Raw genomic sequence first — 56,762 nt, 5'->3', positions numbered from 1 at the left:
CGGAAACAATCATCCTACGTCCGGAAGTGCCGCTTTTAGAACGTTTATCCACCTATGCGGCGTCGGATGCCTACCCGTTCCACATGCCGGGCCACAAACGCCAGGTGAAAATGGGGATAACTTCCGTCCCGAATCCATTTTCGGTGGATATCACGGAGATTGATGGATTTGACAACCTGCATCATGCGGAAGATATTTTGAAAGAGTCGATGAATTCGGCGGCTGCGGTGTACGGAGCAGACCGGAGCTGGTATCTGGTGAATGGCAGTACGTGCGGGATTCTGGCGGCGATCGCGGCGGCGGTGAAGCCGGGGGAAAAAATCCTCATGGCTCGAAATTCCCACAAATCAGCGTATCACGCGGTGGTTTTAAACCAGCTGGAACCGGTATATTTATATCCGGAGGAGGTGCCGGAGTTTCAGATTCCGGGAGAGATCGAGCCAGAGCAGGTGGAACGAGCACTTTTGGAGCATCCGGAGATCCGGGCGGTGTTTGTGACTTCCCCGACCTATGAGGGGATCGTGTCGGATATCCAGGGGATTGCAGCGACGGCGCACCGGCATGGAGCGGCGCTGATTGTGGATGAGGCGCACGGCGCGCATCTGCCGTTTGGGGATGGGAACTATTTCCCGGATGGGGCGTTACAGGAGGGGGCGGACCTGGTGATCCAGAGTCTTCACAAGACGCTTCCATCTCTGACACAGACGGCGATTCTGCATCTGAAAAGCCAGATTCTGGATGCGAAGAAGGTGGAACAGTATTTATCGGTTTACCAGAGTTCCAGCCCGTCGTATATTCTGATTGCGTCGATGGAGAACTGCGTCCGGTATATGGCAGAAAAAGGAGCCGGGGAGATGGCGCGGTATGGCGCGCGATTGCGGGAACTCCGGGAAAAATTGGCGAAGCTAAAACATTTCCGGCTTCTGAAAGAGGAAATCTGTGGTGCGGCAGGTGTATATGGATATGATCCGTCAAAACTGGTGCTATTTCCAGATTTTATGACGGGAACCAGACTGGCAGAGGTTTTGCGGACAGAGTACCATCTGGAGGCGGAGATGTCGAGCGGGCGGTATGTGCTTCTGATGACTTCGTTTATGGATACGGAGGAAGGATTTTCGCGTCTGGAGCGGGCACTTTTGGAGCTGGATGCGCGGGTGGAAAAGCTGGAGGCGGAAAGTGTTGGGCTGAAAGATGCAAAACAAGGCAGGCAGGAACCGTTTTCGGGAGCACAATTGAATCAGAAACCGAACCAAGAAAATGATTCAGAAAACTATCCGCAGCAGATGTGTCTCCCCTGGCAGGCATGGCATGGGGATGGCATGCTGGTGCCGCTTGAGGAGGCGGAAGGAAGGGCGGCGCGGACATGCGTTACCATTTATCCGCCGGGGGTGCCGATGCTGATGCCGGGAGAGCGGATTGGAACAAGGGAGATCGCGCGGATCCGTGAGGATTGGAAGCTGGGACTTACGGTGGAAGGAATTTGTGAAAAATCAGACAAATTGGATTTGTGGATAGAGGTTGTTATTTAGGAAATATCAGGTATTGATTCACCAGGTTCGCACATTTACTGTGCGAACCGTACGAAAACCTTGGCTTACAAGGCAAAAATCCTTTGTTGAAGACAAATTCGCACATTTGACATAAGAAACAGAGAAAAATCGGATTTATATATACGATGGAATGCGTGTGAAAATACTGGCTGGAAAGGCATAATAGGAAGATGGGACATATATTTTACGTGATGGGAAAGAGCGCGTCCGGGAAGGACACGATCTATAAGATATTGAGAGAGCGGCTGCCGCAGATCCGGACGGTGGTGCCGTATACGACCAGACCGATCCGGGCAGGCGAGCGGGACGGTGTGGAGTATTATTTTGTGACCGGAAAAAGGCTTGCGGATTTGGAGAAACAGGGAAAGATCATTGAAAAGAGAACCTACCAGACTGTTTATGGACCGTGGAGTTATGCAACGGTGGACGATGGGCAGATCGATCTGGGATCGCATGATTATTTCATGATCGGGACGCTGGAATCGTATGAGGGAACGCGGAATTATTTCGGTGCGGATGTGCTGGTGCCGCTTTACATTGAGGTGGAGGACGGTGAACGCCTTCAGCGTGCGCTTGACCGGGAACGGCAGCAGACAGAGCCAAAGTATGCGGAGCTGTGCCGCCGTTTCCTGGCGGATGAGGCAGATTTCAGTGCCGAAAATATGGAAAAATGTGGGATCCGGGCGGAAAACCGGTTTGAAAACCGCGAGCTGGAAGCGTGTGTGGATACGTTGGTAAGGGAAATTCGGGCTCAGGGATTGGCACTTTTGGAACCGAAAGTGCCGTAAGAAAACGTGGTGGCAGCAGGAATTTGCCGTATTTAAATGCGAAGCCACGGCAAATTCCGTTACTGGGCACGTATGCGTGAACAGTAACAAATTCGGAATTTCATCGTACTAGGCAGAGGTTAAATCTTGTGTTATACTAAGATGATAGAGATTTACAAATAATAAAAGAAGGGCATGATAGAAGGGATCCCAACCGATCCATACGATTGAAACGATTTTAGAATTAAAATCCAGAGTCCAGCCCTGAAAGGAGCATCAAGATGGCAGGTTTTCACGATATTATTGGACATGAGAAGATAAAAGAGCACCTTCAGAAGGCGATCGGGTATCAGAGAGTTTCACATGCCTACATATTGTCGGGCGAGGAAGGAATGGGACGCAAGACGATCGCGAAGGCATTTGCCATGACGCTTTTGTGCGAGAAACATGGGACGGAGCCGTGCATGGAATGCCATTCCTGTAAGCAGTTTTTGTCGGGCAACCATCCGGATGTGATCTGGGTGACACATGAGAAACCGGCGAGCATTGGTGTCGATGATGTCCGGATTCAGATCAATGATACGGTTTCGATCCGCCCGTACAGCAGTCCATATAAGATATATCTGGTCGATGAGGCGGAGAAAATGACGGTGCAGGCGCAGAACGCTCTTTTAAAGACGATTGAGGAGCCGCCGGCCTATGCGGTGCTGGTGCTTATCACGACGAACCCGGAGGTATTTCTGCCGACGATCCTGTCCCGCTGTATCCAGTTGAAACTTCGTCCGCTCAAGGATTCGGTGGTAAGCGATTACCTGACGGAGAAAATGGGCGTTTCGGATGGTCAGGCAGATATTTATGCGGCGTTTGCGAGAGGAAATTTAGGAAAAGCGATTCATCTCGCCTCTTCGGAGGAGTTTGCACTTTTGTACCGAGAGGTGCTGACGCTGCTTAAAAATATCAAGGACATGGATATTCCGATGCTTCTGGATTATATCCGCAAGCTGCAGGAGGACAATCTGGATCTGTATGAGTGCCTGGATTTCATGCAGCTCTGGTACAGGGATATTCTGATGTTTAAGGTCACAAAGGACATGAATTCGCTGATCTTTAAGGAGGAGTATTCAGCGGTCAGCAGTTGCTGCCAGAAGAGTTCCTATGAGGGGCTGGAAGAGATATTGAGTGCGATTGAAAAGGCAAAAGTCCGGCTGAATGCTAACGTCAACACCGATTTGGCGCTGGAGCTGATGCTTTTGACGATGAAGGAGAATTAAATTTATGATAAAGGTAATCGGAGTCCGGTTCCGCAAGGCCGGAAAGGTATATTACTTCGATCCGGCGCAGATGGAAATCAAGATGGGCGACCATGTGATCGTGGAGACCGCCCGCGGAATCGAGTTCGGAGAGGTGGTTCTTGGCGTCCGCGAGGTGGATGAGAAGAAGGTGATCCAGCCGCTGAAATCGGTCATTCGTATGGCGACGAAGAATGACGAGGAGCTGGAACGGAAGAATAAAGAAAAAGAGCATGAGGCATTCCAGATCTGTCAGGAAAAGATCCGCAAGCATGAATTGCAGATGAAGCTGATCGATGCAGAATACACCTTTGATAACAATAAGCTGCTGTTTTATTTTACGGCGGATGGAAGAATCGATTTCCGTGAGCTTGTCAAGGATCTGGCGGCGGTCTTTAAGACGCGGATCGAGCTGCGCCAGATTGGCGTCCGGGATGAGACGAAGATTTTGGGTGGCGTCGGTATCTGTGGTCGTCCGCTCTGTTGTCATTCATATTTATCGGAGTTTATTCCGGTTTCAATTAAGATGGCAAAAGAGCAGAACCTGTCCTTAAATCCGACGAAGATTTCGGGTGTGTGCGGTCGTCTGATGTGCTGCCTGAAATACGAGGAAGAGACGTATGAGGATCTGAACAGCCATCTGCCGAGTGTCGGCGATTACGTCACAACGGATGACGGGCTGAAAGGCGAGGTTCACAGCGTCAGCGTCCTGCGCCAGCAGGTAAAGGTGGTTGTGACGGTAGGACGGGATGAGAAGGAGATCCGTGATTACCGTGTGGATCAGCTCAAGTTTAAGCCGAAGCGCCGCCGTGACAGGGGAAATGTCAACGATGCGGAGCTGAAAGCGCTGGAGGCACTGGAGAAAAAGGAAGGAAAGTCGAAGCTGGATGATAATTAAAGAGGGCGAGCGGATCGATGAACTGCAGCGGAACGGATACCGGATCATCCAGAAGACGAACGGGTTCTGTTTTGGCATGGACGCGGTGCTTTTGTCCGGGTTTGCATCGGTGAAGCCGGGCGAGAAAGCGCTTGATCTGGGAACGGGAACTGGTATTATCCCGATTCTTCTGGAGGCAAAGACGGAAGGAAGCCATTTTACAGGTCTGGAGATCCAGGCGGAGATGGCGGAGATGGCATCCCGGAGTGTGGCGCTCAACAGGCTGGAAGAGAAGGTTTCGATCGTGCAGGGTGATATCAAGGAGGTTCCGACGCTGTTTGAGAAGGCATCCTTTGATGTGGTAACGACGAACCCGCCGTACATGAACGACAGCCACGGGCTGAAAAATCCCGATCTTCCCAAGGCGATTGCCCGCCATGAGGTTCTCTGCAATCTGGAGGATGTCGTGCGCGCGGCGGCTTCGGCACTTCGTCCCGGCGGACGACTCTATATGGTGCACCGTCCGAGACGGCTCATTGAGATTCTGATGGCGATGAAAAGTCAGAAATTGGAGCCGAAGCGGATGAAATTTGTCCATCCGTTTGCAGATAAAGAGGCAAATATGGTTCTCATCGAGGCGGTGCGCGGCGGCGGCGCGCTGATGACAGTGGAAAAGCCGATCATTGTGTACAAAGAGCCGGGCGTGTATACGGATGAGATTTATGATATTTACGGGTATTAATGGAATAGGAGAACGATGGAAGGAACATTATATTTGTGTGCCACGCCGATCGGCAACCTGGATGACATTACATTCCGGGTGCTGGAGACGTTAAAGCAGGTGGATCTGATTGCGGCGGAGGACACGCGGCACAGTATTAAGCTTCTGAATCATTTTGATATTCATACACCGATGACGAGCTACCATGAGTACAATAAGGTCGAGAAGGCGCGTGTGCTGGTGGAGAAGCTGAAATCGGGCATGAATATTGCCTGCATCACGGACGCCGGGACGCCGGGTATTTCGGATCCGGGCGAGGAGCTGGTGCGCCAGTGCTGCGAGGCGGGAATTAAAGTAACCGCGCTTCCAGGAGCGGTGGCGTGTGTTACGGCGCTGATTATTTCGGGACTTCCGACGAGACGGTTCTGTTTTGAGGCATTTCTTCCGACGGACAAGAAGGAGCACCAGCGGGTGCTTGCAGAGCTTCAGAATGAGACGCGCACGATTGTGCTTTACGAGGCGCCGCACCACCTTCTGCGGACGCTCACGGAGCTTTACGAGGCGCTGGGGGATAGAAAGGCGTCTATCTGCCGGGAGCTGACGAAGAAATACGAGACGGCGTTTCGGACGACGCTTTCGCAGGCGGTGGCGTATTATACGGAAAATGAGCCGAAGGGCGAGTGCGTGATCGTCATCGAGGGCAAATCCGTCCAGGAGATCGAGGCGGAGGATCAGGCGCGCTGGCAGCAGATGTCCCTGGAAGAGCATATGGAACATTATGAATCACAGGGAAACAGCCGCAAGGAAGCGATGAAGCTGGTGGCGAAGGACCGCGGGGTTTCGAAGCGGGATGTGTACCAGGCGCTGCTGGAGGCGGAAGAGGCGTAGACACAAACGGAAAGCTGAAAAATGGGTAAGTGGAGTGGCGTTGGTGGAATGCCGGGGCGCTCCGGTTTGTGCAGATAAAAGAAAAATAGAATAAGATTTGAGAAAAGAACAAACTGTACTGGTTAAAATATTTAAAAGTGTATATTTTAATCAGTACAGTTTTTGCTATAATTCCTACTAAGTTGATGCGGAAATGAATGTAAAAATACAGAATGTCAGTGAATTGTTTTTCGCAAGGCAGAATAGAAAGGCAGAAGAGGCGCTTGCCTGTGAATGATTCAGTGGATTCGGGTATTGATTGCAAGGATCGTAAGGACGCTTGGCTTACAAAGAAAAATCATATTCAACCACGGGAGGAATAAAAATGGCAGAGAATCGTTATGAACTGAATAAACAGCTGGCACAGATGTTAAAGGGCGGCGTTATCATGGATGTCACAACCCCGGAGCAGGCGAAGATCGCGGAGGCGGCAGGCGCGTGTGCGGTTATGGCGCTGGAGCGGATTCCGGCGGATATCCGGGCAGCGGGCGGTGTGTCCCGTATGAGTGACCCGAAGATGATTCGCGGCATTCAGGAGGCAGTTTCGATTCCGGTTATGGCGAAGTGCCGGATCGGTCATTTTGTGGAGGCGCAGATTCTGGAAGCGATCGAGATTGATTATATCGATGAGAGCGAGGTATTATCTCCGGCGGATGATGTGTACCATATTGACAAGACACAGTTCAAGGTTCCGTTTGTCTGCGGTGCGAGAGACCTGGGAGAGGCGCTGCGCCGGATCGAGGAAGGTGCTTCGATGATCCGTACCAAGGGCGAGCCGGGAACGGGCGATGTCGTACAGGCAGTCCGCCATATGCGTGCGATGAATTCGGAGATCCGCCGGGTTCAGAACCTGCGTGAGGATGAGCTTTACGAGGCAGCAAAACAGTTAAAAGTTCCGGTTCATCTGCTCCGCTATGTACATGACAATGGACGTCTCCCGGTTGTCAATTTCGCGGCAGGCGGCGTGGCCACCCCGGCGGATGCGGCTCTGATGATGCAGCTGGGCGCAGAGGGAGTCTTTGTTGGATCTGGTATCTTCAAGTCAGGCAATCCGGAGAAACGTGCGTCGGCGATCGTGCAGGCAGTAACGAATTACAAGGATGCAAAATTACTTGCTGCGATTTCTGAGGATCTGGGCGAGGCGATGGTTGGTATCAATGAGAATGAGATTGCGATTTTGATGGCAGAGCGGGGACAGTAAGATGGAGAAAAAACAGATAGGCGTGCTGGCGGTGCAGGGCGCGTTTGCCGAACACATTGCCATGGTACGGAGACTGGGCGCAGAGGCGTTTGAGATCCGGCAGCTTCCGGATCTGGAGCGGCCGATGGACGGACTGATTCTGCCGGGCGGCGAGAGTACCGCGATGCGTAAGCTCCTGGATGAGCTGGGGCTTTATGAGCCGCTTCGGGCAAAGATTGCGGCAGGGCTTCCGGTGTATGGAACGTGCGCGGGGCTTCTGCTTCTGGCCAAGGAGATCGAGGGCGGAACGCCGTGCTTTGCGACGATGGATGTGTCGGCGGTGCGGAATGCCTACGGGCGTCAGCTCGGAAGTTTTTACACGGAGGCTGAATTTGCCGGTCTGGGGACGATTCCGATGACTTTTATCCGCGCGCCGTACATCGCTTCGGTTCAGAAAAATGTTAAGGTGCTGGCGACAGTGGACGAAAAGATAGTCGCAGCCAGACAGGGAAACCAGTTTGCGACGGCATTTCATCCGGAATTGAATGAGGATGTGACAGTGCACCGGTATTTTCTAGAAGAAGTCTGCAAAGGAAATTAAGAGTGTAATTTGGTAGAAATTAGCGTGTGGTTGATGAAAAGTGAAACCTACTGGTAAGGGGAGCGAGAACTGCAGCCATTTAAAGCGGTCAGAATGGATGATATATTTCTGAAATGTGGGAAGATGTCATTGATTCTGACCGTTTTTTTATTTGTTTGGAAGGTGCGTTCTGTGAAAAAACAAAAAATGTACCTTGATAGGTTTCTGCGCTGAGGAAGGAAAACGCCCGGGAAAATGGCGGACTGCATGGAATTCCTATTGACAAAGTAGGAATTCCGCATTACAATCACTGATAAACCAATTAAAACAATATGAAATAAGAAAATTATATAAAAAACAAATTTGCTGATATAGCAAATAGACACAGGAGGATGACATCGTGGCTTATCAGATAGAGACAACTTGTATTTGCGGAGATCCGGAAACTTCTAAAAACCATTCTTTTGGCGCTGTTTCAGTACCGATTTACCAGACGGCGACTTTTGCTCACCCGGGTATTGGGGAATCGACCGGTCATAATTATACGCGTGAGAGCAACCCGACCAGAGACGAGCTGGAAAAGACTGTTTTGGCGCTGGAAGGAGCGGTTGATACCGTTGCCTGCACATCCGGTATGGCGGCGATCTCGCTGATGATGGAGCTGTTTGACAGTGGCAGCCATTTTGTATGTACCGAGGATCTGTATGGCGGTTCCGTCCGTATTTTTGAGGCACTGGAAAAGAAGCGCGGTTTTTCATTTTCCTATATAAATACAGCCGATGTGGAGGCGGTTGAGAAGGCGATCACGGATCAGACGAAGGCACTCTACATTGAGACACCGAGCAACCCGACGATGCAGGTGACCGATCTGGCGGAAATGAGCCGTCTGGCAACGGAGCACGGACTGCTTCTGATCGTGGACAATACCTTCCTGTCCCCGTATCTGCAGAATCCGATCGCGCAGGGCGCGGATCTGGTTGTCCACAGCGGCACGAAGTTTTTAGGCGGTCACAATGATACGCTGGCTGGATTTTTATGTACGCCGATCAAGGCGCTGGCAGAGCAGATCCGGTATCTGTTCAAGACGATCGGAAGCGGACTTTCTCCGTTTGATTCTTTCTTAGTCCTGCGCGGCATCAAGACTCTGTCAGTGCGTGTGGAACGGCAGCAGGAGAATGCGATGAAGATCGCGAGCTGGCTGAAAGAGCAGAAAAAAGTAACGGATGTCTACTATGTAGGACTTCCGGAACATCCAGGTTATGAGATCAACAAAAAACAGAGCCGTGGCGCTGGCAGCATGATTTCGTTCCGTACAGATACGGAGGAGACGGCGAGAAAGGTATTAGAGCGTGTGAAGCTCATCTCTTATGCGGAGAGTCTGGGCGGCGTGGAGTCTCTGATTACCTATCCGATGCTGCAGACACACGGCGATGTGCCGGTTGAGATCCGGGAGCGCCTTGGAATTACGGAGACATTTTTACGTCTGTCTGTCGGTATTGAAAATGTGGATGATCTGATTGCGGATCTGGAGCAGGCGTTAGCGTAAAAAGAGGGTAACTGTTCAGTAGGTCTGCGCATTTACTGCGCTGACCGTACGAAAACATGGGCCAGCAGGCAAAAATCCCATTGCCGTAGGCAATTTTTAATGGATTTTTGCGCGTGACTGTGAAGGTACTGAACAGTTACAAAAGAGGATAGATATGTCTGGTATCGGTTTTGCATGGGCAGTGGGATATGGGCATGGATGACAGGATGCCAGAGTGAAAACCGTTCATTGACAGGAACGATGGATTGGGAGGAAAATGCATGAAATACGATTTTGACAAAGTGGTGGACCGGCATGGTACCAACTGTTTAAAATATGATTTTGTCATCGAGCGAGGAAAACCAGCGGATATTTTACCGCTTTGGGTGGCTGATATGGATTTTCAGACGGCTCCGGCGATTTTAGAGCGGCTGGAAGAGACAGTAAAACATGGTATTTTCGGCTACAGTGATGGAAAAGAGGGCTATTTTGCGGCAGTCCAGAACTGGTACCGGGAGCGCTTTGGCTGGGAGACGAAACCGGAGTGGCTGGTGAAGACACCGGGCGTTGTATTCGCGCTGGCGGCGGCTGTCCGGGCGTATACAAAGGAAGGTGACGGCGTACTGCTTCAGCAGCCGGTGTACTATCCGTTTTCGGAAGTAATTACGGACAATGGGCGTAAGATTGTCAACAGCCCGCTGAAAATCACGGATGGCTATTACACGATGGATTTTGACGACCTGGAAACGAAGATCGTCGAAAATAAGGTCAAATTGTTCCTGCTTTGCAGTCCGCACAACCCGGTCGGACGTGTCTGGAGCGAGGAAGAACTGCGCCGGGGTGGCGAGATTTGCCTGCGTCACGGTGTGCTCGTGGTCAGCGATGAGATCCACAGTGATTTTACCCGCGAGGGACATCCGCACACAGTATTTGCGAAGCTGGGTGCAGAGTTTGAGCAGAACTGCCTGATCTGCACGGCACCATCTAAGACGTTCAATCTGGCGGGACTGCAGATTTCCAATATCTTTGTGCCGAACCCAGAGCTTCGGAAGAAACTCTTAAAGGAGATCGCGGCGGCAGGCTACAGCCAGGTCGGTCTGATGGGACTGGTAGCATGCCAGGCGGCGTATGAAGAGGGAGCGGAGTGGCTTGCACAGCTAAAAGCGTATCTGGAGGAGAACCGGAAGTTTGTGAAGGCGTATCTGGAAGAGCATCTGCCGGAAATCCGTCTGATCGAGCCAGAGGGAACCTACCTTCTGTGGCTGGATTTTAAAGCGCTTCATTTGAATGAAAAAGAGCTGGAACATCTGATCGTGGGCAAGGCACATCTGTGGCTGGACAGCGGCGCGATGTTCGGACCTGACGGCGAGGGCTTCGAGCGGATCAATATCGCATGCCCGCGGGCGACGGTGGAGAAAGCGCTGAAGCAGCTGGAAGCGGCGATCCGCGGATAAAATTGATTGGGTCACGAATCAGAACTCGTATAAATAAAACATGCCGCAGGCAGACTGTATCCCCCCATATAAACAGTCTGTCTGCGGCAGTTTTTTTGACTTCATAGGAATATTATTTTATGAGAACCGGAACACCGCAGTTCCATACGCCGGAAGCGGGTACGCGAAGGAGTATGGCTGTCCGTCACATTCGCTCTTGATGGAGCGGTAATGGCTGATCTTATCGCCGCGCTTGTAGTAGCCGTGTTCCTGGTCAAGCAGCAGCGTGTAGGTGCCGCGTTTCGGAACACCGACGCGGTAATCGTCGCGGTCTACCGGGGTGAAGTTGCAGATGAAGAGAAGATTCTTTTTCTGTGTTTCATCGCGGCGGATAAAGCTGAAAATACTGCGGTCTCCGTCGTTGGCGTTGATCCACTGGAAGCCGTCATACTCCTCGTCCAGGCGGTAGAGCGCCGGATATTTGTGGTAGAGCGTCAAAAGTCCTTTCACATAATTCTGGAGGTCGGCATGGAACGGCTCTTTCGTAAGGTACCAGTCGAGGGAGACTTTTTCATCCCATTCATGGAACTGACCGAAATCCTGTCCCATGAAGAGAAGTTTCTTGCCCGGATGTCCGAGCATGAAAGTGTAGCCGACTTTCAGGTTGGCAAATTTATCCTCGTATTCGCCCGGCATTTTGTTGATCATCGAGCATTTGAGGTGGACGACCTCGTCGTGCGAGAGCACCAGAATGAAGTTTTCGCTGGTGCAGTAGGTGATGCCGAAGGTCATTTTGTTGTGGTTAAATTTGCGGAAATACGGGTCGAGCTTCATGTATTCGAGGAAGTCATGCATCCAGCCCATATTCCATTTGAAGGTAAATCCAAGACCGTCCTCCTCCGGGCTCTTGGTAACGTTCGGCCAGGCGGTGGATTCCTCGGCAATGATGATGGCGCCGTCCTTCCGGCCACGGATCACGCTGTTTAAATGTTTGAAAAACTCGATGGCTTCGAGGTTTTTGTTGTCGCCATATTTATTTGGTACCCACTGTCCGTCCTGGCGTCCATAGTCTAAATAAAGCATGGAAGCGACGGCGTCCACGCGCAGACCGTCGATGTGGTATTCATCGAGCCAGTAGAGCGCGTTGGCGATCAGAAAATTGGATACCTCGTTTTTGGCATAATCAAAGACCTTGGTACCCCAGTCCGGGTGCTCGCCTTTGCGCGGGTCGGCGTACTCATAGAGCGCCTGTCCGTCGAAATCGGCAAGTCCATGTGCATCCTTCGGAAAATGCGCCGGAACCCAGTCTAGGATGACACCGATGCCTTTTTTATGTAAGTAATTGACGAAATACATAAATTCCGTCGGGGTTCCGTAGCGGGAGGTCGGGGCAAAATAGCCGGTTACCTGATAGCCCCAGGAGCCGTCATACGGATGTTCGGCGATTCCCATGAGCTCTACATGGGTGTAGCCCATTTCCAGAACATAGTCAGCCAGCTCATGCGCGGCTTCCATGTAAGTGTAATAACCGTCCTTTTCCGGGCGGTTTTTCTTTTTCCAGGATCCTAAGTGAACCTCGTAGATAGAGATGGGCGCCTTGACCGGATCGGTGCCCGCGCGCGATTCCATCCATTTGGAATCGTTCCATTTGAAGCCGCGGATATCGGCGGTCACGGAAGCGGTTCCCGGACGGTATTCTGCCGAAAATGCATATGGATCTGCCTTAAATAAAATCGTTCCCGTGTGCGTGGTGATGGCGAATTTGTAGAGCTGTCCCACGCCAAGTCCCGGTACGAAGAGCTCGTAAATGTCGCTGTCTGCGACCGGCTTCATCGGGGTTGCATCCGGATTCCAGGCGTTGAAGTCGCCGACCAGGCTGACGGCGGCTGCGTGCGGCGCCCAGACCGCGAAATAGTAGCCGTCCTGTCCGCGATATGTATAAGGGTGTGCGCCCAGCTTGTGGTAGAGCTGGTAGTGGCGGCCTTCTCCGAAGAGATACCGGTCAAGCTCGCCGATCACGCCAAGTCCCTCTGTCTTTGGTTTTTTCGATGTGGTTCGTTTAGTAGTGGAAGCTGCTTTTTTCATAAGGTTACCCCTCCGTGATTCCGAGAATAACAGCGCTGTTACCCTCTAATTCTATCTGAATTTTGTTTGTATTCTTATCGATCAAAAACGATTTTCCGGTAATCAGATCCGTAGCTTGTTCCGTTGTCGTGTGGAATGGAAGCGGAACTTGTAAATAAGCGGCGTTGTCATCGTTGTTGGCAGCGGTAAGGATCGCCTGGTGGTCACCGTGTCTGGCAAATGCGTACTGCCGGTTTGTCAGCAGAAGTTCCTGATAACGCCCACCGTGAAGCGCCGGTTCGGCGGCGTGGATGGCGGCGAGTTTCTGGATCAGAAGTGTAAGCGGTGTCACGGTGCCTGCGCTGGTATCTGTGTTTGAGTCTGTGGTGCTTGAAGTGGTCTGGCAGCAGGTGTTTGCGCCTGCGTGTATGTTTGTGCCTGTGGCGCTCGAAAAGCTCTGGCAGTTGTCATCTGTGCGGATGTCTGTGTTTTGTCCGTCGATGGTCTGCATTTCTTCTGCAAGTGGTCTCGGCGGCAGGATTTTCGGACGGAGTTCCGTATCGGAGTTGTGTCCGCGGCGTCCCTGAATGCCCCATTCACTTCCATAATAGATGGATGGAATGCCCGGAAGAGTGAACAGCAGCGTGTAAAGCGGCGCAAGATGTGCCGGATTTAACAGTTTGCTTGCGATCCGGTCTTCGTCGTGGTTGTCCACAAAGGTGTAGAGATCCCGCCCCACTGCTTCGAGGCGGCGGACATTGTGTGCCAGTTCGAAATAATTGTGGTCGTTGTGCGCGGAATAGATGCTTTTGTGCATCTCGTAGTTGGTGACGGAATGAAGCATCTGCGGATTGACCCAGCGGGCGTATTCGCCGTGGATGACTTCGCCCATCAGCCAGAATTCCGGCTTGATTTCATTTGCCAGCCGGCGCAGTTCCTGCATAAATTCAAAGGAAAGATCGCCCGCGCAGTCGAGGCGGATACCGTCGATGTCAAATTCCTGCACCCAGAAACGGACAGTGTCAAGCAGATAGTTCCGCACTTCCGGATTTCCGTGGTTTAAGCAGGGAAGCTCCCAGATGCCGTGCCAGGATTCGTAGCCGAAGGAATCGCCGAGCGGGCTGCCCCAGCCGAAATTGACGTTCCTGTACCATCCGGCGTAAGGGGACTGGTCACGGTGCGCCTGCAGGTCGCGGAAGGCGAAAAATTCGCGACCGGTGTGGTTGAATACACCGTCCACGACGACGCGGATGCCATGCTCATGGCAGCAGTCCACGAAAGATCGGAACGAGACGTTGGTCCCCAGCCGCCGGTCGATGAGCCGGAAATCGCGGGTATCATAGCCGTGCGTGGATGATTCAAACAGCGGTCCGATGTAAAGCGCGGAAATATGCAGGCTCTCTAAATAGGGAATCCACTGCATCAGTTCGTCCATGCGGGAATCGGCGGAAACGTCCCAGGTGCCATCCGCTGTCTCATCGGAGACGGGATAGGGATTGGCAAACGGTGCTCCGGTCATTCCCAGAGGATACATATGGTAAAAGATAGCTTTGTCGTACCAGGCTGTCATGAGAAAGGTCCTCCTTGTGTCGGTTAAATGGTATTTTCCTGTTGTTTAATATGTCGTAAAAGGAACTGATACCGGAGGTGTGCGGCTTTCAGTTCGTAGATATAGCAGTCAATCAGAGTCGGATCGACGACCTCTTCAAAATGGTTGAAAACGGTGTTGATCGTGCTCATGGTCTGTCGCAGTTCTGTCAGCAGCTCCGGGTCAGGGTGGGCGGAAAAAATGTCCGTGCTGGTGCTCCCGGAGCAGTGGGTGCGGTTGTGCTTCATGGTTTGATGCTCTCTTTCTGAATCCTATAAATTGGTACAACGATCAGTATATTCAGAAAATGGAAAGATATGCATCCTGGTTCAGGCGTTCATGGAAAGCACGGATTCCAGCAGATGTCCGAGCTGCATCAATTTCCGGGTGCTGTCTTCGATTGAGAGATAATAATAATTGCAGGTTCCCTCCCGGTGGACATCGATCAGCCCGGCTGTCTTTAAGATCTTCAAATGGTGGGAAACTGCCGGGCGCGACAGGCTGGTCCGTTCGGTGATCTCCCGGACGTTTAAGCCATGCGGACGGGACTGGGCGGGCAGGCTGATTTGACGGTCATTGTTCTTATCAGGCTGATTTTTGTTCACATCGTTGTTTTTTGTGCGCCCCGTGAGGGCTTCGTCCGTCAGCGCTTCGATGATCGTCAGCCGTATTTCATCGCCCAGCGCGATAAAAAGAGGCATACAGGTATGAAAATGCTGTTTGAGTTCTATTCCTTTTTTCATCGCGGCCCCTCCTTTTATAATGGTTTAAAAATTTAAACTAATAGTATTTTACCATTTTTTGTTTCGTCAGTCAATGGAAAGGAAAATGCTGGAATGGGTATTTATAGATAAAAAATAAAGAGATATTTTGGCAATTATTTTCAAATAACGAAATTGTCTAGCTAAAATAATGGGTTCAGATGCACAAAGTTTTTGAGATGTTTTTGGCGCATATTTCGGGTGTTTTGGGATTGACTTTTGACCAAAAACTGTTCATAATGGAGGAACATTCATGGATGGGTTCTTCCATCTGTCACGGGAATCCGGATTTCCCGTTGATCTATTATTAAGATTCTAAAAGTTAAGTTCAGAGAAATGTTCGATAATTTTTCAGGAATGTTTGAAGTGCATACAGGAAATGAATGGAAAAAGGTGGCGGTAAAAGCTGGCGCAGGACTGGCAGCTATCGTTTGCGGCAGGAGTTTTGAAAAGAGGACATACTGTGCAGAAATTGTTCGTTTCATGTATGCGAAAGAGAAGGAGGGGATGGATTGACCTTTTTGCTGCTGTTGTTTACTGGCGGCTGTGCGTTTTGGGATTTGAAAAAACGCCGTATTCCCAATGGGATGCTTCTGCTTGGCGGCCTGTTGTTTCTTTTGATTCGGTTTGGTCTGGGGATGAAGATGGGATATACGGCCGGATGGGGCTGGCGGCTGCCGGGATATGGGGCGGCGCTTATGATGGGGATTGGCGAGACTTGTGGATATTTGATTCGTGTCGGGAGTTTACTGATTGTCCTGTTCCCTCTGTATCTGTTTCGTATGATAGGTGCGGGGGACATCAAAATGGCAGCCGTCCTGTTTGGTGCCGCCGGGCTGCGGCAGGGCGGGCGGATTTTCCTGTGCGGGCTGGCAGCTGCCGGAATATGGTCACTTGTATTACTTATCCGGCGTGGGATTGCCAGGCAGCGGCTTACATATCTTGTGTTTTATTTGTACCGGTCCGCGCTTGGGGGAAGCGTCGAGCCGTACTATCTGGAAGCGCGGGATGGAAAAGAGGCATCTTTTTGTCTGGCACCGTGCCTGTTTCTGGGGGTGATTGGGGCGGAGCTGATTCGGTATCTGTAAGGAAAATGGCTTGTGATTAGGGAGGTGGCGGTGCGATGAAGCATATTCTGGCTGTGTATGATGTGGATCCGGTCTATGCGGCACGGTTTGCAGAGGTAGTTAACCAGAAGGAAAAAATACCGTTTGAGGTGGTGGCGTTCAGCTCGATCGAGCGGCTGCGGGCATTTGCGGCGGAACATCCGGTAAAGCTTCTGTTGTTGGGCGAGCATGTTCCGGCGGAAGAAAAGGAGTCTATCCGGGCGGAAAAGGTCATTCTTTTATCGGATAATGGGGGAAAGCCGGTTAGTCCGTCAGTTCCCTGTGTCTACAAATACCAGTCCAGCGATGCGATTGTGCGCGACGTGATGACCTGGTATGGGGAAAGCCCGGGGGATCTGCCGGAGGTGTCCGGACGGGGGCTGGCGAAGGTTTTGGGAGTGTATTCGCCGGTTGGACGGTGTTTAAAGACCTCGTTTGCCCTGACAATAGGAAAACTTCTGGCACAGGAGGAGCGGGTGCTGTATCTGAACCTGGAGGAATTTTCCGGTCTGTCGGTTTTGATGAAAGAAGAGTACAAGAGTGATTTGTCGGATCTGTTGTATTTTTACAACGGTGGAAGCTATAATTCGCTTCGTTTAAGCAGCGTTGTCCACACGATGGGGGAGTTGGACTATATTCCGCCGGTGCGCTATCCGGAGGATCTGGATCAGGCAGGAGAGGAGGCGATCGCAGGGCTTATACGGGCAATTGCCGGGGAGAGTGCGTATGATACGCTGGTAGTGGATATAGGAAGCGGGCGCAGGACGGCGCTTTCGGTAATGAAGCTGTGCCGGGTAATCTATATGCCGATCCGGGAAGATCCGGTGTCTTTGGCAAAGCTTAAGGAGCTGGAGCAGTATTTTTCACAGACAGGAAATGGCATGCTAAGGGAACGTATTAAACGCCTGAAGCTTCCGTATCACGGCAGCTTTGGACGGGGTGATTATATTGACCAGCTTTTATGGGGAGAACTGGGTGATTATGTACGGCAGCTGCTGCGGGGAAGCAGTGTGGGCGGATAATCTTCATTGTGGATTAAATTAGAAGGGGCAAAGTCTTTTGACAGGGATAAATTGAGCGGGATTTTGCCAGTCATTCTAAAGAGTAAACGGTTGTGAGAGAAACAACTGGCAGGGGGAAGTATGCAGGAGCAGAAAATGGTTTTGAGGCAGCGTCTGATGGAGCAGATGGAGAGCCGTATGCAGGTGGAGGATGAGGAACTGCGCGACCTGATCGACATGGCGATTCTGGAAGCAGCAGAAGGGGCGTATCTGCCGTTAAAAGAGCGGCTTTCTTTGAGAAAAGAGCTGTTTGATTCATTCAGACGGCTGGATATTTTGCAGGAGCTGGTCGATGATCCGACGATCACGGAGATCATGGTAAATGGCGCGGAGCACATTTTTGTCGAGCGGCAGGGGCGTGTGGAAGAATTAGAAAAGCACTTTGATTCGGTAGGGCAGCTAGAGGATCTGATTCAGCAGATTGTAAGCCGTGTCAACCGGACGGTCAATCTGGCATCCCCGATTGCGGATGCGAGACTGGAAGATGGTTCTCGTGTCCACGTGGTGCTGGCACCGGTGGCGTTAAATGGTCCGATTTTAACGATCCGGAAGTTCCCGGAACCGATCACGATGGAACGCCTGATTGAGTTAAAAAGTATCAGCCGGGAGGCAACGGCATTTTTGCAGAAAGCGGTCGAGCGGGGACTCAATATTTTTATCAGCGGCGGAACCGGATCGGGAAAAACGACGATCTTAAACGCCATGTCCGGCTATATTCCACAGGAGGACCGCGTCATTACGATCGAGGATTCGGCAGAACTTCAAATCCGCCATGTAACGAATCTTGTCAGCCTGGAAACAAGGGTAGAAAACCGGGATGGTTCGCAGGAGATTTCCATGCGCGATCTGATCCGGGCGAGTCTCCGAATGCGTCCGGACCGCATCATCGTTGGGGAGGTCCGGGGCGGCGAGGCGCTGGAAATGCTGCAGGCGATTATATGTACTATATAATAATTATATATATAACGTATATAAGGATGGAAAATATAGATTAGAGGGAGAGGCATAGGAACGATATGAACATTAAGTATAGGTTATTGTGTAAAAGGTTAATAGAGGAAAGGAAGAGAGTAGGTGTCATTCAATATTATAATGTACTGTTCATAATGGAGTTGGTGTCAGATAAAGACATATGGTCTTTAGAACAGTGGGTGAATGGTATAAATAACATATATATGAAAGATATACATAATTGGTGTAGAATACATTTTGTTAAATATCACACTATATTTGTTTACAGGAAAGAGTATCCGGTAAAAGCGAATATTTGGAATGGGTATTCATATATAAGGTGGCGGATGGAGCGGATGATGAATTTGGGATAAGATAAAATAGTGATGGACAAATACATTCGGTCAAGCAAAAGTCCGAACAGCATTTTGGCATCTGTTGAAACAGATTTATATTTTCCTCAAATAACGCTTTTGGTACTTTGTAGAAAGCAAAGTTTTTAGCATCCGATATTTTGAAATATCTGTTCACTGCATCACCTCCGTTTCTATATCGATTTGGTGCCGAAATCGGCAATTTTTTCGCTTGTACGAGCTTGAAATTCTTTGTAAGTGTTATTTATCATCTTTGATAATCGCAGCATTGTAAAAACTCCTTTCACTTATTTGGACATAGGGTGTCAAAATACACACCCTATATAATTAAGGGAATAAAAAACGGATACCATTTCCTTGATAGAAAATGATATCCCCCAATTAAAACTTCAATCAAAACATAAGTATAATATTGAGTTTTAACAATTTTCGTTGAAATTCTCAACTTAATATGGTATTATTTATTTTAGGTTTTGACATTGTAAATATTTCTGTAGATGAGGAGGTAATTATGGCTGTCTCATACAATAAATTATGGAAACTAATGATTGATAAAAATATAAACAAAACGAAATTGCGAACTGAAATTGGTATATCTTCTAATGCAATGGCTAATCTTGGAAAAAACAAGTCTGTCCAAGTGGAAGTCCTCGTAAAAATATGTAATCATCTTAATTGCACCCTAGACGATATCTTAGAAATTTTACCCAATGAGAACGAAGATAAAATTGAAGGCAAGTGATTGATATATGGAAGAAGTTAAAAGAACAGAGCTTGAAAAGAAAATAGATATATTAGAAGACGATATTGCTGATATCAGCCCGGAAATCTTGCGGCTTCTTCTCAAAGATAAGACCACAAAGAAGAATATACTGTGGTGCACAAAGGATTATGAAGCTTACGGCTATGAATTTAACGAGCGGGCTGAAATGAAAGTAGAGCTGATTACGGGTGTTTATTTTAATGTGATACAGCCACGAGCTGCAAAGTCTAAAGAGGTTCAGGAGCGAAGAATCAGAAAGAGAGCTGAAGTTTTTACTCCGTCGTGGATTTGTAATGAGCAAAATAATCAGGTTGATGAAGCGTGGTTCGGCAAACCAGATGTTTTTAATACACCAGACGGAACATACTGGATAACTGCAAAAGATAAGATTCAATTTGATGGGAAGAAAACATGGAAAAAATATGTAGACGCCAAACGTTTGGAAATTACTTGCGGAGAAGCTCCGTATCTTATAAGCAGATATGATACAACCACAGGCAAATTGATTCCCATTAATGAACGTATAGGACTGTTTGACAGAAAAATGCGTGTTATAAATGAAAACTGCAATGATAAAGACACTTGGATTAAATGGTCAATCAGAGCATTAAAGAGCGTTTACGGCTATGAATTTCAGGGGGACAGCGTACTGATTGCCCGTGAAAATCTGCTTTATGATTATATGGACTATTATGAAGAAAGATTTGGAGAGAAAACACCTCTTTCACTGTTGAAAGAAATAGCCAATATTATTGCTTGGAATATTTGGCAGATGGATGGACTTAAAGGTGTGGTGCCTTATTCGTGCCACGAAATCAAAGAAACATTTCATGCCCGGAGAAGGGGATTCAGACAGAACTGACCGCATCCCTGCAGGCGGGGGTATTCAGCCGGGAGTACCGGTTTCCGGTCAAGCTATATCCGCCGCTTCGGACGAAGCAGCAGGAAAAAGAGGCAGGTTTTAAGCGGCTGTTAAAGCAGATGGATGAGGCACAGAGAACGGAAGGGCAGCTGGTTCTGCCAAAGATGTATGAGGGGAAGAATTTATCTTACCGGGTGCGCGGAGACAGGGAATATCTGCTGTTTCCGGTGCTGGGGATTGCGGCGGCAATTCTGCTTCCTCTTTATGAAAAACAGAAGGAGAGTGAGGCGAAAAAGAAGAAAAAGCGGGAGCTGATGGAAGATTATCCGGAGATTGTGTCAAAGCTGACTGTATTTTCCGGGGCGGGGCTTCCGGTCCGCCGGGCATGGGAGCGGATTGTGCTGGAATACGAGGCGGCATGCCGGGCGGGAACACAGACGGAGCGGGCGGCATACCGGGAAATGGCAGCGGCATATCACCGGATGCAGCGCGGTGTCCCGGAACTACAGGCATATGCGGAATTTGGTGCGGGCTGCCGCCTGAGACCGTACCGGAAGCTTTCCGGGCTTTTGGAGCAGAATGTCAGAAATGGGGCAGAAGGACTTCGAAAGGCGCTGGAGACAGAGATGGAGTCGGCGTTTGAAGAAGAGAAAGCACTGGCAAGACGCCGGGGGGAAGAGGCATCTACAAAGCTGATGCTTCCATTGTTTTTGATGTTGATGATTATTATGGTGATGGTTTCAGTCCCGGCGTTTCTGGCGTTTGGGATCTGAAAAATGGGGAGAAAGGAGAAAAAGTATATGGATAAAGCGTATCTGGTAAGAGAAGTAAAATCGTTTCTGATGGACGAGGATGGTGTGGGGGTCATTGAGTTAGTGCTGATTCTGGTGGAAATATTTACCCCTTAATTTACGATATATATTATGTGGATATAGTGGAAAAAACGAAAATAGGATAACAGTATAGACAGGAGTGTGTATGAAGTATAATGACGATTATAAGGTGTATAGAATTAAATATTTTAATGTATGGTTTTATTTATTTGCTGAAACAGGGATAGATGACTATAAGATCAACATATTGGGTGAGCGTATTAGCACCGGTGTTTCGATGAAAATGAAAGATATTCATTGGTGGTGTGTCAGACAGAATATAAAGTATAGATCGAAATTCGAGTACCAAAAGGATTATCCCATACAGGCGAATCTCTGGAATTTATATTCGTATGTCCGTTTTAGGTTTGAAATCAGAAAATAAAAGCATATATATCGATGAATGTGTTGAAAAAATTAGTTATACAACTAAAATTGACATCATTGAAGAAAAATGGAGAATAACTATTGACAAATCGCGCAGGAATTGGTACAATCTTCCTGTAAAGGGGGTAAAAAGATGAATAATATAGTCTTGAAATCCTTGGCTGTTGAAAATTATGCTTCTTTTGCAGATCGGATTATGTTCACAACAGAGATAGATTCGAGTAAAAAGGAATATCTTGAAAATACATTTGAGATAGCGGATAGTAGATTCAATAAAGTTTCGATTCTCTATGGAGCGAATGGTTCAGGAAAAACTTTTTTTTGTAAGATTCTTCGTGAGGTTAAACGATTATTAGACTGGTCCCCATTAATGGCAATGAATAATTCTCAATTACTTTCTTTGCCTCAGTTTAAGGGGATGGATGCTTCAGTTACTCCATTTGTGTTTGACAATAAATATCGAAATAAACCTACAAAATTTGAGATAGAAATTGTCATTGATAAAACTACATATCACTATGAGTTTAATATTTTGGGCAAGAAAATAGAATCTGAGCTTTTAACTAAAAAGTATAGGAGGACAGAAAAGCTAATTGAAAGAACATCCTCATCGTTTAAAGATATCATTCTTCGCTCGGAATTAAAAGATTTTGAAAATAAGAAGCAGGCAGTTAAAGAGGAAGCTCTTTGTCTTCCAATTGCAGCATTGTTAAATAATAAATTAGCATCAAAAATAGTTGATGCGATTCAAGGGATACAAATTGTTAGCATGACAGCAGCGAGACTTAAGCCAACAAAATCAAAAGAGTCATTTTCGGACGAACGTCTGGAAAAATATTTAGATATTATTCAGAAAGCTGATCCGACGATACGAGATATTAAAGTATCATTTGAGGAAGAAGAACTTGCTCGACAAAAGATTGAAATTGATGATTTTGAAAATAGAGAGATTATAGCTACTAAAACAACTGTTGGTGTGGATACAGCACATGCTGTATATGAAAATGGAGAAGAAACTAGTAGTACACCAATTTCATTTTTTGCAGAGGAATCTTTAGGAACAGTAAAACTGTTTACTGCATTACCATATTTATTTGATGTTTTGGAATCAGGTGGGATACTTTTTATTGATGAGATAGAAAATGGATTACACCTTTTGTTGGCTAAAGAGATAATCAAATTATTTATAAACGAAGAAACAAACCCACATCATGCACAGCTTATATGTACATCCCATCAGCCGCTTTTAGTTTCGGGAAATTTCCGGCGAGATCAGGTATGGGTTACGAGTAAAGATAATTATGGAAAAAGTACATTACATAGGCTTAATGAGTGCAAAACTTCGCGGGCCAAGGTTAATTTGGTAAATCGGCTTTTAGAAGGGGCATTTGGATGTAACCCGGATATGTTTTTTGAAAGCTACATATAAGGAAGAAAAAGAAAAACACCGAGTTACTACCCGGTGCTCTGCAGGACGACAGAAGCAACTATCGCCAATACAGTATTAATTTGACCGTTTTTATTGTACCACGCCTGAATGATGATTGCAATATGAAATCTGTGTCCAGAAAGGTAAAAAACGCAGACTTTTCTCTGAAAATATGTTGATATAGAATAAAATTTATAATTTTTCAGATGAAAGGATGATTTTTATGAAGATTAAATACAAATACTATCGATGCCCTCGCTGTGGAAGACGTCTTATTCCAGTTACTAATCCTTCAAAATGTCCATATTGTGGATGCGTAACACAGTTAAGATAAGGGGGTATGATAATGAATAAAAATCAACATGTGGTGCCACATCCAGATGGTGGTTGGCAGGTAAAAGGAGAAGGGAATTCTCGTGCAACTGTGCGTACCGAGACTCAGAGAGAAGCGATTGAGCGTGCCCGAAGCATTGCTCAGAATCAGGGTTCCGAATTGATTATTCATCGTCTGAATGGAACAATTCGTGAAAAAGATTCTCATGGGAAGGACCCATTCCCTCCAAGAGGATAATTATATACAATTTGAAGAATGTCTATTAAAGGTATGTCATAGGCTGTAAATAAGGCTGGTGTTGGGGATTATCTCCAACGCCAGTTTTTGTTTACAGCCCGTAAAACTGGGAAGACTAGTCCTGCTTTTTGTGATAAATTGGGAAAAGAAGCATTGATGAGAGGAGAAGATTATTTGAAAATTGCCAGTTAAAAGGAAAATACTTTTTATATCAGCAACTTAAAAGGCAATCATGTTTTATTTAGTAAAGCGTGATTGCCTTTTTTGTGTTTCAAAACGGAAACTGTAAAGGAGGAAGAATACAATGATTCGATTTATGAGTGATACACCTTATGCTGGAGTGGAGCAGGAAATGCAGCATATGCTTCTATCAGCAGAGCCTGTTTCATATGGGGGGCTATGATGGAATGAAATAAATCCTGATGCGTCAGATGAATATCTCGATAAAAAGTGTGGAAGGAGTGATTTTATGGCCGTCTCAGCTGCCGCTGTGACAGCAAAACTGGTAGCGCTTACCCTCTCTGACCGGAATGGGCGGACTGTGTTTTTTTCTGTTATTGCAGCATTAGTAACCCCTGTTATTTTAATTGTCACCATGATCCTGTGCACGCTTTCTGGGACTGCAGACCATAACATTTCTGCTGTCCAGAAGTCCTTTCATGGGGGGTATTTGTCCTCAAAGGTGCCAGCAGAGTATCGGATGTACATCGAAAATATGCAGGACAGTTTTGAAAAACTGGATGGGGTGTTAAATGAAATCAATGGTATGGCAGAAGCCGAAGAAGTAGATCCCTACCAGGTAAAAGCGATTTTTTATGCCCTGTTTTTTGGTAAGGAGCACCCTCGGATGGATGAGGGGGACTACCGGGCATTCGCAGATTGTTTTGTAGAGTATGAGGAGAGAGAGGATGAAGAGGGAGAAACCTATACGGTTGCAATTCCAATCCAACAGAAACTGTATGAAAAATATGTCCCACAGGCTACCCGTGAATATATTGATGACAAGGTGGCAAGAGAAATATCCGCCAGAGAACGTACCCGGAGAGCTGATCGGACTGCGAGACGGGAGGAGTCCCAGCTGGAAGAATCAGAAATCGTATGATAACCAGAAAAAAGGAAACGGAATCCCCAGTCATCCATGACATCCCCGTGTAGCCCCCTGTGTGCCCCTGTGTCGGGCTTTGGACAGCTAGGTGGCATCGTGGTACCCATACGAGGATTTTAAGCGGTGTTGGGCAAATGTGAGAGAAGGTTATGGAAACAGCAAGAACACGGGGGAATACGGGATTCTTGAGTGGTTGGCTGGGTCGAAACGTGTGCAGGTTAAAGGGGGTATGCTGCTTTTGGCAGCCCACCCCTGGAAAACACCGACCGGCAAAGCCGTTCGGAAAATCTGGTTTGAATACTTTTGGGGAAGGCGGTCGTAAGAATGGTGCTGGATTTTTGAAAGTGGCAGAATTTTGGAGGAAATGAGAGAGATTTTGTGAATACCAGGGTTAGGAGGAAACGATGGGAAGCGAACATACGAAAGTACGTGCGGGAATTTATGTCGAAAAGGAAATCTTAAACCAGGCAGATGGTCTGTTAGAGACAGCCAATGTGCGTTCCCGGAATGAATTTGTAGCAGAAGCGCTTAAATTCTATATAGGGTATCTTCTTGCAGGAAAAGCAGAAAATTATTTTTTGCAGTCGTTGGCTTCTGTGCTTACGGGAACCATTCAGGATAGTGAGAACCGTCTGGCCAGAATGGACTTTAAGATAGCAGTGGAATTGTCCAAGCTCTCACAGGTAATTGCCTACACTCATGATGTGGATGAAGAATCTTTAAACAGGCTGCACGCAAAATGTGTTGATGAAGTGAGGCGGATCAATGGAACTGTGAAGTTTGAAGATGCGTATCATTATCAAAAGCGGGATGTGTAGATATTGTTGGAAAAGAAAAGATGGAAAGAAAATTTATATGTACTTCCCTCTGGTTGTGTGATGAATTTTCAGAAGAGATAAAATATAGATTTGTCCTTTACGATGCAACAGCTCATCGATTATAATATATAAGAAACGAATCGAGGTGTAGAATTTTGAATGAGAGAGAACAAATCATTCAACTATGGTTCAAAATGTGGCTTACACAACAGGATCTTGGTATGGATGACATTTTTGCGGAAGACGTGATTTATACTGAAAGCTGGAGTCCAAAATATAATAACCGTCAAGTTGTAAAACATTGGTTTAATGAATGGAATACACGTGGCAAGGTGATGGAGTGGAAGATCAAGCAGTTCTTTCATAAAGATAACCAGACGGTTGTAGAGTGGTATTTTAAAAATGAAATGAATAATGGGAATATAGAGGAATTTGACGGAATGTCCTTGATTGTATGGACAGCAGATAATAAAATAAAATCATTAAAGGAGTTTGGATGTAACTTAAACAGTTATAATCCTTATGAGGATAGTGATACGCCTAAATTTAGAGATGAAAAGGCGAGTTGGTTTTAATTAGAAACAGAAAAATTATATGTGTTAATCTGGCCGAGGAGGCTTGATTATAAAAGTAAAGATAAAAACGCAACGTATGCAGTGATGCATACCAGAGCCGGTAGGTAGCCCGGCCGTCCTGCATATCAGGGTAAGTAACCTGCCCCTCCGGGTTGTCCATTCTTTGCTCATTTCAATCATTAAGGAGGGATTGCCATGAGTATAAGGACAGGCAAGCTGACAGTGTTTTTTGAGGAACCATTTTGGGTAGGTATTTTTGAGAGAGTTGAAAATGGGAAACTTTCCGTTTCCAAAGTAACATTTGGAACTGAACCAAAGGACTATGAGATTTGGGAGTTTGTGCTAAAGGAATATGATCGTTTGCGATTTAGTCCATCTGTGGAGGTTACTGAAAAGGAACTAACAAAAAACCCAAAGAAGCTCCAGCGTGAAATTCATAAACAAATGTTGGATAGGGGCGTTGGAACAAAATCTCAGCAAGCACTAAAGCTGCAGCAGGAACAAAGGAAACAGCAGCGTAAGTCTAAAAGCCGGGAAGACAAATTGGCAGAAGAGAAAAAAATGTTTGATTTAAAACAAAAAAAGAAAAAAGAGAAACATCGAGGACATTAAGAATGTAATGTATTCTTACACAAAATTTGGTTTGAGGTAAACGATGGCATCAAGCAAAAATTATTTACAATTTATTTTAGAGCAGCTGTCCGAGTTGGATGAAATTACATACCGTGCTATGATGGGAGAATTTATTATTTATTATCGTGGCAAGATTATAGGAGGTATTTATGATGACAGACTGCTTGTAAAACCTACAAAGTCAGCAATTGCCTATATGACAGATTCGGTATATGAAGTACCTTATGAGGGAGCAAAAGAGATGCTGCTGGTAGAGGAGGTTGATCAGAAAGAATTTTTGACAGGACTGTTCCACGCGATGTATGATGAACTGCCGCTGCCCAAATCCAAAAAGAAAAAATAGGTATTGTGAAGGGAAAACAAATAAATGGACAAGGCAATTTTGTATATACATGGTAAAGGTGGAAATCCGAAAGAGGCAGAGTATTATAAAGCGCTCTTTGAAGAATATGATGTAATTGGTTTTGACTATTCCTCACAGTCACCTTGGGAAGCGAAAAAAGAGTTTCCCGGATTGTTTGACAACCTATGCGGAACATATGAAACGGTAACAGTGATTGCGAACAGCATTGGTGCTTTCTTTGCTATGAGTGCTTTGGCAGACAGCAAAATAGAGAAGGCATACTTTATTTCTCCGGTTGTAGACATGGAAAGATTGATTCGGAATATGATGCAGTGGGCGAATGTGACCGAAGATGACTTGCAGAAACAGAAAGAAATCCCGACATCCTTTGGAGAAACACTTTCCTGGGCTTATCTTTGTTATGTGAGGGAGCATCCTGTTACCTGGACTGTTCCAACTGTTGTGGTCAAGCTTTTTTGTAACACTTGTGGCTAAAAAAATAGTGCTTATCAATTTATGCTGCCGTCCTTGCTTCATATGGGGTTCGATAACCATTATAACTGTGTGGACGAACATGATTATAATCAACGTATGCAAATTCTTCTACCTTTTGATAGAGTGTTTCCTCTGTTGTAAACTCATACAAATTTGTGCATTCATTCTTCAAGGTATTGAAGTAACGCTCCATCGGTGCATTGTCGTACGGATATCCTGCTTTGCTCATGCTCTGTGTCACATTTACCGATTCGCAGAATTCGGTAAATGCTTTGGACGTATACTGTGAGCCCTGGTCAGAATGTAAGATAAGACCATCTTTGATTGTTGGCTGCGATTCCAGCGCTTTTCGGAGCGTCCGGATCGCAAGATCACTGGTAATGTTACGATCTGTTATGCTGGCAATCACACTCCGGTCATGCAAATCTATAATAGTGCAGTTATAGCGTACTTCATGATTTGCAAGGAACAGATAAGTGAAATCCGTGCACCATTTTCGATTGATTTCATCTGCTGTGAAATTTTGCTTCAGCTTATTATCGAATACTTTATGCGGGGTTCCATGCTCATATCCTGGTTTTTTTGGACGGACAACCGAACGGAGACCAAGCTCTGTGTTCATATATTTATGAACGGTGGTATTACTGTAAGAATAACCTTTACGCTTCAGATAGACTTTCATACTCCGATAGCCGTCAACTCCATTGTGCGAATGATATATTTCCTGAATCTGTGCTTGGACTTCGGCTTTAAGGGTATAATAATCCGCCTTCCGGTGTTTCCGGTAGTTGTAATAAGCATTTGGGCATATACCCAGCCGTCCAAGCAGCCAGCGAATGCCAAATTCATTATGATATTGTTCGATGAATCGATAAGCCTCTAATCGATTTCCTTTGCAAAGAATGCCGCCGCTTTTTTTAAGAAAAGATTCTCCTTACGAAGTTCTTCGTTTTCTCTTTTGAGTCTGAGCATCTCCTTCATGTTGTCATAATCTTCTTTGGCTTCCGGGCTTGACTGGCATTCTTTACTAAACTCGCTACACCACTTAGAAATGCTGGCTTTCGATACCCCATACTCAGCGGTGATGCTTTTGTAGGTACGACCTTCCTCTTCATGAAGACGTACTATTTTTTTCTTAAATTCGGGTGTGTAACTTTGTGGCATGATAATTACCTCTTTTCTCTATTGGATTTATTATATCTTATTAGCCACTACTGTTACAACGTTAGTATAGCACTTCAAACGCACATTCTGTATGGAGAAAAGGATAACCTGACATCGTATGAAACAATAGCTGAGTTTGCAGATAGAATCGGAGCAACACTTACAGTTATGGAAAACGGGGAGCACTGGTTTCATACGAAAGAGCAGATGGACTTTCTTTCTGACTGGATCAAGCAATGTACATGATATGTTCAAATGTTGAAACTATGTAACGGAAGAAGATGTGATAAAAAGTAAAAGGAGCCATGGTGTGTGATAAGCCATAGGTTCCTTTTTGCTTTCTAAAAAGGAGTAACATGGCAAAACTTATTTTTACTTCCCGATATTTAAAAGATGCAAAACCATCTCAGAAAGAAAATTATGTCCATTACATTGGAACGCGGAAAGGGGTAGAGAAAATTGATACAAGTAAAAAGCACCTCCCAGCAACGGTGAGTCAAAAGAAGTTAGTGCATCAGCTCCTGCAGGATTTTCCGGCGACAAAAGAAATGCTGGAGTATGAAGATTATCAAAGAAAACCAACAATCGAAAATGCCTCGGAATTTATTTCCTGTGCATTGGAACAAAATCTTGATATAGCAGCGACGCGAAAAAATTATGTGGATTATCTGGCGCATCGTCCCCGTGTAGAAAAGATTGGGGAGCATGGCCTGTTTACAGATGAGGGAGAACCGGTGGTTCTTGGACAGGTGCAGAATCAGGTGGCAGATCACAAGGGAATTGTGTGGACACATGTGATTTCCCTTCGGCGCGAGGACGCAGCCCGGTTAGGGTACGACAGTGCTGTTCAGTGGATGGCATTGCTGCGTTCCAAACGGGCAATGCTGTGTAAGCATATGAAAATTGACAGCGCCAATCTGAAATGGTACGCTGCATTTCATAATGAAAGCCATCATCCTCATGTTCATCTATTGGTGTACTCAGTAAAAGATGGAGAAGGGTATCTGACAAAGCAGTCGATTGAGGCCATGCGTTCTGAGCTGGCACATGATATTTTCCGTCAAGATTTTGCAAATATTTATGAGGAGCAGGCACAGTCTCGTATGGATTTAAAGGAACGGTCGGAAGTTGTAATGAAAACATGGATAGATGAAATACGGGCGGGGACGCTTAAGAGTTCGGAAATTGAAACCAGTATGATGCAGCTTTCTAAACGGCTGCAGAATACAGGCGGGAAAAAGGTTTATGGCTACCTGAAGAGAGATGTGAAGGATCTGGTTGATCATATCGTAGATGAGTTGGAGAAAGATGACCGGGTGTCTGCCCTGTACCGGGAATGGGGGCTATGGCAGGATGAGATTGTGAAGACCTACCGAAAACAGACGGAAGAATTACCGCCTTTATCAAAACAGCCTAAATTAAAAAGTATCAAAAATATGGTGATTGCAGAAGCATTGAGGCTTGGCAGTCATCATTTTTTGTTTGAAGAGAATGAAGATGGATACTCAGAACCAAAGGACGATTTTTTTATACAAGAACCAGATCCGGTAGCAGAGCTGACAGGGGAACTAGATTCGGACTATGCGGAGGAGGAACTCAAGCAAGAGCTTTTTCCTAATGGCAGAAAAGAAAAATCCAGTTCCAACTGGTGGACAGATGGATATATACAGGCTAGGAATTATTTGTATGGCAGCGATTCTACATTACAGGATTTTGAAAAGGCATATCAGAAGTTCCTTCAGGAAGCAGAGCAGGGGAATGGGTTTGCCATGCACGACCTTGGCCGGATGTTTGCGGATGGCTTGGGACGGGATGCGGATGTGGGGCTGGCACAGAAATGGTATGAGAAAGCATTGGAAGCATTTCTTGTAAGAGAAGAATCCGTAAAGAAAAAGGAGAAACCATATCTGCAATATCGTATTGGGAAAATGTATGCTTCTGGTTTGGGAGCAGAACAAAATTATGAAAAGGCGGCACACTGGTTTTCTCAGGCGGCTGCAATGGACCATAAGTATGCCCAGTATTCTCTGGCTGGGCTTTACCGACGGGGACGGGGGGTGGAGCAAAATGATATGCGGGCATTCTCTTTATACAGGAGTTCGGCAGAACAGGGAAATCCTTATGCCAGTCTGGAACTGGCAAAGATGTATCGGGATGGTCTTGGTACAGAGCCGGATCCCAAACTAGCAGAGAGAGGATTTCAGGATGCGTATTCCGGTTTCGTGATATTGGAAGAAAAAAGTCATGATGATAAACTGCAGTACCGAATTGGTCAGATGCTCCACACAGGAACGGGAACCGAAGCGGATGATAAGAGAGCAGCTGAATATTGGGAAAAGTCTGCCAAGCTTGGAAATACCAATGCTCAGTATGCACTCGGAAAACTCTGGCTGGAAACGGGAAGTGGAGACAGCGGCCAGGCAGTGGAATGGCTTACAAAAGCAGCAAATGCAGAGCACTCAGCTGCCCAGTATGTGTTGGGGAAATTATACCAGGATGGTGTGTATTTTAATAAAGATATGGATCAGGCCATGAAATGGTTCCGCTCTGCAGCAGAACTTGGAAATGAATATGCTGCATATCGGATGGGATGTTTGTTGCTTTTGGGGGAGGAAATACCGAAGGATGTGGAAGCGGCTGTGAAGTGGCTCAGTCTGTCAGCGGAAAAAGGAAATCCGTATGCGCAGTATCGGCTTGGAATGCTATATCTCAAGGGGGAAGAGTTTTCTCCCCAAGTGGAAGTGGCAATGAAATGGCTTCAACAGGCAGCGGAGCAGAAAAATGAATGGGCCTTTTATCAGTTAGGGAAGTTATATCTTTCAGGAGAACATGTAACGAAAAATGTGGAAACAGCAGTACATTACCTGGGACTATGTGCGGAAAAAGGAAACCAGTATGCTCAGTATGCGTTGGGAAAGTTATATCTCTGTGGCAGAGATGTTTCCCGTGATCGGGAAAAGGCAGTGGAATATCTGACAGCATCGGCAGAACAAGGAAATCTGTATGCCAGTTTTTTACTGGAACATCTGGATGCATATCAGGATCCGTCCTTGTTTCTGGCAGCAACCAGACTGCTTCATCATCTGGAAAAGCTGTTTTGCGAAGAAGTACAGAGACCAATGGAAATGAAGCGGTATCAGATTGACCGGAAACGACGCAGGAAACTGTCAGAGAAAAAGCAGGCTCAAGGACATCATAGGGATGATCAGGAGCCGGCACAAGGTATTTATTGACGAAGGAGGATGGCATGGGAGAATTTGTTTATTTTACGGAAGAACAGAAACAGAGGGCCAATGCGGTGGATCTGGAAGATTTTCTTTCCAGGCAGGGGGAAAAGCTGCTTCGTTCTGGAAGAGAAAAGCGCCTGGCCAGTGATCACAGTATTACAGTGAGGGGAAATCGATGGTATGATCACGCGACAGAAAAGGGAGGCTGTGCCATTGACTTTGTGCGGATGTTTTATAACCAGAGCTTTCCGGACGCAGTTACAATGCTGCTTAGCGGAGAACAGGGAGTTGCATACCAGGAAAGCGTGAATCAGCAACCAGAACCGAAAAAGCCATTCGTACTTCCAGAAGCGAACCAGACCATGCACCGTGCTTTTGCGTATCTGATAAAGACAAGGTGTGTGGATCCTAAAGTAGTATCTGTATTTGCAGGAAAACACATGATTTATGAAGATGTCAAATATCATAATGTTGTGTTTGTGGGTTTTGATTCAGATGGAATTCCACGCCATGCACATAAAAGGGGAGGGGAGTAGGATACAGGGAGTCATTATATTTATTTGTATAGGTTTGGGGATGTTCGCTGTAATCGGCAGTCTGGTAATGATATCAAATCATTATACCTTAAACGGAATTAAATCGAGAACGGTAGGAGACGGGCAGTATGGAACTGCACGGTTTGCAACGGAAAAGGAAATACGGGAAACGTATGCTCATGTACCATATGAACCGGAGCAATGGAGAGCAGGAAAGCGTCTACCAAAAGAGCAGGGGCTGGTAGTTGGATACAAAAAGAAAGGAAATTCCATCACAGCACTGGTAGACAGTGGAGATATTCACTGTCTCATGATCGGGGCAGCAGGAGTGGGTAAGACCGCAAACTTCTTATACCCCAATATCGAATATGCCTGTGCTTCTGGAATGAGTTTTCTCACCACAGACACGAAGGGCGATCTGTTTCGTAATTATGCAGGTATAGCCAAGGAATATTATGGCTATCGGATTTCCATTCTGGATTTACGAAATCCCACCCGTTCTGATGGCAACAATATCCTGACGCTGGTTAATAAATACATGGATGAGTATTTAAAGAATCCTGAAAATCTGGCAGCAAAGGCAAGAGCAGAGAAGTATGCAAAAATTACAGCTAAAACAATCATCTGCTCTGAAGGGGCTTCTGCCAGCAGTTATGGACAAAATGCTTTTTTCTATGATGCAGCAGAAGGTTTGCTGACTTCTGTGATTCTGTTGATTGCAGAGTATTGCCCGCCAGAGAAACGCCATATCATTTCTGTGTTCAAGCTGATTCAGGATCTTCTGGCGCCATCCCCCGTGAAGAACCGGAGCCTGTTCCAGTTACTTATGGATAAGCTACCACCTACTCACAAGGCGAAGTGGTTTGCAGGAGCAGCTTTAAATTCTGCGGATCAGGCAATGGCCTCTGTGCTATCCACAACCATGTCCAGATTGAATGCGTTTCTGGATTCTGAAATGGAACAGATCCTGTGCTTTGAGAGTACCTTGGACACGGAAACATTCTGTAGGGAAAAGTCAGCAATTTTTATTGTGCTGCCGGAAGAAGATAACACGAAGTATTTTATGGTATCCCTGTTTTTACAGCAGCTTTACCGGGAAATGTTGACGATTGCAGATGAACATGGAGGAAAGCTGCCCAACAGAGTCATGATGTTTGCGGATGAAATCGGAACCATACCGAAAATTGAATCCATGGAGATGATGTTTTCTGCAGGCCGTTCCAGACGGATCAGCATGGTTCCTATCATTCAGAGCTTTGCGCAGTTGGAAAAGAATTATGGAAAAGAAGGTTCCAGTATTATCATCGATAACTGCCAGGATATTTTGTTTGGAGGTTTTGCACCAAACTCAGAGAGCGCAGAAATCTTATCCAAAGCATTGGGAAACAGAACGGTGTTGTCTGGTTCTATATCCAAAGGAAAAAATGACCCCAGCCAGAGCCTGCAGATGATGAGCAGACCATTAATGGCGCCGGAGGAGTTAAAGACATTGCCAAAAGGGAATTTCATTCTTGCTAAGACGGGGGTATGCCCTATGAAAACAAGACTTCCTTTGTTTTTAAAATGGGGTATCCGGTTTGAGGAGGTTTATGAAGTCCCGGAACAGGCAGCAAGAGAAGTTGTATATGCTGACCGATTGGAATTGGAGGAGGAAATAGTAAGGCGGTCTGATTTTGATGAGGAAGATTTATGGAGGGGATCTGTTGAAAGCGGAAAGTTGGAGGAGGCTTCTTTTTTAGGAGGAAAGGCTCATGGAGAGACAGCGAAGGAAAAACAGCATAAGGCAGCTACTCGAAGACCACCTCTTAGAACCGATTAGCAGAGAGGAGAACAGATGGCTTATTTTTCTAAAATTTATTCTTCAGATCTGCCCCATCGGGCTAAAGCTGTGTATATGTATTTGAAAGACCGGAGTAATACAGACGGACAATGCTATCCTGCGATTGGTACTATCGCAAAGGAATTAAACCTATCACGGAGAACTGTAGAGCGGGCGATTCAGGATCTGGTAAAGGCTGGGCTTATAAAAAAGGAACAGAGGTGGCGTGAAAACGGAGGAAAAAGCAGTCTTTTATATACGCTGATAGACAGCAGCTAGAAGATACGCCACCAAGGGATCAGTTTGTTTTCTTGGTGGCATATGGGATATGGCAATATGACATATGAAGAGAAGGTATCACTTGAAGAAATATAATAATCAGAGAAAAAATTAGACAGTTATCTATAAAAAAGGAAGGTGGGTGTGAGGTTAATGCGTATCAATTTTTGGTGAATATAAAACAACTTAGGGTAAGAAAAATATTCCCGAATAAAACAATATGTGGTATAATAAAAAACAATGCTATGTGAACAAAAAGGGTGCTGCGATGAAACAATATATTGGACAGCAATTTGCTGCTTTAAGATACGAAAAAAATATTTTGGTTGTTGAAGAAACTACATCTGCTGGTGGATGCGGCTCCTTCAACGCGGCTTCTTCATGTCCTGCGTCAGCCTGTCTTTATGACAGTGCGGCGTGGGGCTTTTTTATTGCCTGAAAGGAGTATGAGAACATGAGTCTGAAATATACCTGCCCCAGCTGTGGAACCCCCTTGGGTTATGAGGGATTGTGTTGGAAATGTAAGTGCGAGCAAGAACGGCAAGCTGCTCTTGCCTGGACGCCGGAACAAATCACGCAGAAACAGAAAAACCTGATCCAGAACATCCAGAAGCTGGCTGATATGGAGGACCCGGAGTTCACCGACTTTTGGCAGCTGCTTGGCTACCATGATGCCATCACCCCGGAGATTCAGCAGGTGGCACTGGCCGCAGAGGTGTTTTGGCCCTGTGAGCTCTACTACCACGCGCCAGAGGATGTGCGGGACGCTTTAGTTGCTGCCCTGCTAAAAGCAGAATACTCTCGGAATGCCGCCGACCTGATGAGTTGCCTTGCTATGCAAGGAGATGACAAGGCAATGGAGACTCTGCTGGAGCTGGAGCGAAATCCCCGGCCCTGGCGCAAGGGTCTCTATGTAGACTCATCCAGCTATGCGCAGATCGGAGGCTGGACCTTCGACAAGGAGGGCCAGAGAATCCAACTCAACTTCGACACCTGCTATCCTATGGTCAAGGGAACCACTGGCGAGAAATCTCCCATCCGCATTGGCCGAGCACGGGAGGACACCTGTCCCCACTGCGGCGGACACATGGTGGATATTTTGGTGCTGGATGGCCGGGATGAGCGGCTGAAATTCCTGGGGCTGGACGGCATCCTGACCGCCACCTGCTGCCCCAACTGTGTGGGATTTTTGAAAGGCCCCGCCTTCAACCGCTTTACTCTGGACGGCGGCGTGGAGGTCTTTCCCTCCGAACTCTTTGATGGTGCGGAGAAGACGAAGTGCTATGTTCGGCCCGAGGACTACAAGGCCCTCACTGAAAATCCCTTTGTGCTGGGCAAGACGCCGGTACCCTTGTTTTACGGCGCGGCCTGTCAGGATGTGAACACCATCGGCGGCTTTGCCAACTGGGTGCAGGACGCGGAATATACGACCTGTCCTCACTGCGGCAAGCCCATGAAGTATCTGGCCCAAATCCAGTGGGATACGGTGTTTGACTGTGCGGAGGGCACGCTCTATGTGGAGTTCTGCCCGGACTGCCATATCGTGTCCATGCAGCACCAGCAGACCTGAAAGGGAGAACGCCATGAAAAAGAGAACGGTTAAGGACTTTATTGCTCTGTACGCCCCGGAAGATGAGGAAAAGCTGGTACTGATTCAGGACGGTATCAGCGCGGATAAAACTTTTCTGGATACCTTCTGGGCGGCGCATACCCATGTCCTCGCAATGGCAGATGTCCAGACTGGACAGGTGATCTCCAGTCGATGCTACCTGAGCTGGCCGCTGACGGACAAGGAACGGGATGCCGGTGACTATTCCAAGCGGTTCGCCAAGGGCCAGATATACCGGATCAAAGCCCGCGGCTGGAAAGGTGATGCCCTCAGTGAACCCCAGTGGTATGTCACGGAAGTGTTGGAGGAAGGTGTGTCCTGTCCGGCACTGGAGGAAATCTGGGCGGAATATACAAAACCCATTCTTCTGAAAGATGAAGTGCTGGGAACCCTCACGCTGGATCGTGAGATGAGCACATTCGATGGGACCTGTAAGTGGATGGGAAAAGAAGTCCAGATCTCGTTGGATGTGGAGATTGAAAAGAAAGCGTCCTGGACCCGCGTCACCAATGTGATGAAAAAACTGCTGGCAGATCAGGAAGTCTGGGATAAATCTCTGCGAACTATGGCTGCCCAGAAACTCACTGCTCAGGCCAACGAATGGCTGGCCGACAATGACCAGACTGACCGAAACCCGGAGAAAGACCCCATCACCGAGGATGAGTTCGCCCGGCGCATCCTGCTCACCGAGTTTACAGTATCTCCTGGTGGGCGTTTTACCGTCTGGTATGAGGACGACGATATGTTCTGGGGCCATGTGGTCACTGTGGATGGGACACTGAAAAAAGGCCCTGTTGACGCTGATATACAGGGCTGACTACAACCGTTTATGGAAGGAGGTGCCCATTATGTGCGAGCACTGCCGAAACATTCAAATATGGAGAAAATTTGATGCCCCCAAGGACTACCTGGCCTGTATTGCTTATATTCAGCAGTTGGTGGGACAAGGCGAATTTGAACTGATAGCAGAGGACTCCACCTGCTCGCTGGAGAAGGTAAAGACTGAGGATGGATGGGCAGACGAAATTATGGCTCACATGATTAGGTGCAAGCACTGTGGCCAGATCTTCACCTGTGTGGTCAACACCTGGCGAGGCAGTGGACACTTCAAAAAAGGCAAGGGATAACACAGAAAAGGCGGTGAAACGATGAATCGGACAGAAGAAATAAAGCTGCTGGAGCAACTCGAACAGTGGAATAGCAAGGACGAGTATTCCCAGTGCATCCAGGCCATCGAAGCTATCCCGGAACAGGAGCGGGGCTATTTGCTGACCGTCAAGCTGAGTCGGGCTTACAGCAATCTGGCGGTTCTGGGAGATCATGGAGTGCATGGGACCGACGGTGAAGTGGACGAGGATCTCATCCGACACGCCATTGATCTGCTGGAGTCCGTCCGCACCCAGGGAGAGAACGACCCTTACTGGAACTCCCGGATGGGCTATTCCTGCCTGATGGCATACCGCTCCGCAGCCACCGCCTATGAATACGCAAAATGCTGGCTGGCCCTGGCCCCGGATGACCCAGCCGCCCAAAAGCTGGTTCGGGACTGCGAGGAATATCTGGAGGAGGAAAAAGCTCTGGAGCTGGATTTAAAAGAGCGGGAGGAAATCATCCGAAAGGAAACTCCCGATGATGTAAAGGGGGGTATCTGTAAATGAACAGTGGACAGATCACAGCATTTTTGCAAGAGCATTGGTACATTGCCTGGGTGCTCATCGGGGCCGTGATTTTAATTGGGGCGATCCGCAACTGGAACTGGCTCTGCGACCCCACTGGTACGCGGGATGCTCATCGACACAGCAGAGGATACCGGCGTGTGGTTTTCTTTCTGCTGGGTGTCCTCCTGATTGTGGTGAGTATCTGGGGATTTGTGCTGAAATTGAAATAGGAGGAGCAATCCCATGACCCAAGAAGAACAGATCCGACTCTATCGGCTGATGGAAAAACTCAACTGGTTTTTCCACCAAGAGATGCACTACCTGAATAGAGATATTGCGGAAAAGACCGCACGGGAGTGTTACCCGGAGATTCGGGATTTTACATACGATATTTTGTGGAATGACCTGCCCAAAGAGGTGCAAGAACAACTTGAAGCAGATTAACCCCCAATGACTTTGTACTGGCTCAGGAGGTGGAACTACAATGTCGATCACTGCTTATAAAATAGAAGCCGTCGGCCATGACCGAACCGGCGAAGACTATGGCTATGTAAATATCATGTACCGCTACGGCAACAAACAGCCCTGCCCCCGACCGGATCAGTGCGAAAAGATGGAAGTCATGTGGGCGAATGAGAGCGTCTATGGACCTCCTGCCCCCGGCAGCAAGGTGGGGGATTCTATACAGACATGGCTGATGGGCTCCTGGAACTGCGGCGTGTTTACCCACTGGGAGATCGCCCAGCGGCTGATGGATGCCTTCACTGGCCTGAAACTCAAGGAGCTGGAATGGTTCGAGAACCCCAGAGAAAAGACACTGAAAAACGGCAAACCCCGTGCGCGCCGGGCCAAGTGGCTGCCGGAGCGGGAGGCGGATTTGGTCTATCTCTACGCCGACCACTACATTGACGCCAGAAATCCGACTCCCGCAGAAACCGACTTTTTCACCGTCACAAGGATGGACGCCTGGGGCGTGAGCACCTGGTTTATGTGTACCCCACAGGCCGCTGAGAAGCTGATTGCCATGGATTACGACAATCTGGCCGTCAAGGAAACCACCATTGTGGGATAGGAGAAAACGAATGATGACTTTGGAACAACTGCCTCCCAAGGGCGTAAAGCGAGAACAGGCCATTTTGGAGCTGGGCAAGGATGAAGCAAACGGCGAACTGCTGTTCCAGCTTGTGAATACAGAAAAGGGCAAGTGCAAAACGGCTGCTCAGAAGGCCTTGGCGCAGCTGGAGTATGCCCCTGCTGCCCCACTGTGGGCCAAACTGGTCAAGGGCAAATGGATGGGCAGCAATATCATGTCAGATGCCTGCTCCGACTGTGTATCGGAGCAGATCGCCCCGGTTATTCTGAAGACTCTCTCCCAGCTGCTGGACGAGGGGGACACAAAGCCACTGGATATAGAACAACTGAACTTCTGTTTCCATTTGATGTTGGGGAAAGCCTCGCCTAAAATGCTGGAGGTCTACCGCTTCCTGGCGGAAAACACCCAGCGGATCGCCCAGCTGAAACGCACGCCTGTTTATTCTCGTGATGATTGTACCTCCTGGTGGATTACGGACGGGCTTCGCATTTGGGATGCCACACCCAAGGAAAAAGAGAAAATTCCCGCTGTAGTGCTGACCGCCGCCCTGATCCGCAACCCGGATGAGCGACTGCAAGCATTGGCTGATGAGCTGAATGAACGCTACGGCGGCAGCTGGCTGATGCCGGTCTTTATGAAGGCAATCATCACCCAGCCCAAGGAGCAGGTGTATGAGACCTATTCGCCCCTTCTGGATACGCCGCAAAAAGGCTATTTGTTCCATGCGCTGGGAATGCTCCATTACCGCTGTTATCCGGAAGGCTGGACCTATGAACGCCTGGGCCCGGATGGAATGATCGCTCTGATTTTTTGGGGTTATTATAGCTATGGAACCTATGACACAAGGTTTATGATTGAACGCTATGTGGATCTGGATGAGCGGTGGTTCTTTGATCTGGCTAAAGACCCAGAAGGACGCAAACCTACGGTGACATGGCAGACTTACAACCGGGGCGGTGTTCTGTATGGAAGCTACGACGAAATGTTCATCAGTCTGCTGCCCCGCAAGGTGGAAAACCCGGAACTGAAGCGCATTCTACGGGACTACTTCCGTATTCGCAGCGAAAAAGTGAGAGTGGAAGAAAGTATTACTGTTTACAAAGACGCTGCTGAGCGGTTCGGAGATGAATAATAATTGAAACAACAACGAAAGCAGGTGTCTTATGTACCAAATTGCATATATTGGCCGCTGGGAGACTCTCCCGGAAACGGCTGCCGCCATCTGTGATCATGACACTCCCAAGCTGGAGGCGCTGCTCCAAGACGGTCTGGATTTAGATGTTCCCATCCAACTCAGCGAATACATCAAGCTAATGCCATTGGAAATCGCGGTTTTTCGGAATGATGTGCCCATGATTCACTTCCTACTGGAGCATGGAGCTGATTCCGGTCTGGCAGAGGAACAGCCCTTGCTGCTCACCGCTGTCCGCTGTTGTGGGTCAGAGGTGGTGGCGCTCTTTGCTGGACAGGCCGCAAAACTCAGCCCGAAGCAGAAAGAGCGGGCCTTCCAGGAAGTGCGCTGGGGCAAGCGCCCGGAGAATATCCAGGTGCTGGAGCAAGCCGGGATCACAGTGGACAAGTTTGGCGGCGAGGCATTCCGGGCCGCTGTGTCCGAAGGCAATACCAAACTTGCCCGACTGCTTCTGGAAAAAGGGGCAGACATCAATTACCACAAGCCGGACATGGTGTTTCCGAACGCCTCCACCGCTGTCACTGAAGCTGTCCGACACAAAAATCTCCCCATGGTGCGTTGGCTCATTGAGCAAGGAGCCGACATCACCATTGCTGACAAATACGGCGACCGGCCTTACACCGTGGCGGTGCAGAACAAAAATCAGGAGCTGGCCGACTACTTAAAAGCCTTGGAACCGGAGGAATGGCACAACGAACAGGAAAAGGTCCGGCAGCTCATGCCCTATAAGCTGCCCGCCAAGCTGGTGGAATATCTAAAAACCGGCCCCCTGCGGCTGGAGTTCCAGGAGCAGGAATGGGTGAAATGGGCGGAGCTGTACGCCTACATGGATGTGCAGGAGATGACCTGGAAACGAAAAAAGCTGCTCTCCCTCATGGCGGCCATGGATAATTACAGCGACTACCTGCTGCTGTGGAGCCCCAGGGACAAAAAGCTGTGGTATCTGGACATCGAGCATGAGGAATTCCACCCTCTGGCCAAATGGGACGACTTCATCGCAGACCCAGGCCGGTATCTGAACGGGATGATCGAGGGTGAGTTTGAGGAATAAGGAGCAAACCGATGACAGAAGAAAACAGAACTTACATCACCCATCTCAAAGCTGCCTGCATTGAGGGGTAAGGAGGATACCATGATGAAACTGAATTGTAAACGCATTGATTTACCATATACGCCCGGCGAGGAGATCTTCACCTTTCCCGAGGAATCGGGACTTCCCTTTCTTTTCGATGTAGAGGAAGAACTGACTGCTGATCCTGCCGCTATGGATGCGGTGGGAGAAATGCTGGATGAGGCGGAGAAACTGGCGGAAAAGGCCAAAGCCGCTATCAAAGGGGCGCTGGCGGACGAGGACAGCTGCTACCATAGCGTTGTGACATTTTTCATGGAGTTCCACCGGGACGAGGTAGGCCCTGATATTGCGGCGGATCTTTTTCCAGGAACCGACCTGGCCAAGCTGTCCTTTACTGAGATGGTGGACTTTTTGCGGCTCAAACGGTTTGGCAGCCTGGTGGATAGCGAGATGAACCAGCAAGTTTTCATTCTGGATCTGTCCTTCAATCCGGAAATCACCGACGAACTGATGGTGGTCTACTTTGATTTGAAGAAGGAGATTTTCTGTATCACACATGAGAGCTGAGGAACGAAAAAGAGAAAAATATCTGCCCACACTTCTGATCCAGCAGATCCGCCTGCAATGGTATAAAGACTGTCGGGGCGGAAACGCCGCCGCACAACGAAACCAGTATCCCAGAGCGATGCGGCTGCCTAAAGACTTCTTCTCTTACTATTCCTTTGGCCTGCCTACACACTTTGTATCTATCTTACAGAGGCCCGATGGATTTCAGATCGATAAGGACTGTCGCAGGCTAATGGAATGGAAGCCTAATAGCACAATGCGGCTTCACCCTTTTGAACTGATTCAGCTGGAGTCCGGAATCCAGGTGCGTTACCGCTATGATTGGCATATTGGTGCGATGCCGGAGCGATATACCTATGATAAGACCGGGCAAAAACAGCCTCTCAATGAGCTGGCACTGGATTTGATTCCTGGTGATTATGGTCGGGCTGTCTGCAATGGGCGGTTCCGAGACTGGGACACCGGGATCTGGTATTATGTGCTGGACATTTTGAATGTGATGCCGCTTGCAGAACCCACCGACTCATTGACCAGTTTTATGGACAGAGAACCGAATAAGATATATACCCAGATCGACCGGCTGTGGTGACGAAAGACAGGAGGATACTACCATGACGAAAGAACGCATCCCTATCTCTGGCGATCTGGGCAGCAAGGTTAAGCAGCTGATGGAGTACGCCGGATGGTACGAAGGCCGCAGTGTGGATATTTCCATTGCGGAGAAGTATTACGCCGATCATGGCGTCCCGATGATGAAGACCACCCAACGATTTTACCGCAAGTATTTCGGCCTGTGCTGCGAGTGGTACTTGGCGCAGAAAAAGCTGAAATGGGCGGCTGACTTTGAGTTTGCTTTGTTCCCTTACCTGGTCAACGAGATCAAAAACCATTTGGAAGAAGCCTATTTCCGGGATATGTCCGGCTGTGAGCTGGCGGAAATCGAACAGGCTGCCGGTCAGAAGTGCCAGCCCATCGGTCACATCGGCTACTACTACCCGGCAGAGGTTTGGATCTCGGAGTACGGGAAACTGTATGCGAAATATGAGTATCAGGACGAGATTGAGTGCTTTCCTGATGTGTTTGCCCTGATCGAACGGGAACTGCGGCAGTGCAACTTTGATTCCGCTGCCATGAAAACAGTTGAGGCACTGGATGGAAAGGTATGACGAAACAATAAGGAGAAAATGTTATGAACATGAAAGAAAAACTGGAGTCGTTGGGCAAAAACAGCATTGTGTTGAAAATTGCTAAGAAAGAAAAATATAAGCTGGGCGCCACCCGCTTCGGTGGGAAGCCGGATGTGCCCCCGGACTTCGTTTGGCCTACTTATGAGGGCGAGAGCTATGACCATGTGGTGAAGGATCGTCCCCTCACTTTCCTGGCACAGTTCAACTGTGAGGAGCTGGCCCAGTTTGACAAAGAGCATCTTCTGCCCGATCACGGCCTGCTCTCCTTCTTCTATGAAACGGATACCCAGTGCTGGGGCTATGACCCCAAGGACAAGGGCTGCGCCCGCGTCTATTGGTTTGAGGATCTTTCGGCACTGTCCGCTGCAAACTTTCCTGTTGATATGGAGGAAGATTTCAAATTTCCTATGGTCAAGATCAAGATGGACGCAAAATACTCCTATCCTTCCTGGCAGGACTTCCATGAGGTGTTCCCGGATGAGAAGGATGACGAGGCTTTCAACGATGCATGGGAGGAACTGACCGGCGAGGACCCAGAGGACCCGGATGACCGCTCCCAGCTGCTGGGCTGGCCCTATGTGATCTAGAACAGCATGTTTGCCGAATGTGATTTGGTTAACCAAGGATACTATCTGGGCAATGGCTGGGTTAAGATTCCAAAGGAGGTTCGTCAGCGGGCGGAAGAAACGGCCCGTGACCGCTGGATGCTGCTGTTCCAGCTGGATATCGTGGAGTATGGCGACTTCGAGCTGATGTTCGGAAACTGCGGGCACATCTATTTCTACATCACCAAAGAGGACCTGGCAGCCCGCCGCTTTGATCGGATATGGCTGGTCCTCCAGTGCTACTAAAAACATGAAACAGGACTTTACTATTTGGCGCAATCAAATATTACAGAATCCGCGGGACATTTTACCGCTGAAATTCGGAATATCGCAGGATGAGGTCATAGAAATCTTCGGGAATCCTGATGCCGTTTCCACCATGAAAAGCGATGGGAAACCTTTGATCCTCAAATACCATGACATTGAACTGCATTTCGATAGAAAGGCTCCTCATGGGCTCTACTTGATTTACAGCGACGATGAGATTGAACTGAGCATCACAGCCGAGCACGAAGAAACGCTGCAACCAATCACCAACACAGAGCCGGTGGACAACGAATTTTTCCTTCGGGATGGAGCCGTCTATTTCTCTGGCCTATATGAAAACGGCTTGTTGAAGGGTGTTGCGCCCAAAGACTTCTGCTGCTGGCGTTACTGGGGCAAATCCTCTACGGCCTGCTTTCTCGGCGGGATTCGCCTGCGTGGAGCAGTCCCGGCATCGTTTCGGGTGTTAAACTATGCCTACGCGATTGACAAAGCAGCCGTCTACACCACCAGCGGGAGAATTCCAGATGTAGATCTGGCAGCCTTCCAGGTATTAGACAATGGCCAGAACGATTCAGGTGCGCCCCAGGGATATGCAAAGGACAGCCGGCAGGTCTACTTTCATAACGGGGACGGCAGGGTGAAAATCATCAAGGGCGCGGAAGTTTCCTCTTTCCGCTCGTTGGGCGATACCTATTTTGCCAGGGATGAGAAACGGATCTATGCCTACGGCAAACAGCTTCCAAAGGCAGAGCTGACTTCCTGGGAACTACTTGGGCACTGGTATTCCCGCGATGCCAAGCGGGTGTATTACCTCAACCGGGAGATCAAGGGGGCGGATCGGGACAGTTTCACAGTCTGCACTCCTATGGATGCGGCTCCGCTTGCCGATCATCTGGCCCGCGACAAAGACCATTTTTACCAGAACGATGAGATGATAGACGAAACACTGTGGCTGGAAAGGCTGCACGAGATAACCTAAAAACCGTAAACGGAGGAAAACGACAATGGACTATTTGAAAATACTGCATGAAAACCCTGATTTGGCAGAGGAATTTGATTCGCTGTTCGACTTCTTCCTGCTGGATGAGTTATCCCCGCGGGATGACGCGGAAGGCCGATGCACCTTTTCAATGCCCGGCATGGCGTTTGCCAGAGATGGCTCCGGCGGAGAATACCACCTGTTGGAAGATGGCTCCATTGGATATTACAGCAGCGAAGGTGAGGCAGGCCGTCTGGCCGAGAGCATGGACGCTCTCTTTTCCCTGATTGTGAGCTGTATCTGCTGGCACGACTGCTGTGACGCAAAGCAGTATGTAGATTCCAAAACACTGGAGGAATATGGGCAGAGACAGCGTAACACAAACTTGGAAGATATGGATAGCTTGCGGCGGGTGTCTGATGCGCTCGGTATCCCTACCGGTGAGCCGCTGGCTCCGGTTCTGGAGCGGTTCCGCAAAGCAACCCAGCGTGAGCCCGTGTATCAGTGTATATTCCACGAGGACGACGGAAGCTTGACCGAATCATACGGTTTGATGTTTGAATGAGAAAGGAGGAATCACGATGAAAACATTTGATCCGAATTATAAACTGCTGGACGAGATGTATCAGGACGATTACTATCCTGCTTTTCTGGTAGACAAGGTAAAGGACGAGCTTCAGAAGGTCATCGACCTGTTGGAAGGCGGCGAAACCGATACCGAAGTGGTGCAGGAAACGCTGGACGAGGCGGTCTGCGGCATCAATGATCTCCAGGAGGAGTTTGACGAGAACGACAGCGAGATCGAAACGGTGGCACGGGAATGTATCGCGGCAACAGTGGCCTACATTCTGGAGTGGTTTGGCATCCCCATTGACACCGAGGAGGCCATCCGGGAAAGGGATTGGTGAAAACGATGTCCATTGAAAAAATGTTTGGCGAACTGGATAAGATCGACATTCTGGCAGAAACCAAAACCGGAGAAGTTCTAATGGTTTTGGTCTGCAATGGCTTTATTGACGGCTCCCCGGAAACGCAGAAGGCCCTGCTGGACAAGATGGAGGGCTATCTGAACCACACCCAGAGCGAGGAATTTCAAAAGGAATATGGGGATCGGCCCGTAATTCTGCGTGTGACCCTTGGCCGGGAGCCGGATGAGCACATCCTGGCCCTGCTCAGCAAGTGCCCTGCTTGGGCAGAGGACTATGGCGTAGAGCTGGAAATAGAAATTGGAGGAAAACAGGTTCGCATTGTAGAGAGCTGACCGATGCTTAAACCGAATCAACAGGAGGAAACCACTATGCCGACTACCGAATGGCTAAATAAATACGAATCAATCAAGGATAAACTGGTCTGCAAAACGGACCTGGACGCTCATTTCACAGAAAAAGTGATTGGGAACATGGGCGTGAATGTGCTGGACATTGGTGCCGTCCACTTCCCTACCGGGACGATCTTCGCCTGCGATCCTCTGGTGGAGCTGGAGGATACACCGCCCTTAATCCAGACGATCCCCGCCGGGACTTATCCCGTAAAGATCTGCGTGGTGCCCAGTGAAAAATACGGCGACCGCTACGCCTGTGTCAAGGTGGAGGTCAGTCGGGAGAAGCCTGTCCGCTATGAGTTGGGTATGACGGGCAAAGAAGATCTGGACGAGGGACTGGATGAGGACGATTATTTTGGCTTTGGCGTAGACGCCGGGATGGGCTGCGTTGCGGACATCCAGACCCAGGCGGCTTTCAAGACATACTGGGCTAAGCGGCTGGAGGAAGCCCCGGACATTGACCCCTACAACGACCTGTTCTGCGACTTACTGGAGGAAAACGCCCAAGCCTACCCCAAATATCAGGGGGACTGCGGCGACTGGCTCAACTGGACAGTGCCGGACACGGACTGCAACCTGCCCATCTTCTCCTCCGGCTGGGGTGATGGTTACTATCCCGTCTACTTCGGCTACGACGCCAAGGGCGAAGTCTGCGCCGTGTATGTGCGCTTCATCGACATTGAAGCCAGCTACAAGGAGCAGGAATAAGGAGGCGCACTATGGAATTACCGAAACGGGCGCGGACAGTGAACTGGGAGAGCGGTGTCCTGACCTTAGATGGGGAAAAGCAATTTGAAGTCCCGGAGCTGACCGCAGAGATCATGGAGCAGCTGGCCGGTTACACCCTGGTGGGCTTTCATGTGAAAGGCTATCTGGTGACCGATGAACTGCTTGCCCCCTTTGCCGGGCATAAAAGCATGGCCAACTTCGGCGTGGAGGACGGTGCGCTCACCGACGCCTGCTTTCCCGTTTTTTCTGCTATGCCCAAGCTGCGCTATCTGCTGTTGGACGGCAACGCCGCCATTCACGGCAGCGGCCTGTCCTCCTTGCAAGGCTGCAAGCTGGACCTTTTGACCCTTAACCGGACCGGGCTGGATGATGCCGGTCTGCTCCAGGCGGCTTCCATCCCCAAGCTCTCCCACATCCAGATCGACCATACCGCCGTTACCTATGAGGGCCTGTTGGCCAGCGCCGGCAACAACCGCATTGAGCCGGTATCCCATGTGCAATTCACCAAGAAGCAGATGGAACACTTCTCCCAGCTCCAACGGGAAAAGGCCAAAAAGCCCGTCCAACTGGATGGGCAGGCGGCGGAAGAATGTCGCAGAATCTTGTCCGCTTTCTTTGCCGAGATGACAGAATGGGAGAAATACATGGAGCAGGCTGGGTTTGAAGATGCTGATGCTGTGCCCCGCGTGCTGGCAATTTGGGAGAAGTATGTGAGCGAAAAGCCCCGTCCGGGCTATCGACCTCTGGGCCTCTCATACAGCGCCCAGGGCACCTACAACGGGGAAGAATTCCTTGACGCAGAGCAGATTACCAAAAACAAGCTCTACATTTACACCAGAGAGAAAAACACCGGCTTTGACCGTCGTTTCCTCATGAAGCGCGTGGGCGAGGGCTGGATGATCGATGCGGTGCAGGAGCGGCTGGACGGCTGGCAGCGAACAGGATTGTGAGGCATCACATGGCTTGGGAATATGAAACCTTTGGCTCGGACGGTCAATGCAAATTGTTCGGTGTGAACATCTTTGACTACGACTGGCAACCCACTGGGAAGCGAGTAAAAGTCCAAGACCCGATCTATCACCAAAACCATACCTTCGAGGTCTGGCAGGTAGAGATTGACGGGCAGATCCACCGCTTTGCTGCTGGAGAGTTCTCCAACTGCGTATGGGGATTTTATTTAGAGAAAGACGGATGAAAGGAGTGTGTGGGCGCATGAGCCGAATTGTTGATGAACCCTACTTTACATATAGTGCCTACAGCGCCCTCGCCACCGGCATCCAGGTGAAATGCCCCAAGTGCCACGGCGCAGGTGTGGTGACAGCGGATGATGACAACGCCTATTTCCGATGCCTGAGCTGCGGTCATCAGGAAATCTGTGACTGGACGATTTACCGCTATGATGTTCATAACCAATGCAAAAACTGCGGCAGGTACTACCGAGTGGATATTGAAGATACAGCAAAACAGCACTTTTCCGTTCTCCATGTGGCCTGTCCCTATTGCGGGGCAATCATGTCGGGAGAAGTCCATAAAACAGCGGAGGCTTTCTCCTACATTGCTGATATTCAGAACGGACGAGAACCCTATTTTGGCCTGGAACTTTGGTTTTTGACCTCCTTCCAGGGTAAGCCAGTCTGGGCCCTCAACCGGGAGCACCTTGCCTATCTGATCGACTATCTCAGTGCCGATTTGCGGGAAAAGCCGCCGGGAAGAGCGAAAAAGACCCAGGCCGATCATCTTCCAACCTTTATGAAAACCGCAAAGAATCGGGAGCGGATCGTGAAGCTGCTGAAGAAAATGTAGGAGAAATGAGAATGGAACAGAAAGTAATTTACAACGGCCAAATTCTTACTCTGACTCACTTTTGGGCAACGGGAGAGCCTTGCCTGTGGATCACCGACCCACAGCAGATCGGGATGCCTAAAATGGAGTTTGTGGGAGGCCACCCGGACGAATACTGCATTTTCCTGAAAAATCTGACAGAAACAGAACTGTCACAGATCACATCTCTGGACGGTGCTCCACTGGATTTGAAAGAAGAACTAAGCGACATCGAATGAGGAGAACACTATGAAAGACCTTTGCCAATACGGAAACCGGCCAGAGGACGAATGGGAAATCTTGCCCTGGATACCTGATCTGCGCCCGCCCTTCAAAATTTGGGTGAAACCAGAGCAGATCGCGCCATTCTTTCTCATTCCCCACCACCCCTATGCGATCTCCCTTCTGCTAAAGATCAGCGACGGATTCCGGACAGAGGAATTCCGACGACTGGGACTGATCGGCAGCAGCAAGGACTGGGAACAGCTTGTCCGGGGCGTGATCCAGGAGTTCGAGGAAAGTAACAGCGGCGTGGATCTGTTTCACTTCGACTCCGACGAGGATGTGTTCTGCGTGTACTCCCAGTACATCGACGATTTGATGCTGCTGTCCAAAATGATCCGGGCGGCCTGTGATGATGTAAAAGCGATGCGGACTTATCTGGGTATAGGTGAGGTGGAACATGAGAAATAAGGAGCAGGAGTTTGCATGGCGAAAAGTAATAGAAGCCTGCATGGAGGATGTGAAAAATCACTTCGCTGACATCCAGCAGGCCATTGAGTTTGGTTGGTACATCCAGCCGGACAACTACTTTGTGTCCTACATCTTTGCCACCGACTCGCAATTAGAGACGGCGCGGCGGAGCGGCCTGACGGAACAGATCAATTCCTATCACAGAGAGCAGCTGATAAAGCGTCATTACCCCATTGAGGGAATCAAGGACTGCACCTTTGCCTCCCAGGAGGAATGTGACCGGGAATTTGGCGGGAATTGGTATTACTATTTCAAATGATACGATGAGGGTATCGAGATGATTGAATATATCAAGCTCTTTTGGGAGGACGCACCGGAGGGAGAACCATTGGTGATCCTCTATGAAGTGGATACAGGAAATGAGCGGCTGGCTCTCCGCTCCATTGACATCTTTGCGGATGGCCGCACCCGCAATATCCCTGCTCTTTACGAAGGCGCTATCGAGATCACGCCGATCCCCACCGTGGATGAACTGAACGCCCATGTCTGGGGCGAGGAATTCCACGCCTGCGTCATAGAGAAAGCGGAATTTGAGGCTATCTGGGAAAGCCGATTTTATAGCGGAGCGTTTTGAAAAGCGAGGAATGACAATGGTTGAGATCAATCGCGTCTGGATCAATGTGGATACAGACACCAACAAAATCATACTATTCGGCCGCCCCCGTGTATCCATCCGTGTGGATGAGTACATTTGGAGTTTGATCGAAGAACATATCGTGAAGCCCCATAAGCTCATGCGCAGCGAAAAGCATAGGTATCTGCTGAAAATTTCGTTTCACCGATTTGATCCGGTGCGGCACCGATATTATCCGCTTTCCCCGTACAACGGGCCGCTTCGGGAAGGCGTCAAGCCGGACAGCGCAAACGGATGGTATCCCCGTGAGGACTTTGCAGACGCTGAGGAACGCGCCACCTGGTTCTCTCCTGATAAAATCTGGACAAACTGCGGAAACAAGGTTCTGGATGTCAATATTGATGCCGCCAATGTGAGCGCGAGCATCACCACCAGAGAATATGCTGACCTGCTGTTCGATGGAATCGGGTCAGCATTGGTGTTTAATTTCAAAAGGCTCAAGCGCGAGGAGTTTGATGCGTTGAAATCCGAGATCGACTGGAGCGTGGTAGAGAGTTTTCCCTTTCCCGCACCCTTTGAAGATCAGCAATACATTGGAGATGAAGGCAAAATTCATGTGTATTCCTGGGATGGCAGACAGGAAACGACTCTTGTAGGCCCCTATTCCGTGCGGGAATTGTATCTGGAACATTTCGGAGAATAGTTAGGAGGAATCTGATGAAACAGACAGATATTTATACCGAGGCTCTGTCTTGCCTGCGCCTAATTTTGTTGGCTGATCACCCTGAATTTGAAAACTGGATCGACTGGCTGGAGCGGGATATTGAGGACTGGACCCAGCGGCGGGAGGTCGCCCACCACCTTCGGGCATACGGAGGCATGGGTTCCTTCAACGACCTACCCAGTATGCGTGGAAATCATGACTATATTTTCGGCTTTCTCAAGTCAGTGTGCTATGCCTTCGGCCACCTTTATGGCAAACGAGAAGGAGTTTCTCCGGAGGCGTTGATGGAGGAATGCGTTCGCGGCATGGAGCAGGAAGATTATTATTGCCGCAAGGAACTGAACCAAGCCATTGCCCAGCACTTGATGCAGGGCGATTTGCAGGAAAATTGGGATAAGCTGTAGGAGGATAAATGATGGTTCAAGCGTGGCGCAAGGTGGATTTTGGCACCGGAACGGTCACCTTTCTGGATGACACACAAAAAGAAGATATACTGCAAGTGGAATATCCAAACGGATTTTTGTGGGATATGGGCTGGTATCAGGACAGATATATCATTCTTGTCATTCGGGATTTTGATTGGGTGCATCCGGTCAAGCAGTATGAAACGGCAGATAGGGATCAACTTCCTGCGCTGTTGACAGAGGCGGTTCGCAGTGTAGAACGGGCATCTCAGAATGACAAAGTGGAGAAATGGTGCAAAGAATCGTGAGGTAAGCGTATGGCAAAGGACATCAGGGAGTGCCTGCTGGAGCAGGCAAGAAAATTTCATCAGTGGCAGGAAATCACTTATCCCGGAAAAACCACCGAGGAGATTGGCGGTGTGTGGGAGGTTGATTACCCTGCGTGGAATGATATATTTGATGCCTTTTGCCATGTGTTGACCCAAATGAATGTAGAAATGGCAGACAGCGTCCTGATGGATGAGATGGTCTATTTAATTGCCAGGGACAACGAAGCGGAGGGATTTATACAGGAAACCACTTCCCATCCCCAATGGTTTGAGTGCCTCTGCCGCAGGGCCTCAGCCTCCAATGAGAGTGAGGCCAAGTGGCAGTTTGCCGCCTATCTGCCGGAATGCTCATGTAGTCAGAAAGTCAGGGACATAATTCTGGATTTCGCAAAGGACCCCAATGAATATGTGAGCCGTCGGGCGCTTTTGGCGATGCCCGCTCTGCGTCCTGACTGTGTGGAACAGTTCGCTCCGCTGTTTTGGGAGCGCAACTGTTACTCTCCTGAGCTTCAGGAATACCAGCGGATCGCCGTTCTGGTCTCACTGGATGCCATCCATTCCGACCTGCTTCCACAATACTTGGAACGGGCCAAGCAGGATGGTCGGAGCTATCTGCTGGAACACGCAAAAAGGATTGAAGGAGGACTTTCCATGAACGAAAAACTATTTCGCACCCAATTCAATCAAATGGAAAACACCGAGAAGCAGGCGCTGATGGAAAGCCTGGCTGCTCGTTATGATATGACCTTTCTCGGTCTACATACCTTTGACCGTTGGGGCCAGAGCTGCACCACCGGCATCTTCGAGAAAGATGGCCGGGAGTTCGTCTTTGTCCCCGGAGATACCGTCACCCTGGGCTGGGAGCAGTTTGCCGTGGGACTGAATCAGGAGAGCCGGGAGGAATTGGACTATCTGTTCCAGGAGTGGGAGATGGAACCGCAGAACCCGGAGGAGATGATCCGGGAAAGCATGGCTCCCGTTCGGCAGGCGGCCATTGGCCCCATGCTGGTGGGCCGGGAGTTGGAGGAACTCTGCTGGGAGCCAGTCAAGATAGATGATTCCAGACTGACCGCCCATCCTGACTGGCTGAAGGAGTTCCGGGATTTTGCCTGGAGTGACAGCAGCAGTCTTACCTTGCATCAGTCGGCTCGCATAGAACGGACAGAAGATGGATTTCAGACCTGGATTTATAACCGCACAGACTACAATGCGCTTCTTGCCAGGCTGGAAAAGCAGGGGCTTTCGCTGCCCACGGTGGACGAGTGGGCCTACCTGTGTGGCGGCGGATGTCGGACCCTGTTCCCATGGGGAGATGGGTTAGACTACTCCATGCATCTGCACTGGTTTGAGGACATGGATGAGGATGAGAACCGGCCCTATGACATGGAGGAACCCAACTTCTTCGGCCTGTCCATCGCCTACGATCCCTATATGCGGGAAGTGGTGCAGGCTGATAGGCTTACCACCTGCGGCGGCGATGGCGGATGTAATATCTGCGGTGGGCTGGGCCCATTTCTCGGTTTCCTGCCCTGTTCGCCCCACTGTAAGCCGGAAGTGCAGGAGGACAATGAACTAAACGGAGATTATGACTTTTATCGGCCTATCATTCGGCTGGAGAACTATGATTGACAATAGAAGCTTGATACAAAATAAAGAAAGAGAGGTGCCGACATGGGAGCATGGGGCATAAAAGCATTAGAGCGTGACGAAGGGCTGGATGTACTGGACATCCTTAAAAATGAATATGTACCGGAGCATCCGGTAATGGATCTGGGCGAGATGATCGAACTGATGAAAGAGGAGGTCATGCTGGGATCTGACTTCTCACAAATCGACTTCCTCTTTGACAATACTGCGATGGCTCTGGCGGAGCTGTATTTCCAATGGAAGGATAACGGCAAGCTGGACTACGATCATGAAGAAGCTATATGGGATAAAGTTACCGGTTTCACAGCATCCAAAGAAGCCCTTGCCTTCCTGCTGTGTCAGCTCACCGACATCAAAAACGAAGTGCCGGACGAGGACGGCATCCGTGAGATTGTGGATCTTTGGAAGAACGAGGACAGCGGTGAGATCGCTCCTGCATGGTTGGAACACTTGAATCAGCTCATTGAGCGACTGGCTTCAGAACAGGAGGCACGACAAATGTATATCAAAAAATACTGGGGCAACTTTATTGGCGGTTCCGATGACAGTCTGAACCTTGTGGCATTTTTAGAGGATCAGAAAAAGGAGGAGATCCCCCTCAGCGAGATTTTCGCCAAGATCGGTCTGGACAAGCAGAACTGGGACTTCCGCCAGACTGTGGAGTATCTGGAGTTCACCCACTCCAATGGCGTGGAGATGGACTTCCACTTCGCCATTGATGTGGTCACCGACCTGGCCGCCATCCTGCTGGAGTGCAGCGTCAGCGGCAGTGTGAACCTCCACGATCTGGACGAGTGCAACACCCCCGCCCGCCGTATCCGCATCACCGCCACGTTGGAGGAACACGAGGCCATGGACAAGGTCCTGGCGGACTTTGTCCAAGATCCTCTGTCCTATGACATCAGTGAGATGATGGGCGAGGATGAGATCACGGATATGGCTTATCAGGTGGAGATGCTGCGGAAAGAGCTGTACGAAGTCTCCGGCCGTAACCGGAACTACCATGTAAAGGCGGAAGATGTGAAACGTCTGCTTCCCGACTGGGAAGGTGCCGATGGCTGCATCGCCACCAACCGCATCACGGTGGAGGGCTGCAAGGTTGGCTACTGCTACCGGGAGGAGCCGGACGGCGGCTGGGACAGCGGCTGGCGCTTCACCGCTGGTGACGAGAGCGAGGCGTACATGGACGACCCCAACAACGCAGGGATCTACAAGCTGAATACGATCTGCAACGACGATTCCGACATCATTCCGCTGCTGCATATGCCCGCTCCCTGCGCCTTTGAGCGGGATGAGAATGGCGTGTTCCAGCAGATCAAAGACTGGAAACCGGATGAGGACGAGGAGGAGCCTGATATGGATATTTTGAAGCAGTGCCAGAAGTGGCATGAGGAGAGCAAACACCAGAAGATCATTGACGCGCTGGAGGCCATCCCCGCCGAGGAGCGTACCCCGGAAATCGATATGGAGCTGGCGCGAGCCTACAACAACCTGGCGGACCCCAGCGAGCCGGAGGGAAGAAAGCTGCTTCACAGGGCACTGGAATTGATGAAGTCCCACGAGGAGGAACTGGGAGACACTAATTCCTGGAATTTCCGCATGGGGTATGCCTATTATTATCTGGATCAGGAGGGCCGCGCTCTGCGGTATTTTGAAAAAGCTCTGGAACTGCATCCCGGTGATGATCCTAAGCTCAACACCAGACAGGACATTGAGGAACTGATCGACTGGTGCGGGAAGGGCATTTCCCTGCCGCAGTTCTCGGAGTGCTTCCGAGAGCGGACAGAGAACTGGTGGGAAACCTTTGCCGAAATGGAAGCAGAATTGCGCCAGATGATGGACGAGGACAAGGATCACACCCGTGGTGCGGAGATCGTGGCCCAAATGCAGGAAACCCTGAATCTGGTTTTTGATGAAATTTCCTTCGAAATGGGCTTCAATGGCGAAAAGCATGAGCTGATTCTCACCCCGGAGGGGGACAAGGTCAAGCTGTTTGAGCTGGTCTACTTCCAGAAGCACGCCCCCAAAGAGGTGCTGGAGCACTGGAACATCCTGGTGGGCCGCCAGCCCATCCGAAACATCGGCCTGCGTACCGAGGATGGCTGGGACATCTCCGGGGAGGATGTGCAGATCTGGCTGGAGGAGCAGGGTGAAAACAGCTTCGCCATCTCCGCCTACTGCGAAAAGCTGCTGCCCATGCTCCGGGAGGAGGAAGGCCGGGCCTGGTGGATGCTCACCACCCTCACCGATCAGGTGCTGGGCGAGATCCCACACATGAGATACATAGACAACTTTGATGTGTTGGTGGAACCCAAGGCGGAGCCGTCCATTCTTATGTCCCAGCTTCCCGACGCTCTGAAGGAGCGGGGGCTGGAACTCTCCACCGATCCGGAAGCCTATCTGGAGAGCTACCTTGGCTACAAAATGGAACCCAACCAGGACCCGGACGCCGACTGGCGGCTGGATGTGATGGCCGGTTCCACCAACTGTGTGCCACTCATCAACGGCTATCTGAATGTCGACAATGACTTCATGGACGATCTCCACGCCGATGGCGCGGTGGCGGGCTTCTTCTGCTATCCCTTGGATACCCTGCGGGAGGAGGAAGGCAGTCAGAAGATCTTCGACTTCCGGGACAAGCTGGAGGAATTGTTCACCACCGGTGACGGACCGGAGGTTCTCACCCTTACCGGTGGGGCCACCGGCCTCTACTGCGGCTATGTGGACTTCATCGCCTGGGACATCCGAGAGGCACTGAACATGGCGAAAGAGTTCTTTGAAGGCACGGACATCCCATGGGCCATCTTCCACACCTTCCGCCGTGAAGCAGGTTCTGTGCCCCTAAAGCAACAAGATGATGGGCCAGAAACTGAGAATCAGGATGACGAGTTGGACGAGACGCTGACGGGCATGGACTATATTCCTTATACCCAACAAAACGCCGAAGCATTCTTCGCTCAGTTGGAGCAGTGGAACGATGAGGACGAGTACACCCGCTGTATTCAGGCATTGAATGCCATCCCGGAGGACTGGCGGAACTACCGCACCGCCTACGCCCTGGCGCGGGCACTGGAGAACTACGCCATCATCGGGAACCATGACGAGGGTACTTTGAAATCCAAGGGAGACAAAGCCCTCCTGAGGGCCATTGAGGTGCTGGAGTCTGTCCGGGAGGAAGGCCAGGACAAGTCAGAGTGGAATATGCGGATGGCCTACGGCTATCAGTATCTCTATGGGCAGGAGGAAAAGGCCATTCCCTACGCCCAGCGGTGGGCAGAGCTGGACCCGGAGGACGCAGATGCCCCGGCGGTGATTCAGGAGTGTAAGGAGGAGATCCGGAAACGCCAGCGCAGCCGGAACAAGAAGGCCAAATTCGTGCCCGGTGATACCCCCTTTGAGGATTTCGACCTCACCAACTTCTGGGATGATAATTGGTATGCACTGAAAGAATATATCAGTGAGCCGCCTTCCGATGAGCTGATCGCCAGTGTGGAGGAGGAGCTGGGCTACAAGCTGCCCGCCGCCTACATCTGGCTGATGAAGCAACACAACGGCGGCATTCCGGTGAATACCTGCTATCCCTGCGATGAGCCTACCTG

General features: G+C 49.0%; 62 protein-coding genes and 2 pseudogenes (2 of these 64 cut by a window edge). 59 read left to right on the top strand and 5 right to left on the bottom strand.

What is annotated here, in order from left to right; genetic code table 11:
* The 10 genes from DWY89_RS10940 to DWY89_RS10895 form a co-directional block, all read left to right on the top strand.
* Nucleotides 1-1,529, top strand: the 3' portion of a protein-coding gene (locus DWY89_RS10940) for an aminotransferase class I/II-fold pyridoxal phosphate-dependent enzyme (protein ID WP_242995790.1). It extends 64 nt beyond the left edge of the window; only the last 1,529 of its 1,593 coding nucleotides appear in the window; its start codon lies off the left edge, out of view; the stop codon is at nucleotides 1,527-1,529.
* A 191-nt stretch (nucleotides 1,530-1,720) separates the two neighbouring features.
* Nucleotides 1,721-2,338 (top strand): guanylate kinase, encoded by a 618-nt coding sequence (locus tag DWY89_RS10935; protein WP_117796591.1) that lies wholly within the window; start codon nucleotides 1,721-1,723, stop codon nucleotides 2,336-2,338.
* Between the two features lie 260 nt (nucleotides 2,339-2,598).
* Nucleotides 2,599-3,588: a DNA polymerase III subunit delta' gene (holB, locus tag DWY89_RS10930; RefSeq protein WP_117796592.1), complete on the top strand. Its 990-nt coding sequence runs from the start codon at nucleotides 2,599-2,601 to the stop codon at nucleotides 3,586-3,588.
* Nucleotides 3,589-3,592: 4 nt separating this feature from the next.
* Nucleotides 3,593-4,504, top strand: a complete 912-nt coding sequence (locus tag DWY89_RS10925; RefSeq protein WP_022360400.1) for a stage 0 sporulation family protein — start codon at nucleotides 3,593-3,595, stop codon at nucleotides 4,502-4,504.
* A complete protein-coding gene (locus DWY89_RS10920; protein WP_107001771.1) occupies nucleotides 4,494-5,225 on the top strand; it encodes a tRNA1(Val) (adenine(37)-N6)-methyltransferase in 732 nt (243 codons plus the stop codon). The genes DWY89_RS10925 and DWY89_RS10920 overlap by 11 nt, the downstream gene beginning before the upstream one ends.
* A 15-nt stretch (nucleotides 5,226-5,240) precedes the next feature.
* Nucleotides 5,241-6,092, top strand: a complete 852-nt coding sequence (rsmI, locus tag DWY89_RS10915; protein ID WP_107001770.1) for a 16S rRNA (cytidine(1402)-2'-O)-methyltransferase — start codon at nucleotides 5,241-5,243, stop codon at nucleotides 6,090-6,092.
* Between the two features lie 364 nt (nucleotides 6,093-6,456).
* Nucleotides 6,457-7,332: a pyridoxal 5'-phosphate synthase lyase subunit PdxS gene (gene pdxS, locus DWY89_RS10910; RefSeq protein ID WP_107001769.1), complete on the top strand. Its 876-nt coding sequence runs from the start codon at nucleotides 6,457-6,459 to the stop codon at nucleotides 7,330-7,332.
* 1 nt (nucleotide 7,333) lies between these two features.
* Entirely contained in the window at nucleotides 7,334-7,912 is a 579-nt protein-coding gene (pdxT, locus tag DWY89_RS10905; RefSeq protein WP_107001768.1) for a pyridoxal 5'-phosphate synthase glutaminase subunit PdxT, read from the top strand.
* Nucleotides 7,913-8,291: 379 nt separating this feature from the next.
* Nucleotides 8,292-9,437 carry a PLP-dependent aspartate aminotransferase family protein gene (locus tag DWY89_RS10900; protein WP_207663377.1) on the top strand — a complete coding sequence of 382 codons (1,146 nt, stop codon included), beginning with the start codon at nucleotides 8,292-8,294 and terminating at the stop codon, nucleotides 9,435-9,437.
* 260 nt (nucleotides 9,438-9,697) lie between these two features.
* Nucleotides 9,698-10,870 (top strand): MalY/PatB family protein, encoded by a 1,173-nt coding sequence (locus DWY89_RS10895; protein WP_118524681.1) that lies wholly within the window; start codon nucleotides 9,698-9,700, stop codon nucleotides 10,868-10,870.
* Between the two features lie 117 nt (nucleotides 10,871-10,987).
* Here DWY89_RS10895 and glgB read toward each other — a convergent pair whose 3' ends face one another.
* The 4 genes from glgB to DWY89_RS10875 all read right to left on the bottom strand — a co-directional run bounded on the left by glgB (nucleotide 10,988) and on the right by DWY89_RS10875 (nucleotide 15,244).
* Nucleotides 10,988-12,934, bottom strand: coding sequence for a 1,4-alpha-glucan branching protein GlgB (gene glgB / locus DWY89_RS10890; protein WP_118524680.1), 1,947 nt, complete (start codon nucleotides 12,932-12,934; stop codon nucleotides 10,988-10,990).
* 4 nt (nucleotides 12,935-12,938) lie between these two features.
* Nucleotides 12,939-14,483: an alpha-amylase family glycosyl hydrolase gene (locus DWY89_RS10885; RefSeq protein ID WP_243022817.1), complete on the bottom strand. Its 1,545-nt coding sequence runs from the start codon at nucleotides 14,481-14,483 to the stop codon at nucleotides 12,939-12,941.
* A 23-nt stretch (nucleotides 14,484-14,506) separates the two neighbouring features.
* Nucleotides 14,507-14,749, bottom strand: coding sequence for a YaaL family protein (locus DWY89_RS10880; protein WP_107001765.1), 243 nt, complete (start codon nucleotides 14,747-14,749; stop codon nucleotides 14,507-14,509).
* Between the two features lie 81 nt (nucleotides 14,750-14,830).
* On the bottom strand, nucleotides 14,831-15,244 hold the full coding sequence (locus DWY89_RS10875) for a metalloregulator ArsR/SmtB family transcription factor (protein ID WP_243022816.1): 414 nt from the start codon (nucleotides 15,242-15,244) through the stop codon (nucleotides 14,831-14,833).
* Between the two features lie 530 nt (nucleotides 15,245-15,774).
* On the opposite strand from DWY89_RS10875, the gene DWY89_RS10865 reads away from it, so the two are divergent.
* The 14 genes from DWY89_RS10865 to DWY89_RS10790 all read left to right on the top strand — a co-directional run bounded on the left by DWY89_RS10865 (nucleotide 15,775) and on the right by DWY89_RS10790 (nucleotide 27,607).
* Nucleotides 15,775-16,350 (top strand): prepilin peptidase, encoded by a 576-nt coding sequence (locus tag DWY89_RS10865; protein ID WP_182434569.1) that lies wholly within the window; start codon nucleotides 15,775-15,777, stop codon nucleotides 16,348-16,350.
* Between the two features lie 35 nt (nucleotides 16,351-16,385).
* On the top strand, nucleotides 16,386-17,390 hold the full coding sequence (locus DWY89_RS10860) for a hypothetical protein (RefSeq protein ID WP_118472977.1): 1,005 nt from the start codon (nucleotides 16,386-16,388) through the stop codon (nucleotides 17,388-17,390).
* 120 nt (nucleotides 17,391-17,510) lie between these two features.
* Nucleotides 17,511-18,380, top strand: coding sequence for an ATPase, T2SS/T4P/T4SS family (locus tag DWY89_RS10855; RefSeq protein ID WP_347474722.1), 870 nt, complete (start codon nucleotides 17,511-17,513; stop codon nucleotides 18,378-18,380).
* An 885-nt stretch (nucleotides 18,381-19,265) separates the two neighbouring features.
* Entirely contained in the window at nucleotides 19,266-19,496 is a 231-nt protein-coding gene (locus tag DWY89_RS10845; protein WP_118524678.1) for a helix-turn-helix transcriptional regulator, read from the top strand.
* A gap of 7 nt (nucleotides 19,497-19,503) precedes the next feature.
* Nucleotides 19,504-20,379: a restriction endonuclease subunit M gene (locus DWY89_RS10840; protein WP_118524677.1), complete on the top strand. Its 876-nt coding sequence runs from the start codon at nucleotides 19,504-19,506 to the stop codon at nucleotides 20,377-20,379.
* On the top strand, nucleotides 20,322-21,152 hold the full coding sequence (locus tag DWY89_RS10835) for a hypothetical protein (RefSeq protein WP_118524676.1): 831 nt from the start codon (nucleotides 20,322-20,324) through the stop codon (nucleotides 21,150-21,152). Before DWY89_RS10840 ends, DWY89_RS10835 begins: the two co-directional genes overlap by 58 nt.
* Before the next feature lie 619 nt (nucleotides 21,153-21,771).
* Entirely contained in the window at nucleotides 21,772-23,067 is a 1,296-nt protein-coding gene (locus DWY89_RS10825; protein WP_118524675.1) for an ATP-binding protein, read from the top strand.
* Nucleotides 23,068-23,413: 346 nt separating this feature from the next.
* Nucleotides 23,414-23,638, top strand: a complete 225-nt coding sequence (locus DWY89_RS10820; protein WP_038292385.1) for a DUF2188 domain-containing protein — start codon at nucleotides 23,414-23,416, stop codon at nucleotides 23,636-23,638.
* Nucleotides 23,639-24,338: 700 nt separating this feature from the next.
* Nucleotides 24,339-24,740: a hypothetical protein gene (locus tag DWY89_RS14665; protein WP_243022815.1), complete on the top strand. Its 402-nt coding sequence runs from the start codon at nucleotides 24,339-24,341 to the stop codon at nucleotides 24,738-24,740.
* Between the two features lie 407 nt (nucleotides 24,741-25,147).
* Nucleotides 25,148-25,561, top strand: coding sequence for a hypothetical protein (locus tag DWY89_RS10810; protein WP_117471965.1), 414 nt, complete (start codon nucleotides 25,148-25,150; stop codon nucleotides 25,559-25,561).
* Between the two features lie 155 nt (nucleotides 25,562-25,716).
* Nucleotides 25,717-26,136, top strand: a complete 420-nt coding sequence (locus DWY89_RS10805) for a nuclear transport factor 2 family protein (RefSeq protein WP_117471963.1) — start codon at nucleotides 25,717-25,719, stop codon at nucleotides 26,134-26,136.
* A 195-nt stretch (nucleotides 26,137-26,331) separates the two neighbouring features.
* Nucleotides 26,332-26,748, top strand: coding sequence for a YjdF family protein (locus DWY89_RS10800; RefSeq protein WP_117471961.1), 417 nt, complete (start codon nucleotides 26,332-26,334; stop codon nucleotides 26,746-26,748).
* Nucleotides 26,749-26,791: 43 nt separating this feature from the next.
* Nucleotides 26,792-27,112: a TfoX/Sxy family protein gene (locus DWY89_RS10795; protein WP_117471959.1), complete on the top strand. Its 321-nt coding sequence runs from the start codon at nucleotides 26,792-26,794 to the stop codon at nucleotides 27,110-27,112.
* Nucleotides 27,113-27,136: 24 nt separating this feature from the next.
* Nucleotides 27,137-27,607 carry an alpha/beta hydrolase gene (locus DWY89_RS10790; protein WP_347474721.1) on the top strand — a complete coding sequence of 157 codons (471 nt, stop codon included), beginning with the start codon at nucleotides 27,137-27,139 and terminating at the stop codon, nucleotides 27,605-27,607.
* Between the two features lie 19 nt (nucleotides 27,608-27,626).
* Here the strand turns inward: DWY89_RS10790 and DWY89_RS10785 are convergent.
* Nucleotides 27,627-28,771, bottom strand: a protein-coding gene (locus DWY89_RS10785) for an IS3 family transposase (protein WP_118524674.1) whose coding sequence is annotated in 2 segments (ribosomal slippage) — nucleotides 27,627-28,534 and nucleotides 28,534-28,771 — 1,146 coding nt in all. Because the reading frame shifts where the segments join, the coding sequence is not laid out codon by codon here.
* Nucleotides 28,772-29,127: 356 nt separating this feature from the next.
* Between DWY89_RS10785 and mobP3 the strand changes: the two genes are divergently transcribed.
* The 35 genes and pseudogenes from mobP3 to DWY89_RS10610 all read left to right on the top strand — a co-directional run.
* Nucleotides 29,128-32,004 carry a MobP3 family relaxase gene (gene mobP3 / locus DWY89_RS10775; protein WP_117471955.1) on the top strand — a complete coding sequence of 959 codons (2,877 nt, stop codon included), beginning with the start codon at nucleotides 29,128-29,130 and terminating at the stop codon, nucleotides 32,002-32,004.
* A 14-nt stretch (nucleotides 32,005-32,018) separates the two neighbouring features.
* A pseudogene (locus DWY89_RS10770) lies at nucleotides 32,019-32,525 on the top strand (DUF3991 domain-containing protein); the annotation flags it as partial.
* A 49-nt stretch (nucleotides 32,526-32,574) separates the two neighbouring features.
* Complete coding sequence (locus tag DWY89_RS10765; protein ID WP_117471952.1) at nucleotides 32,575-34,353, top strand: VirD4-like conjugal transfer protein, CD1115 family; 1,779 nt, start codon at nucleotides 32,575-32,577, stop codon at nucleotides 34,351-34,353.
* Between the two features lie 15 nt (nucleotides 34,354-34,368).
* Entirely contained in the window at nucleotides 34,369-34,632 is a 264-nt protein-coding gene (locus DWY89_RS10760; protein ID WP_002593789.1) for a helix-turn-helix domain-containing protein, read from the top strand.
* A 268-nt stretch (nucleotides 34,633-34,900) separates the two neighbouring features.
* Nucleotides 34,901-35,071 carry a hypothetical protein gene (locus tag DWY89_RS14395; RefSeq protein ID WP_181968292.1) on the top strand — a complete coding sequence of 57 codons (171 nt, stop codon included), beginning with the start codon at nucleotides 34,901-34,903 and terminating at the stop codon, nucleotides 35,069-35,071.
* Between the two features lie 15 nt (nucleotides 35,072-35,086).
* Nucleotides 35,087-36,202 (top strand): hypothetical protein, encoded by a 1,116-nt coding sequence (locus tag DWY89_RS10755; protein ID WP_117566503.1) that lies wholly within the window; start codon nucleotides 35,087-35,089, stop codon nucleotides 36,200-36,202.
* 13 nt (nucleotides 36,203-36,215) lie between these two features.
* Nucleotides 36,216-37,058, top strand: a complete 843-nt coding sequence (locus tag DWY89_RS10750; RefSeq protein ID WP_117471946.1) for a DUF2262 domain-containing protein — start codon at nucleotides 36,216-36,218, stop codon at nucleotides 37,056-37,058.
* Nucleotides 37,059-37,089: 31 nt separating this feature from the next.
* Nucleotides 37,090-37,368: a hypothetical protein gene (locus DWY89_RS10745; RefSeq protein ID WP_117471944.1), complete on the top strand. Its 279-nt coding sequence runs from the start codon at nucleotides 37,090-37,092 to the stop codon at nucleotides 37,366-37,368.
* A gap of 21 nt (nucleotides 37,369-37,389) precedes the next feature.
* The gene (locus DWY89_RS10740) at nucleotides 37,390-37,899 is read left to right on the top strand and encodes a hypothetical protein (protein ID WP_117471942.1); all 510 of its coding nucleotides are present in this window, start codon (nucleotides 37,390-37,392) and stop codon (nucleotides 37,897-37,899) included.
* Nucleotides 37,896-38,129, top strand: a complete 234-nt coding sequence (locus DWY89_RS10735) for an immunity 17 family protein (RefSeq protein ID WP_117471940.1) — start codon at nucleotides 37,896-37,898, stop codon at nucleotides 38,127-38,129. The genes DWY89_RS10740 and DWY89_RS10735 overlap by 4 nt, the downstream gene beginning before the upstream one ends.
* A 13-nt stretch (nucleotides 38,130-38,142) precedes the next feature.
* Nucleotides 38,143-38,343: a hypothetical protein gene (locus tag DWY89_RS10730; protein WP_117471938.1), complete on the top strand. Its 201-nt coding sequence runs from the start codon at nucleotides 38,143-38,145 to the stop codon at nucleotides 38,341-38,343.
* A 40-nt stretch (nucleotides 38,344-38,383) separates the two neighbouring features.
* Nucleotides 38,384-38,971, top strand: coding sequence for a hypothetical protein (locus DWY89_RS10725; RefSeq protein WP_117471936.1), 588 nt, complete (start codon nucleotides 38,384-38,386; stop codon nucleotides 38,969-38,971).
* A 10-nt stretch (nucleotides 38,972-38,981) separates the two neighbouring features.
* The gene (locus DWY89_RS10720) at nucleotides 38,982-40,124 is read left to right on the top strand and encodes a hypothetical protein (RefSeq protein ID WP_117566502.1); all 1,143 of its coding nucleotides are present in this window, start codon (nucleotides 38,982-38,984) and stop codon (nucleotides 40,122-40,124) included.
* Between the two features lie 31 nt (nucleotides 40,125-40,155).
* On the top strand, nucleotides 40,156-41,235 hold the full coding sequence (locus DWY89_RS10715; RefSeq protein ID WP_117471932.1) for an ankyrin repeat domain-containing protein: 1,080 nt from the start codon (nucleotides 40,156-40,158) through the stop codon (nucleotides 41,233-41,235).
* Nucleotides 41,236-41,319: 84 nt separating this feature from the next.
* Nucleotides 41,320-41,823, top strand: coding sequence for a DUF2004 domain-containing protein (locus DWY89_RS10710; protein ID WP_117471930.1), 504 nt, complete (start codon nucleotides 41,320-41,322; stop codon nucleotides 41,821-41,823).
* Nucleotides 41,813-42,412 (top strand): hypothetical protein, encoded by a 600-nt coding sequence (locus tag DWY89_RS14825; protein ID WP_117471928.1) that lies wholly within the window; start codon nucleotides 41,813-41,815, stop codon nucleotides 42,410-42,412. Before DWY89_RS10710 ends, DWY89_RS14825 begins: the two co-directional genes overlap by 11 nt.
* Nucleotides 42,413-42,434: 22 nt before the next feature.
* Nucleotides 42,435-42,989 (top strand): SUKH-3 domain-containing protein, encoded by a 555-nt coding sequence (locus DWY89_RS10700; RefSeq protein ID WP_117471926.1) that lies wholly within the window; start codon nucleotides 42,435-42,437, stop codon nucleotides 42,987-42,989.
* Nucleotides 42,990-43,012: 23 nt separating this feature from the next.
* Nucleotides 43,013-43,861, top strand: a pseudogene (locus DWY89_RS10695) (YwqG family protein).
* A 133-nt stretch (nucleotides 43,862-43,994) separates the two neighbouring features.
* Nucleotides 43,995-44,861 carry a DKNYY domain-containing protein gene (locus tag DWY89_RS10690; RefSeq protein ID WP_243022814.1) on the top strand — a complete coding sequence of 289 codons (867 nt, stop codon included), beginning with the start codon at nucleotides 43,995-43,997 and terminating at the stop codon, nucleotides 44,859-44,861.
* Between the two features lie 25 nt (nucleotides 44,862-44,886).
* Nucleotides 44,887-45,426 carry a hypothetical protein gene (locus tag DWY89_RS10685; protein WP_117566501.1) on the top strand — a complete coding sequence of 180 codons (540 nt, stop codon included), beginning with the start codon at nucleotides 44,887-44,889 and terminating at the stop codon, nucleotides 45,424-45,426.
* 16 nt (nucleotides 45,427-45,442) lie between these two features.
* A complete protein-coding gene (locus DWY89_RS10680; protein ID WP_117471920.1) occupies nucleotides 45,443-45,769 on the top strand; it encodes a DUF5713 family protein in 327 nt (108 codons plus the stop codon).
* Between the two features lie 5 nt (nucleotides 45,770-45,774).
* On the top strand, nucleotides 45,775-46,122 hold the full coding sequence (locus DWY89_RS10675; RefSeq protein ID WP_117471918.1) for a DUF6572 domain-containing protein: 348 nt from the start codon (nucleotides 45,775-45,777) through the stop codon (nucleotides 46,120-46,122).
* A 3-nt stretch (nucleotides 46,123-46,125) separates the two neighbouring features.
* On the top strand, nucleotides 46,126-46,890 hold the full coding sequence (locus tag DWY89_RS10670) for a DUF4241 domain-containing protein (RefSeq protein ID WP_117471916.1): 765 nt from the start codon (nucleotides 46,126-46,128) through the stop codon (nucleotides 46,888-46,890).
* An 11-nt stretch (nucleotides 46,891-46,901) separates the two neighbouring features.
* Complete coding sequence (locus DWY89_RS10665) at nucleotides 46,902-47,861, top strand: NTF2 fold immunity protein (RefSeq protein ID WP_118524673.1); 960 nt, start codon at nucleotides 46,902-46,904, stop codon at nucleotides 47,859-47,861.
* A gap of 8 nt (nucleotides 47,862-47,869) precedes the next feature.
* Nucleotides 47,870-48,106, top strand: coding sequence for a hypothetical protein (locus tag DWY89_RS10660; RefSeq protein ID WP_117471912.1), 237 nt, complete (start codon nucleotides 47,870-47,872; stop codon nucleotides 48,104-48,106).
* A 17-nt stretch (nucleotides 48,107-48,123) separates the two neighbouring features.
* A complete protein-coding gene (locus DWY89_RS10655) occupies nucleotides 48,124-48,714 on the top strand; it encodes a hypothetical protein (RefSeq protein ID WP_117471910.1) in 591 nt (196 codons plus the stop codon).
* An 11-nt stretch (nucleotides 48,715-48,725) separates the two neighbouring features.
* The gene (locus DWY89_RS10650; RefSeq protein WP_181968291.1) at nucleotides 48,726-48,971 is read left to right on the top strand and encodes a hypothetical protein; all 246 of its coding nucleotides are present in this window, start codon (nucleotides 48,726-48,728) and stop codon (nucleotides 48,969-48,971) included.
* A gap of 10 nt (nucleotides 48,972-48,981) precedes the next feature.
* Entirely contained in the window at nucleotides 48,982-49,425 is a 444-nt protein-coding gene (locus DWY89_RS10645) for an Imm51 family immunity protein (RefSeq protein WP_117471906.1), read from the top strand.
* On the top strand, nucleotides 49,415-49,744 hold the full coding sequence (locus DWY89_RS10640) for a hypothetical protein (protein WP_117471904.1): 330 nt from the start codon (nucleotides 49,415-49,417) through the stop codon (nucleotides 49,742-49,744). The genes DWY89_RS10645 and DWY89_RS10640 overlap by 11 nt, the downstream gene beginning before the upstream one ends.
* 18 nt (nucleotides 49,745-49,762) lie before the next feature.
* On the top strand, nucleotides 49,763-50,059 hold the full coding sequence (locus DWY89_RS10635; protein ID WP_117471902.1) for a hypothetical protein: 297 nt from the start codon (nucleotides 49,763-49,765) through the stop codon (nucleotides 50,057-50,059).
* Between the two features lie 16 nt (nucleotides 50,060-50,075).
* Nucleotides 50,076-50,762, top strand: a complete 687-nt coding sequence (locus tag DWY89_RS10630; protein WP_242990539.1) for a hypothetical protein — start codon at nucleotides 50,076-50,078, stop codon at nucleotides 50,760-50,762.
* A 14-nt stretch (nucleotides 50,763-50,776) separates the two neighbouring features.
* Entirely contained in the window at nucleotides 50,777-51,187 is a 411-nt protein-coding gene (locus DWY89_RS10625) for a hypothetical protein (protein ID WP_117471900.1), read from the top strand.
* A gap of 8 nt (nucleotides 51,188-51,195) precedes the next feature.
* Nucleotides 51,196-51,495: a hypothetical protein gene (locus tag DWY89_RS10620; RefSeq protein WP_243022813.1), complete on the top strand. Its 300-nt coding sequence runs from the start codon at nucleotides 51,196-51,198 to the stop codon at nucleotides 51,493-51,495.
* Between the two features lie 9 nt (nucleotides 51,496-51,504).
* Nucleotides 51,505-53,145, top strand: coding sequence for a hypothetical protein (locus DWY89_RS14390; protein ID WP_181968290.1), 1,641 nt, complete (start codon nucleotides 51,505-51,507; stop codon nucleotides 53,143-53,145).
* Nucleotides 53,146-53,187: 42 nt separating this feature from the next.
* Nucleotides 53,188-56,762: the 5' portion of a DUF2185 domain-containing protein gene (locus tag DWY89_RS10610; protein WP_118524672.1), read on the top strand. Its footprint extends 3,124 nt past the window's final position; the window shows 3,575 of its 6,699 coding nt (coding positions 1-3,575); the start codon lies at nucleotides 53,188-53,190; the stop codon falls past the right edge of the window.

Origin of the sequence: Clostridium sp. AF27-5AA (genome assembly GCF_003478415.1) — a bacterium.
GTDB lineage: Bacteria > Bacillota > Clostridia > Lachnospirales > Lachnospiraceae > Otoolea > Otoolea fessa.
The sequence above is the reverse complement of the archived record's forward strand: the minus strand, read 5'-3'. Positions and strand labels throughout refer to the sequence as shown.

Bases quoted from the DNA above. Each gene is read 5' to 3' on its own strand.
- DWY89_RS10935 (WP_117796591.1), top strand. From the start codon at position 1,721: ATGGGACATATATTTTACGTGATGGGAAAGAGCGCGTCCGGGAAGGAC.
- holB (WP_117796592.1), top strand. From the start codon at position 2,599: ATGGCAGGTTTTCACGATATTATTGGACATGAGAAGATAAAAGAGCAC.
- DWY89_RS10925 (WP_022360400.1), top strand. From the start codon at position 3,593: ATGATAAAGGTAATCGGAGTCCGGTTCCGCAAGGCCGGAAAGGTATAT.
- DWY89_RS10920 (WP_107001771.1), top strand. From the start codon at position 4,494: ATGATAATTAAAGAGGGCGAGCGGATCGATGAACTGCAGCGGAACGGA.
- rsmI (WP_107001770.1), top strand. From the start codon at position 5,241: ATGGAAGGAACATTATATTTGTGTGCCACGCCGATCGGCAACCTGGAT.
- pdxS (WP_107001769.1), top strand. From the start codon at position 6,457: ATGGCAGAGAATCGTTATGAACTGAATAAACAGCTGGCACAGATGTTA.
- pdxT (WP_107001768.1), top strand. From the start codon at position 7,334: ATGGAGAAAAAACAGATAGGCGTGCTGGCGGTGCAGGGCGCGTTTGCC.
- DWY89_RS10895 (WP_118524681.1), top strand. From the start codon at position 9,698: ATGAAATACGATTTTGACAAAGTGGTGGACCGGCATGGTACCAACTGT.
- glgB (WP_118524680.1), bottom strand. From the start codon at position 12,934: ATGAAAAAAGCAGCTTCCACTACTAAACGAACCACATCGAAAAAACCA.
- DWY89_RS10885 (WP_243022817.1), bottom strand. From the start codon at position 14,483: ATGACAGCCTGGTACGACAAAGCTATCTTTTACCATATGTATCCTCTG.
- DWY89_RS10880 (WP_107001765.1), bottom strand. From the start codon at position 14,749: ATGAAGCACAACCGCACCCACTGCTCCGGGAGCACCAGCACGGACATT.
- DWY89_RS10875 (WP_243022816.1), bottom strand. From the start codon at position 15,244: ATGAAAAAAGGAATAGAACTCAAACAGCATTTTCATACCTGTATGCCT.
- DWY89_RS10860 (WP_118472977.1), top strand. From the start codon at position 16,386: ATGAAGCATATTCTGGCTGTGTATGATGTGGATCCGGTCTATGCGGCA.
- DWY89_RS10855 (WP_347474722.1), top strand. From the start codon at position 17,511: ATGCAGGAGCAGAAAATGGTTTTGAGGCAGCGTCTGATGGAGCAGATG.
- DWY89_RS10845 (WP_118524678.1), top strand. From the start codon at position 19,266: ATGGCTGTCTCATACAATAAATTATGGAAACTAATGATTGATAAAAAT.
- DWY89_RS10840 (WP_118524677.1), top strand. From the start codon at position 19,504: ATGGAAGAAGTTAAAAGAACAGAGCTTGAAAAGAAAATAGATATATTA.
- DWY89_RS10825 (WP_118524675.1), top strand. From the start codon at position 21,772: ATGAATAATATAGTCTTGAAATCCTTGGCTGTTGAAAATTATGCTTCT.
- DWY89_RS10820 (WP_038292385.1), top strand. From the start codon at position 23,414: ATGAATAAAAATCAACATGTGGTGCCACATCCAGATGGTGGTTGGCAG.
- DWY89_RS14665 (WP_243022815.1), top strand. From the start codon at position 24,339: ATGTACATCGAAAATATGCAGGACAGTTTTGAAAAACTGGATGGGGTG.
- DWY89_RS10810 (WP_117471965.1), top strand. From the start codon at position 25,148: ATGGGAAGCGAACATACGAAAGTACGTGCGGGAATTTATGTCGAAAAG.
- DWY89_RS10800 (WP_117471961.1), top strand. From the start codon at position 26,332: ATGAGTATAAGGACAGGCAAGCTGACAGTGTTTTTTGAGGAACCATTT.
- DWY89_RS10795 (WP_117471959.1), top strand. From the start codon at position 26,792: ATGGCATCAAGCAAAAATTATTTACAATTTATTTTAGAGCAGCTGTCC.
- DWY89_RS10790 (WP_347474721.1), top strand. From the start codon at position 27,137: ATGGACAAGGCAATTTTGTATATACATGGTAAAGGTGGAAATCCGAAA.
- mobP3 (WP_117471955.1), top strand. From the start codon at position 29,128: ATGGCAAAACTTATTTTTACTTCCCGATATTTAAAAGATGCAAAACCA.
- DWY89_RS10765 (WP_117471952.1), top strand. From the start codon at position 32,575: ATGTTCGCTGTAATCGGCAGTCTGGTAATGATATCAAATCATTATACC.
- DWY89_RS10760 (WP_002593789.1), top strand. From the start codon at position 34,369: ATGGCTTATTTTTCTAAAATTTATTCTTCAGATCTGCCCCATCGGGCT.
- DWY89_RS14395 (WP_181968292.1), top strand. From the start codon at position 34,901: ATGAAACAATATATTGGACAGCAATTTGCTGCTTTAAGATACGAAAAA.
- DWY89_RS10755 (WP_117566503.1), top strand. From the start codon at position 35,087: ATGAGTCTGAAATATACCTGCCCCAGCTGTGGAACCCCCTTGGGTTAT.
- DWY89_RS10750 (WP_117471946.1), top strand. From the start codon at position 36,216: ATGAAAAAGAGAACGGTTAAGGACTTTATTGCTCTGTACGCCCCGGAA.
- DWY89_RS10745 (WP_117471944.1), top strand. From the start codon at position 37,090: ATGTGCGAGCACTGCCGAAACATTCAAATATGGAGAAAATTTGATGCC.
- DWY89_RS10740 (WP_117471942.1), top strand. From the start codon at position 37,390: ATGAATCGGACAGAAGAAATAAAGCTGCTGGAGCAACTCGAACAGTGG.
- DWY89_RS10735 (WP_117471940.1), top strand. From the start codon at position 37,896: ATGAACAGTGGACAGATCACAGCATTTTTGCAAGAGCATTGGTACATT.
- DWY89_RS10730 (WP_117471938.1), top strand. From the start codon at position 38,143: ATGACCCAAGAAGAACAGATCCGACTCTATCGGCTGATGGAAAAACTC.
- DWY89_RS10725 (WP_117471936.1), top strand. From the start codon at position 38,384: ATGTCGATCACTGCTTATAAAATAGAAGCCGTCGGCCATGACCGAACC.
- DWY89_RS10720 (WP_117566502.1), top strand. From the start codon at position 38,982: ATGATGACTTTGGAACAACTGCCTCCCAAGGGCGTAAAGCGAGAACAG.
- DWY89_RS10715 (WP_117471932.1), top strand. From the start codon at position 40,156: ATGTACCAAATTGCATATATTGGCCGCTGGGAGACTCTCCCGGAAACG.
- DWY89_RS10710 (WP_117471930.1), top strand. From the start codon at position 41,320: ATGAAACTGAATTGTAAACGCATTGATTTACCATATACGCCCGGCGAG.
- DWY89_RS14825 (WP_117471928.1), top strand. From the start codon at position 41,813: ATGAGAGCTGAGGAACGAAAAAGAGAAAAATATCTGCCCACACTTCTG.
- DWY89_RS10700 (WP_117471926.1), top strand. From the start codon at position 42,435: ATGACGAAAGAACGCATCCCTATCTCTGGCGATCTGGGCAGCAAGGTT.
- DWY89_RS10690 (WP_243022814.1), top strand. From the start codon at position 43,995: ATGAAAAGCGATGGGAAACCTTTGATCCTCAAATACCATGACATTGAA.
- DWY89_RS10685 (WP_117566501.1), top strand. From the start codon at position 44,887: ATGGACTATTTGAAAATACTGCATGAAAACCCTGATTTGGCAGAGGAA.
- DWY89_RS10680 (WP_117471920.1), top strand. From the start codon at position 45,443: ATGAAAACATTTGATCCGAATTATAAACTGCTGGACGAGATGTATCAG.
- DWY89_RS10675 (WP_117471918.1), top strand. From the start codon at position 45,775: ATGTCCATTGAAAAAATGTTTGGCGAACTGGATAAGATCGACATTCTG.
- DWY89_RS10670 (WP_117471916.1), top strand. From the start codon at position 46,126: ATGCTTAAACCGAATCAACAGGAGGAAACCACTATGCCGACTACCGAA.
- DWY89_RS10665 (WP_118524673.1), top strand. From the start codon at position 46,902: ATGGAATTACCGAAACGGGCGCGGACAGTGAACTGGGAGAGCGGTGTC.
- DWY89_RS10660 (WP_117471912.1), top strand. From the start codon at position 47,870: ATGGCTTGGGAATATGAAACCTTTGGCTCGGACGGTCAATGCAAATTG.
- DWY89_RS10655 (WP_117471910.1), top strand. From the start codon at position 48,124: ATGAGCCGAATTGTTGATGAACCCTACTTTACATATAGTGCCTACAGC.
- DWY89_RS10650 (WP_181968291.1), top strand. From the start codon at position 48,726: ATGGAACAGAAAGTAATTTACAACGGCCAAATTCTTACTCTGACTCAC.
- DWY89_RS10645 (WP_117471906.1), top strand. From the start codon at position 48,982: ATGAAAGACCTTTGCCAATACGGAAACCGGCCAGAGGACGAATGGGAA.
- DWY89_RS10640 (WP_117471904.1), top strand. From the start codon at position 49,415: ATGAGAAATAAGGAGCAGGAGTTTGCATGGCGAAAAGTAATAGAAGCC.
- DWY89_RS10635 (WP_117471902.1), top strand. From the start codon at position 49,763: ATGATTGAATATATCAAGCTCTTTTGGGAGGACGCACCGGAGGGAGAA.
- DWY89_RS10630 (WP_242990539.1), top strand. From the start codon at position 50,076: ATGGTTGAGATCAATCGCGTCTGGATCAATGTGGATACAGACACCAAC.
- DWY89_RS10625 (WP_117471900.1), top strand. From the start codon at position 50,777: ATGAAACAGACAGATATTTATACCGAGGCTCTGTCTTGCCTGCGCCTA.
- DWY89_RS10620 (WP_243022813.1), top strand. From the start codon at position 51,196: ATGATGGTTCAAGCGTGGCGCAAGGTGGATTTTGGCACCGGAACGGTC.
- DWY89_RS14390 (WP_181968290.1), top strand. From the start codon at position 51,505: ATGGCAAAGGACATCAGGGAGTGCCTGCTGGAGCAGGCAAGAAAATTT.